General features: G+C 42.6%; 55 protein-coding genes and 2 pseudogenes. 28 read left to right on the top strand and 29 right to left on the bottom strand.

Features of this window, described 5'->3' with window-relative positions; translation table 11 throughout:
- The first annotated feature begins 282 nt into the window (after positions 1 to 282).
- From R3289_RS19855 to R3289_RS19820, 8 genes are all read left to right on the top strand, one after another.
- The gene (locus R3289_RS19855; RefSeq protein WP_318927643.1) at positions 283 to 696 is read left to right on the top strand and encodes a hypothetical protein; all 414 of its coding nucleotides are present in this window, start codon (positions 283 to 285) and stop codon (positions 694 to 696) included.
- 1,124 nt (positions 697 to 1,820) lie between these two features.
- Complete coding sequence (locus R3289_RS19850) at positions 1,821 to 2,135, top strand: hypothetical protein (protein WP_318927642.1); 315 nt, start codon at positions 1,821 to 1,823, stop codon at positions 2,133 to 2,135.
- Positions 2,136 to 2,271: 136 nt separating this feature from the next.
- Complete coding sequence (locus R3289_RS19845; RefSeq protein WP_318927641.1) at positions 2,272 to 2,616, top strand: hypothetical protein; 345 nt, start codon at positions 2,272 to 2,274, stop codon at positions 2,614 to 2,616.
- Between the two features lie 115 nt (positions 2,617 to 2,731).
- Positions 2,732 to 3,046: a hypothetical protein gene (locus tag R3289_RS19840; RefSeq protein ID WP_318927640.1), complete on the top strand. Its 315-nt coding sequence runs from the start codon at positions 2,732 to 2,734 to the stop codon at positions 3,044 to 3,046.
- A 386-nt stretch (positions 3,047 to 3,432) separates the two neighbouring features.
- Positions 3,433 to 3,777, top strand: coding sequence for a hypothetical protein (locus R3289_RS19835; RefSeq protein WP_318927639.1), 345 nt, complete (start codon positions 3,433 to 3,435; stop codon positions 3,775 to 3,777).
- A 545-nt stretch (positions 3,778 to 4,322) separates the two neighbouring features.
- Positions 4,323 to 4,796, top strand: coding sequence for a hypothetical protein (locus tag R3289_RS19830; protein WP_318927638.1), 474 nt, complete (start codon positions 4,323 to 4,325; stop codon positions 4,794 to 4,796).
- Between the two features lie 69 nt (positions 4,797 to 4,865).
- Entirely contained in the window at positions 4,866 to 6,176 is a 1,311-nt protein-coding gene (locus R3289_RS19825; protein WP_318927637.1) for a hypothetical protein, read from the top strand.
- Positions 6,177 to 6,479: 303 nt separating this feature from the next.
- The gene (locus R3289_RS19820) at positions 6,480 to 6,836 is read left to right on the top strand and encodes a hypothetical protein (RefSeq protein ID WP_318927636.1); all 357 of its coding nucleotides are present in this window, start codon (positions 6,480 to 6,482) and stop codon (positions 6,834 to 6,836) included.
- Between the two features lie 319 nt (positions 6,837 to 7,155).
- Here the strand turns inward: R3289_RS19820 and R3289_RS19815 are convergent, their stop codons facing one another.
- The 4 genes from R3289_RS19815 to R3289_RS20570 form a co-directional block, all read right to left on the bottom strand.
- Positions 7,156 to 7,548, bottom strand: coding sequence for a hypothetical protein (locus tag R3289_RS19815; RefSeq protein ID WP_318927635.1), 393 nt, complete (start codon positions 7,546 to 7,548; stop codon positions 7,156 to 7,158).
- Entirely contained in the window at positions 7,545 to 8,159 is a 615-nt protein-coding gene (locus R3289_RS19810) for a DNA N-6-adenine-methyltransferase (RefSeq protein ID WP_318927634.1), read from the bottom strand. The genes R3289_RS19815 and R3289_RS19810 overlap by 4 nt, the downstream gene beginning before the upstream one ends.
- Positions 8,160 to 8,201: 42 nt before the next feature.
- On the bottom strand, positions 8,202 to 8,921 hold the full coding sequence (locus tag R3289_RS19805; RefSeq protein ID WP_318927633.1) for an ATP-binding protein: 720 nt from the start codon (positions 8,919 to 8,921) through the stop codon (positions 8,202 to 8,204).
- A gap of 220 nt (positions 8,922 to 9,141) precedes the next feature.
- Positions 9,142 to 9,582 (bottom strand): helix-turn-helix domain-containing protein, encoded by a 441-nt coding sequence (locus R3289_RS20570; RefSeq protein ID WP_413466728.1) that lies wholly within the window; start codon positions 9,580 to 9,582, stop codon positions 9,142 to 9,144.
- Between the two features lie 3 nt (positions 9,583 to 9,585).
- Here R3289_RS20570 and R3289_RS19800 point away from each other — a divergent pair, with 3 nt between their 5' ends.
- The 4 genes from R3289_RS19800 (at position 9,586) to R3289_RS19785 (ending at position 11,463) form a co-directional block, all read left to right on the top strand.
- A complete protein-coding gene (locus R3289_RS19800) occupies positions 9,586 to 9,930 on the top strand; it encodes a hypothetical protein (RefSeq protein WP_318927632.1) in 345 nt (114 codons plus the stop codon).
- Between the two features lie 12 nt (positions 9,931 to 9,942).
- Positions 9,943 to 10,227: a hypothetical protein gene (locus R3289_RS19795; protein WP_318927631.1), complete on the top strand. Its 285-nt coding sequence runs from the start codon at positions 9,943 to 9,945 to the stop codon at positions 10,225 to 10,227.
- 159 nt (positions 10,228 to 10,386) lie between these two features.
- Entirely contained in the window at positions 10,387 to 10,803 is a 417-nt protein-coding gene (locus R3289_RS19790; RefSeq protein ID WP_318927630.1) for a hypothetical protein, read from the top strand.
- Positions 10,804 to 11,178: 375 nt separating this feature from the next.
- The gene (locus tag R3289_RS19785; RefSeq protein ID WP_318927629.1) at positions 11,179 to 11,463 is read left to right on the top strand and encodes a hypothetical protein; all 285 of its coding nucleotides are present in this window, start codon (positions 11,179 to 11,181) and stop codon (positions 11,461 to 11,463) included.
- Positions 11,464 to 12,034: 571 nt separating this feature from the next.
- On the opposite strand, the gene R3289_RS19780 is transcribed toward R3289_RS19785, so the two are convergent.
- From R3289_RS19780 to R3289_RS19760, 5 genes are all read right to left on the bottom strand, one after another.
- Positions 12,035 to 12,625, bottom strand: a complete 591-nt coding sequence (locus R3289_RS19780; protein ID WP_318927628.1) for a hypothetical protein — start codon at positions 12,623 to 12,625, stop codon at positions 12,035 to 12,037.
- 140 nt (positions 12,626 to 12,765) lie between these two features.
- On the bottom strand, positions 12,766 to 13,278 hold the full coding sequence (locus R3289_RS19775) for a methylated-DNA--[protein]-cysteine S-methyltransferase (RefSeq protein WP_318927627.1): 513 nt from the start codon (positions 13,276 to 13,278) through the stop codon (positions 12,766 to 12,768).
- Between the two features lie 127 nt (positions 13,279 to 13,405).
- Positions 13,406 to 13,780 carry a VOC family protein gene (locus tag R3289_RS19770; protein ID WP_318927626.1) on the bottom strand — a complete coding sequence of 125 codons (375 nt, stop codon included), beginning with the start codon at positions 13,778 to 13,780 and terminating at the stop codon, positions 13,406 to 13,408.
- A gap of 141 nt (positions 13,781 to 13,921) precedes the next feature.
- On the bottom strand, positions 13,922 to 14,557 hold the full coding sequence (locus R3289_RS19765) for a LysE family translocator (RefSeq protein WP_318927625.1): 636 nt from the start codon (positions 14,555 to 14,557) through the stop codon (positions 13,922 to 13,924).
- A 170-nt stretch (positions 14,558 to 14,727) separates the two neighbouring features.
- On the bottom strand, positions 14,728 to 15,105 hold the full coding sequence (locus tag R3289_RS19760; protein WP_318927624.1) for a cupin domain-containing protein: 378 nt from the start codon (positions 15,103 to 15,105) through the stop codon (positions 14,728 to 14,730).
- 304 nt (positions 15,106 to 15,409) lie between these two features.
- On the opposite strand from R3289_RS19760, the gene R3289_RS19755 reads away from it, so the two are divergent.
- A complete protein-coding gene (locus R3289_RS19755; protein WP_318927623.1) occupies positions 15,410 to 15,565 on the top strand; it encodes a CCGSCS motif protein in 156 nt (51 codons plus the stop codon).
- A 176-nt stretch (positions 15,566 to 15,741) separates the two neighbouring features.
- Here the strand turns inward: R3289_RS19755 and R3289_RS19750 are convergent, their stop codons facing one another.
- The 3 genes from R3289_RS19750 to R3289_RS19740 all read right to left on the bottom strand — a co-directional run bounded on the left by R3289_RS19750 (position 15,742) and on the right by R3289_RS19740 (position 17,385).
- Positions 15,742 to 16,158, bottom strand: coding sequence for a nuclear transport factor 2 family protein (locus R3289_RS19750; protein ID WP_318927622.1), 417 nt, complete (start codon positions 16,156 to 16,158; stop codon positions 15,742 to 15,744).
- Between the two features lie 105 nt (positions 16,159 to 16,263).
- Positions 16,264 to 16,737, bottom strand: coding sequence for an ASCH domain-containing protein (locus tag R3289_RS19745; protein WP_318927621.1), 474 nt, complete (start codon positions 16,735 to 16,737; stop codon positions 16,264 to 16,266).
- A gap of 204 nt (positions 16,738 to 16,941) precedes the next feature.
- Positions 16,942 to 17,385, bottom strand: coding sequence for a tyrosine-type recombinase/integrase (locus R3289_RS19740; RefSeq protein ID WP_318927620.1), 444 nt, complete (start codon positions 17,383 to 17,385; stop codon positions 16,942 to 16,944).
- Positions 17,386 to 17,514: 129 nt separating this feature from the next.
- Here R3289_RS19740 and sbcB point away from each other — a divergent pair, with 129 nt between their 5' ends.
- The 6 genes from sbcB to R3289_RS19710 all read left to right on the top strand — a co-directional run bounded on the left by sbcB (position 17,515) and on the right by R3289_RS19710 (position 23,303).
- Entirely contained in the window at positions 17,515 to 18,942 is a 1,428-nt protein-coding gene (gene sbcB / locus R3289_RS19735; protein ID WP_318927619.1) for an exodeoxyribonuclease I, read from the top strand.
- A gap of 370 nt (positions 18,943 to 19,312) precedes the next feature.
- The gene (locus tag R3289_RS19730; RefSeq protein WP_318927618.1) at positions 19,313 to 19,837 is read left to right on the top strand and encodes a hypothetical protein; all 525 of its coding nucleotides are present in this window, start codon (positions 19,313 to 19,315) and stop codon (positions 19,835 to 19,837) included.
- 222 nt (positions 19,838 to 20,059) lie between these two features.
- Positions 20,060 to 20,437, top strand: a complete 378-nt coding sequence (locus R3289_RS19725) for a CidA/LrgA family protein (RefSeq protein WP_318927617.1) — start codon at positions 20,060 to 20,062, stop codon at positions 20,435 to 20,437.
- Positions 20,434 to 21,117 carry a CidB/LrgB family autolysis modulator gene (locus R3289_RS19720; protein ID WP_318927616.1) on the top strand — a complete coding sequence of 228 codons (684 nt, stop codon included), beginning with the start codon at positions 20,434 to 20,436 and terminating at the stop codon, positions 21,115 to 21,117. The genes R3289_RS19725 and R3289_RS19720 overlap by 4 nt, the downstream gene beginning before the upstream one ends.
- A gap of 245 nt (positions 21,118 to 21,362) precedes the next feature.
- Positions 21,363 to 22,250, top strand: coding sequence for a cytidine deaminase (gene cdd / locus R3289_RS19715; protein ID WP_318927615.1), 888 nt, complete (start codon positions 21,363 to 21,365; stop codon positions 22,248 to 22,250).
- A gap of 171 nt (positions 22,251 to 22,421) precedes the next feature.
- Positions 22,422 to 23,303, top strand: coding sequence for a DMT family transporter (locus R3289_RS19710; protein WP_318927614.1), 882 nt, complete (start codon positions 22,422 to 22,424; stop codon positions 23,301 to 23,303).
- Positions 23,304 to 23,426: 123 nt separating this feature from the next.
- Here R3289_RS19710 and R3289_RS19705 read toward each other — a convergent pair whose 3' ends face one another.
- Positions 23,427 to 23,831: a hypothetical protein gene (locus tag R3289_RS19705; RefSeq protein ID WP_318927613.1), complete on the bottom strand. Its 405-nt coding sequence runs from the start codon at positions 23,829 to 23,831 to the stop codon at positions 23,427 to 23,429.
- A 286-nt stretch (positions 23,832 to 24,117) separates the two neighbouring features.
- Here R3289_RS19705 and purT point away from each other — a divergent pair, with 286 nt between their 5' ends.
- Complete coding sequence (gene purT / locus R3289_RS19700) at positions 24,118 to 25,293, top strand: formate-dependent phosphoribosylglycinamide formyltransferase (protein WP_318927612.1); 1,176 nt, start codon at positions 24,118 to 24,120, stop codon at positions 25,291 to 25,293.
- 90 nt (positions 25,294 to 25,383) lie between these two features.
- Here the strand turns inward: purT and R3289_RS19695 are convergent, their stop codons facing one another.
- Positions 25,384 to 25,512 carry a hypothetical protein gene (locus tag R3289_RS19695; RefSeq protein WP_318927611.1) on the bottom strand — a complete coding sequence of 43 codons (129 nt, stop codon included), beginning with the start codon at positions 25,510 to 25,512 and terminating at the stop codon, positions 25,384 to 25,386.
- A 147-nt stretch (positions 25,513 to 25,659) separates the two neighbouring features.
- Here R3289_RS19695 and R3289_RS19690 point away from each other — a divergent pair, with 147 nt between their 5' ends.
- A complete protein-coding gene (locus R3289_RS19690; protein WP_318927610.1) occupies positions 25,660 to 27,126 on the top strand; it encodes a chitinase in 1,467 nt (488 codons plus the stop codon).
- A 73-nt stretch (positions 27,127 to 27,199) separates the two neighbouring features.
- Here R3289_RS19690 and R3289_RS19685 read toward each other — a convergent pair whose 3' ends face one another.
- Together R3289_RS19685 and R3289_RS19680 are read right to left on the bottom strand one after the other, a co-directional pair.
- Complete coding sequence (locus tag R3289_RS19685; protein WP_318927609.1) at positions 27,200 to 27,838, bottom strand: thiopurine S-methyltransferase; 639 nt, start codon at positions 27,836 to 27,838, stop codon at positions 27,200 to 27,202.
- Between the two features lie 312 nt (positions 27,839 to 28,150).
- Positions 28,151 to 28,444, bottom strand: a complete 294-nt coding sequence (locus R3289_RS19680) for a hypothetical protein (protein ID WP_318927608.1) — start codon at positions 28,442 to 28,444, stop codon at positions 28,151 to 28,153.
- A 239-nt stretch (positions 28,445 to 28,683) separates the two neighbouring features.
- On the opposite strand from R3289_RS19680, the gene R3289_RS19675 reads away from it, so the two are divergent.
- On the top strand, positions 28,684 to 29,091 hold the full coding sequence (locus R3289_RS19675; RefSeq protein WP_318927607.1) for a nitrous oxide-stimulated promoter family protein: 408 nt from the start codon (positions 28,684 to 28,686) through the stop codon (positions 29,089 to 29,091).
- Here R3289_RS19675 and R3289_RS19670 read toward each other — a convergent pair.
- Complete coding sequence (locus R3289_RS19670) at positions 29,088 to 29,456, bottom strand: spore gernimation protein (RefSeq protein WP_318927606.1); 369 nt, start codon at positions 29,454 to 29,456, stop codon at positions 29,088 to 29,090. The two genes, R3289_RS19675 and R3289_RS19670, sit on opposite strands and share 4 nt — an antisense overlap.
- Positions 29,457 to 29,800: 344 nt before the next feature.
- On the opposite strand from R3289_RS19670, the gene R3289_RS19665 reads away from it, so the two are divergent.
- Positions 29,801 to 30,058 (top strand): hypothetical protein, encoded by a 258-nt coding sequence (locus R3289_RS19665; protein WP_318927605.1) that lies wholly within the window; start codon positions 29,801 to 29,803, stop codon positions 30,056 to 30,058.
- A 94-nt stretch (positions 30,059 to 30,152) separates the two neighbouring features.
- Here the strand turns inward: R3289_RS19665 and R3289_RS19660 are convergent, their stop codons facing one another.
- The 4 genes from R3289_RS19660 to R3289_RS19645 form a co-directional block, all read right to left on the bottom strand.
- On the bottom strand, positions 30,153 to 31,964 hold the full coding sequence (locus R3289_RS19660; RefSeq protein WP_318927604.1) for an ABC transporter transmembrane domain-containing protein: 1,812 nt from the start codon (positions 31,962 to 31,964) through the stop codon (positions 30,153 to 30,155).
- A gap of 213 nt (positions 31,965 to 32,177) precedes the next feature.
- The gene (locus R3289_RS19655) at positions 32,178 to 32,633 is read right to left on the bottom strand and encodes a ferritin-like domain-containing protein (RefSeq protein WP_318927603.1); all 456 of its coding nucleotides are present in this window, start codon (positions 32,631 to 32,633) and stop codon (positions 32,178 to 32,180) included.
- A 536-nt stretch (positions 32,634 to 33,169) separates the two neighbouring features.
- On the bottom strand, positions 33,170 to 33,382 hold the full coding sequence (locus tag R3289_RS19650) for a cold-shock protein (RefSeq protein WP_318927602.1): 213 nt from the start codon (positions 33,380 to 33,382) through the stop codon (positions 33,170 to 33,172).
- A 270-nt stretch (positions 33,383 to 33,652) separates the two neighbouring features.
- Positions 33,653 to 34,576: a histone deacetylase family protein gene (locus tag R3289_RS19645; protein WP_318927601.1), complete on the bottom strand. Its 924-nt coding sequence runs from the start codon at positions 34,574 to 34,576 to the stop codon at positions 33,653 to 33,655.
- A 168-nt stretch (positions 34,577 to 34,744) separates the two neighbouring features.
- On the opposite strand from R3289_RS19645, the gene R3289_RS19640 reads away from it, so the two are divergent.
- Positions 34,745 to 35,086 (top strand): histidine triad nucleotide-binding protein, encoded by a 342-nt coding sequence (locus R3289_RS19640; RefSeq protein WP_413466727.1) that lies wholly within the window; start codon positions 34,745 to 34,747, stop codon positions 35,084 to 35,086.
- 376 nt (positions 35,087 to 35,462) lie between these two features.
- On the opposite strand, the pseudogene R3289_RS19635 reads toward R3289_RS19640, so the two are convergent.
- Together R3289_RS19635 and R3289_RS19630 are read right to left on the bottom strand one after the other, a co-directional pair.
- Positions 35,463 to 36,482: pseudogene (locus tag R3289_RS19635) on the bottom strand (sodium:solute symporter family protein); the annotation flags it as partial.
- Positions 36,483 to 36,503: 21 nt separating this feature from the next.
- Positions 36,504 to 36,719: a hypothetical protein gene (locus R3289_RS19630; protein ID WP_318927600.1), complete on the bottom strand. Its 216-nt coding sequence runs from the start codon at positions 36,717 to 36,719 to the stop codon at positions 36,504 to 36,506.
- A 455-nt stretch (positions 36,720 to 37,174) separates the two neighbouring features.
- Between R3289_RS19630 and R3289_RS19625 the strand changes: the two genes are divergently transcribed.
- Complete coding sequence (locus tag R3289_RS19625; protein ID WP_318927599.1) at positions 37,175 to 37,546, top strand: diacylglycerol kinase; 372 nt, start codon at positions 37,175 to 37,177, stop codon at positions 37,544 to 37,546.
- Positions 37,547 to 37,576: 30 nt separating this feature from the next.
- Positions 37,577 to 38,014: pseudogene (locus R3289_RS19620) on the top strand (LTA synthase family protein); the annotation flags it as partial.
- A 163-nt stretch (positions 38,015 to 38,177) separates the two neighbouring features.
- Here the strand turns inward: R3289_RS19620 and R3289_RS19615 are convergent.
- The 4 genes from R3289_RS19615 to R3289_RS19600 form a co-directional block, all read right to left on the bottom strand.
- Positions 38,178 to 38,474 (bottom strand): DUF503 domain-containing protein, encoded by a 297-nt coding sequence (locus tag R3289_RS19615; protein ID WP_318927598.1) that lies wholly within the window; start codon positions 38,472 to 38,474, stop codon positions 38,178 to 38,180.
- Positions 38,475 to 38,730: 256 nt separating this feature from the next.
- Positions 38,731 to 39,306 carry an elongation factor P-like protein YeiP gene (gene yeiP / locus R3289_RS19610; RefSeq protein WP_318927597.1) on the bottom strand — a complete coding sequence of 192 codons (576 nt, stop codon included), beginning with the start codon at positions 39,304 to 39,306 and terminating at the stop codon, positions 38,731 to 38,733.
- 431 nt (positions 39,307 to 39,737) lie between these two features.
- Positions 39,738 to 40,088, bottom strand: a complete 351-nt coding sequence (locus tag R3289_RS19605; protein WP_318927596.1) for a carboxymuconolactone decarboxylase family protein — start codon at positions 40,086 to 40,088, stop codon at positions 39,738 to 39,740.
- 168 nt (positions 40,089 to 40,256) lie between these two features.
- A complete protein-coding gene (locus R3289_RS19600) occupies positions 40,257 to 40,472 on the bottom strand; it encodes a dodecin (RefSeq protein ID WP_318927595.1) in 216 nt (71 codons plus the stop codon).
- A 583-nt stretch (positions 40,473 to 41,055) separates the two neighbouring features.
- On the opposite strand from R3289_RS19600, the gene R3289_RS19595 reads away from it, so the two are divergent.
- The gene (locus R3289_RS19595) at positions 41,056 to 41,235 is read left to right on the top strand and encodes a hypothetical protein (protein WP_318927594.1); all 180 of its coding nucleotides are present in this window, start codon (positions 41,056 to 41,058) and stop codon (positions 41,233 to 41,235) included.
- Between the two features lie 234 nt (positions 41,236 to 41,469).
- Positions 41,470 to 42,267, top strand: a complete 798-nt coding sequence (locus R3289_RS19590; RefSeq protein WP_318927593.1) for a ParA family protein — start codon at positions 41,470 to 41,472, stop codon at positions 42,265 to 42,267.
- 745 nt (positions 42,268 to 43,012) lie between these two features.
- On the opposite strand, the gene R3289_RS19585 is transcribed toward R3289_RS19590, so the two are convergent.
- Both R3289_RS19585 and R3289_RS19580 read right to left on the bottom strand, forming a co-directional pair.
- Entirely contained in the window at positions 43,013 to 43,393 is a 381-nt protein-coding gene (locus R3289_RS19585) for a carboxymuconolactone decarboxylase family protein (protein WP_318927592.1), read from the bottom strand.
- A 58-nt stretch (positions 43,394 to 43,451) separates the two neighbouring features.
- A complete protein-coding gene (locus R3289_RS19580) occupies positions 43,452 to 43,793 on the bottom strand; it encodes a MerR family transcriptional regulator (protein ID WP_318927644.1) in 342 nt (113 codons plus the stop codon).
- Positions 43,794 to 43,922: the final 129 nt, after the last annotated feature.

Raw genomic sequence — 43,922 nt, 5'->3', positions numbered from 1 at the left:
GGGCATGGAGATCTATACCGCAGTAATAAGGGTGGCTCTTCGTATAAAATTGCATATGAGTCTTCTCCGTATTTTTGGTTTAGTCGCCTTCCAGCATACTCCTATGGGGCATGTTGTCGGAGAAGGCTCAATAAGTATCAATGCCATCAAGGTGATGCCTTAACTCGGCATTTTTGGTTTGGAGTTCGGTGTGCTTTGCTGGTTCGGTGGGGCACACCTTATGGCGAGCGTTAAGCATTCTAAAATTTCAGGAAAAGTTAATAGTTATATGGAGATAAGTATATGAGAATGGAAACTTGGTTAACTGTATTGGCATCATTAATAATATTTTTTGCAATGTTTTGTCCGTTTGCAACTATACCGATAGGTGGAGATGTAGCTGGCTGGGATAGATTTGGTTCCGTATCATGGTTTCCAATAGCTCTTTCCATTGTAGCTATAGTCTGTTCTCATTTATATAGAATCACTCTGCAAAGGTTCTGTGGGGTAGTCGTCACTGTTTTAGCAGTATGGCAAGCTATTGCTGTGCATAACGGTATTGCAGACGCTAAGTTGAAACTATCTAATCAATTATCTGACAACCCTTTTGGCTCAATTGCTGAGCTTGCAGTATTTGGTGCAGGTGTAAGCTGGGGTGCTGCGTTATTGATAATTGGTGGTCTCGGTCTAATCGCGACAACTTTTATTGATCTCTGACTGAAAATGCTTAACAAACAATCAAGGTGATGCATTACACTCGGCGGTTTTGGTATGAAGTTCAGTGTGCTTGGTGGGTTCATCGTGGCACACCTTATTGTAGGCGTTATGTTTAGCCAACATGTTGGTGAGATTACCGAGTAGTCGGTGTTCGCAAACAAAATTTAATTAAACTTGCTGTGTATTTGGAGATTCAATGTATAAGTTTGCAGTTGTTCTAAGTTTGTTTCTGATGAGTTTTCATGCCTCTTCGGCGATAGTCGTGACCAAAGCTTCCAAAATATCGAGTATCAACTCTTACTCGTCATTCCCAAATGGGGATACACTAATCCAGGTTGATTCGCCACACGCAGAGTGCCCTGGAGGGCTGTGGTTAAAGATTGACGATATTGGTTTTAGTAAAAATATGAGTATTGTTTTATCAGCGTTTCATTCGCAAAGTAATATTATATTTTATGCAGATACTACAAGAGTGTGGGGACATTCTCCAGCTGCATATTGCTATGCCACGCAAATTAAGCTTGTACGTTAGCCTATCTTAGAATTATTAGTTCGTAACATAACAATGCCAATCACCCGACTCCGCAAACGTCGCGCGATTTTTGCAAAGGGCCGCAAAAACTCGCTCCCCATTTGCTCGCGGGTGTTGGCGGCGTTACATGCTTGTTTTTAAAGGTTTTTATCCCATTGGGCTTTTGTGGTTCCTGCCGTGGGGGCAATGCAGAAAGAATCGTTCATCGAAAGTGCGGTTAATGTTCCTCATGCCCAATGTTCTTTGGTCAAAAAGGCATTATCTTTCCAAATTCATGAGGCCGCACTATTGAATTCAGTGTTGGTGCGTTATCATTTCAGTGATTACTAAGTCACTGATTTCATAATGCCAATTCAGTTATGTGGTTGGCGGTAGCGTGTCGTTTGGATTACATCAAGCTCCGCAATTGTTGTTGGTTTTCCTGCTGTCTCGGTGGGGCGGCCAAGCCGCTTTGAGTCCAGAGTCAGCATGTACAAGGCAATCAAGGTGATGCGTTACACTCGGCATTTTTGATCTGGAGTTCCGTGCGCTTTGTTGGTTCAACGTGGCACACCTTATTGCGGCGTTATATTTTTAGATAGAGGAAAGATTAATGATTAAAAAGGCATTGGTAGTTTCGATGTTGTTATTCTCAGGTGGTGCATTTGCAGTCAATTGTGGAGGCATCCCCCAAATCGTAAAGATGGGAGATTATGGGAAACAGGAAGCCTATGTAATCGTCAGAATAGGAGACCTGGATTATCGGGTAGGGGTTCCTAGTGATGATGCAACTAAGGCCAGGCTATCACTTTTACAAACAGCTCTAGTCGCAGAGAAAACAGCAACACTGAGGTTCTATGGTGAGACAACCTGTACTGCTGCCTCTGGAAACAGAACAATTCCAAACGCAGTTTATTTGAGCCGGTAAATATAACAAAACAATCAAGGTGATGCATTACACTCGGCAGTTTTGATTTGAAGTTCGGTGTGCTTTGTTGGTTCAACGTGGCACACCTTATTGTAGGCGTTATGTTTTACTTACTATTTTTATAAAGGTTTATAAAATGAAAAAAATACTTACCATCATCTTAACATGTGTATTATCTACGACTGCAATGGCTTGGGATTCAGAGGGAGGAAACTTTAAAGTTTCAAAACTAAGATTTGGTTCGGGAGTTGTTCATGTCGCTCTAAATCCCGCTCCAAGTGGCTGCGGTGGAGGCGATCATTACAGAATGCACTTTAGTGTTAAGAATGTAGATCCTGTAGCCTACAAAGATATGGTTTCTGCTTTATTATCTGCGCATGCAACAGGTCAAACTTTTAGTACTATATGGTATTCAGGGAAAGGACTTTGTAGCAATAACCATGTTTTGACGTTAGATATGTTCGAGTATGCAACTAAATAAACATAACAAGTTGCTTAAACGGGAAAATAACAGTTGGCCATCGCTTCGCGATTATAATCAACTATTATTCCTGCTTGGAAAGACGTTATTTTTAATTAATTATAGGATGTTACTAATGAAAAATTTCACATTACTGGCTGTTGCACTAATGTCGTATAGTGTTTCTGCTGCACCAAATTATCAGAGCGGAAGCATTGAAAATTTAACAGCAGTGGAGTCTGGTGTAATGATCATGATGGACAAGGGGCTTCCAGATAATTGTGAAGGCTCGCCGTATGGCTGGATGTTAATTAAGCAGGAACACACTGCAATTACCTCTGTTGTATTGGCAGCTTGGGCATCAGGAAAAAAATCTGGAACTGTTTATACATCGGGAAGAGAAAGCGGTAACGGTTTTTGTTTAGTTAACCAGTTTGACCCCGCAAATTAAACATACAAAGCAATCAAGGTGATGCATTATACTCGGCGGTTTTGGTAAGGAGTTCAGTATGCTTGGCTGGTTTCAGTGGGGCACACCTTATTGCAGGCGCTGGAGAATCCCCACAAAATTATGAGTAATTTCTTGTGATTAGGCTAACCATATCTATTGGTTTTTCTGCCCCATGCTTCTGATTGTTCGAAGGTTAGTGTTTCAATTGAGTATCACGCACCTAGCTTTTAATCATCTGTGTTTGTGGTGAATCCGCAAGATTTTGAGGCAAGTTTTTGTCTATTCATTGAACTGTAAGGGAAGTTTGTGGGGATTCCCTAGTTGCAGGCGTTAGCTACCATTACTTGTGCAGAATATGTTGCGCTCAAATTTTTAAAAGGAAATATATGATGAAAAAATTATTGCTACTATCAACTTTGTTTTTTTCTTCACAGGGAAGTGCTCAAACGTGGGTTGAGGTTAATGATGCAAGTAAATTGTTATGGCAAATGAGTGCAAATGGTACTGTCTATTTCAGGAACCTAAATGAATTCGATCCAGCCCAAGGTGCTTGTTGTTACGCTTATAACCTTGATACAACAACTCCAGGTGGCAAGTCAATATGGAGTATGATCTTAACTAAGATAGCTTCAAAGAAAAGGATTACTTTAGGGTTTCCTAGCGTGGCTTCAAATAATAACCCGCAAACTTTAAATTACATTGGTCGACATTCACATGCTTCAAATGAATAACTTCAGTAGCTAACAAGTTATTTAAGAGGCGTTATAACTAAAGAACATTGAATGAAGAAGTTGTTAATAGGTGTTTTTGCATTTTTACTGCATCAGTAAACGTAACTGGAACGTACATAGTTAAGGATACCACTATCACTGTAGTAGCAAATACAAATAGAGGCAAGACATATAATATAATTTTTGGGTCTACTGTCGCAGGAGCAAGACCAAATATCGCTCAGTTTTCAATCGAAGGAGGATTAACGAAAATTGGTAACTCGACACGTTATATGCAGGAATTGATAAAGAAGACACTCACCTTATCAGTCTTCTATTAATGGCTGTGGCACAAGATCGAAAGCTTAAAGTCTTTTTAAACTCAAACGAAGCATATTACAGATCCAGGTGTAAAGTATCTTTTCTTGAGTTTGAGTAAATATTATAACTCTGAAATGTTTGATTTATTTATTGCGCAATAGTTCAAAGAATGACAAGTCAAACACTCTTAAAATCATATGACTTATTAATTGAATCCAGCAATACACACACAACCGGAAATAACAATGGAATTAATATATACCTCACCAAACAATGCATCCAACATTTACATAACATTCCCTATCACTTTTATTTTGTCCTTATGGATTGTTTTTAAATTGAGAAATATGGAAGTGAAAGCGAAGTTAGCAGGTGGTCTCTTCATTTTGATGATGATGGGCTCCCAACTGGATGCAAAATATAAGATTGATAGCATACAAAAAGCAATAAAATCTGGATGTTCAATTACAAATTGCGAAATAGTCACTGGTGAAGTTATTAAATATAGGAGCTATAAAGACAGCTCTAAAAAAGGTTATCAAGAAAATGAGTTTTTCATAAATGGTTATAAGTTTTCTTTTGATGAGAAAGGGGAAACATTCGCGTACGGCGTTATTGCTGAAAATGGAGGGGTATTAACCCCTAACTCAGGAAAGTATAAGATTTATTTATATAATGAGAAAATAATAAAGCTATGGAGGCTAAATGAGCAGATGTAAACATTACATCCTTAACCTAATTACATCTAAAGAACACATCTTGAATCGCGTATTATCGGTGTTGGATCTATGAAATATATTTTAATTCTATTAGTGCTACTAAGTTCTAACTTACATGCTTTTACTATCGATGCAAACGAAGATGATTGGAATGATAGTAACTCATTAAATATCAAAGCAGAGAATAATGAATTCAATTACAGAATCGCTAATGATAGCAACAATATTTACATACTAATAAAGAAGATAACTTCAAATTTTATCCCAATTTATAACAATGGCATCACTTTTTTTATACCTACCGGAAATGATTTTTATGTTTTTATTTCATCAGAAAATGAGACCACTATCCCTACCATAGGATTAAAAAATGATACTGCACTATTAAACTTATCAACTAAACCATGGGCATATTCATACAACAGTGGGTTATATACGCAATCTGGAAATAGTGGATTTGTTGTAAAAAGTAACTCTAATTATATAGAAATAAAGTATCCCAAAAATCTTTTACAAGCCCATAATAAAAAATTTAAAATAACAATTGGTGATACCGATTTAGCATACAACCTAGAAAATAAAACAGCCCCACAACAAACTGACCGATTTTTGAGAAAATTTTTTGATTATGATTATAGTGGTGCGGTAGCACAAAGCATAGTTGATCAAAAATTATCTGGCGGGCAAGTTAAAACTTCAGGCTATGCTTCAATAACCTATAGCGAGGGGCCTTTAAGTGGAACCGTTCATGCATTTTACGACAAAAAAAATGGACTTAATCTACATGTATCTATCAATAGCTCTAAGGAATATAAGCCATCTAAGCCGAAAAAATTCCCAATTGATGTAGCTTTGGGTATAGCTATGCACTCGGGTAATCCGAATGTTTTTGAAAATCTTGGTGCAAGTGCTCAAGCTGGACATTTGGGTGTTGCATTTACAGTCAATGACAAGATGGAAATAACAACAGCAGGAAGCATAATGTATGTAACTACAGATGTCCTCCCGTCGGTTTCTGGAGCTTTCGAAAAAGCTATCTATGAAGATCTATTTGGAAAATATAACATCTGGTCAGGCTTACAATTAGCTCTTGATTCAGAATTAACAGGAATGCCTTCTAATGACTATAAAACCATTGATGGAATTGCTGTTAGTAAAAAGAACCTAGCCGACAATGGTTCTAGTTCTAGTTCTAGTTCTAGTTCTAGTAGAGATCGAGATGGCAGAAATGATAACCATTCGGCTTCACAGGATTATACTATTACTGCTACAGAGACAGATTTGAATACTGGCGAAACCAGAGAGGTGGATTTAAGTCGTGATCCTGCTGATGCTGGAACGACTGGTGACAATGACGATAATGATGGAGGATGGTGGTAAAAAATAAGCTGATAATACGGGGTTGTTACAACTAATCAGATAAGGCAAATCTACCCAACAGTGGGCTTAATGATTACTGATAGAAACCTCACCATTGAAGAGACTATTCATGAAGACAGATATCTCATGTTAAAAAAAGACGGATAACAAAACGTATTTGATGCTGACTGGGAACAGGTTGATAAATAGAAGATACAACGATAATTTTCATTCAGGACAAGATCATAAAGATCTATTACTAAACAAAAACTTAATTCGATTATTAATCGTATAATAAAATATTATTAAAAACTAAGGATTAAAATGAAAAAGATTATACCAATACTGTTGACGATAGTTTCTTTTAACGTAAGCGCTTTAAATTTGGATAACACAGATTCATATTTAGGGAAAGTTCAATCTGTAGCAGTTGGTTTTTTTGATCATGTAGGAATTTCTTTACCAAACGGGATTACATGTAATAACCAAAAGGCACTGATATTAACGAAAGACAATGCACAATTTGATAAAATATATTCTCTATTACTAGCAGCAGCATCCCAATCTGATGTACATCTATACAGAGTGGCTGCTAATAAACAAACTTATGGTCCAACCAGTTTTTGTAAAATTGGAGAAGCTGCCTATGGGCAGTTTGCTCTTTGGCCTGTCAATTCATAAAGTGTTCTAGCTGACACCCTTAACTTCACGCTGCTTGAGGTGTTATGAACAAATTCAGCTAGTGCTAAGTTATTCCTAAAAGGCGACTCCCGTCGCCTTTTCCAACCTCCCCTCACGCTACAGCCTTCTCGGCCTCTTCATACTCCGCTTTCATTCTGGCTTGTATAGCAAGCAAAGCTGCTTCTCGTTCGCCTCTTAACCATTTCAAAATGCTTTCATGGTATGGATAGAAACTCTCATAACGTTCCCGTTTGGTTGGCAGGTAATGACAGAACCGAGCGTATCGGGAGTCTTTATCCCACTTCACCCTACCCTCGTCTCAGGCCTGACATGGTCGGCTGTTTCGCTTCTTATCCTTCAGTACACCCGCGCCATTGCACTCACCGCAGATCTGTCCATTCAGCGTAAGTGCTTCATCAACCGCAGCCTTGGCAATTGCGCCTGGTACATACTCACCGTAAGAGCCACGCCAGTTATTCAACACGCGTTGCAGCTCAATCAAGGCGGCATAGTTCAAATCGTATCGAGCTGTCTTGTCATTCAGTACTTCGGCAAATAGCAGGACAAAACCAACTGGTGATCGCTTCCACGTAATACCTACCGCTGCAATCTGATCTTCAACGCTTAATAACGGTTTCCCACCATGAGCAACTTGCTGTTCGTACGAACACCCCTTCGGATTGAATTTAGCTAATAGCTTTTCAATACTCATGCCGCCTCCCCCATTACCATTAACCCAGCGCCGCAGCCGCGTTTGAATGGAATTCTTTGAGTTATTTTGATTGTATGCGGTGTAAAAAGAACAAACACCGAGCCAAAATTGACACCTGTTTTCTTGGTCACGCCATCGGGTTTATAGAAGTTGTATCGGCCATCTGGCGTGTAAACCGCCGTGGCTTTGTCTTCCACCAAATCTAGCCACCAACTGGTTAGCGGTTCGTATGGCAACAGCATCATGCCCGACTTCCCTGCGCTCGTTTCGCTGTAGGCCTTGGTGATGAACTCACGCTTTAAATCGAATGGCGGATTACAGTACCAGTCATTCTCCCAGTCACATGAAAGCCCATCGAAACCAACGATCTTGTTGTTCAGGTTAAACCAGAATGTCTCATGGCCATGAAAGCCATAGCTCGATAGCCGGTTACGTGAGAACCAATCAGGTGAAACATAAAAGCGTTCACACTTGGCGGTTTCTGGCTCTGCGCATACATCTAACTGGAACGGCTTTCCATACAGACTTACGGCATCAGCAAAGCACAACCACTGCGTTCCCCAACGGTTTTTATCATCTTGGTGAGAGGTGGTTTTAACTAGAATCGCCATGTAAGCACCTCTGAATTATTCATACTCATTGCAATGTTATCCTTAGGCCGCTAACGCGTTTGAGCGGTAGCTCGGCCAGTTAAACTCAACCCAGTGCGCTTGATTTGTTTTAAGCCGGTCTATAACTCGTTCGCCGAGTTGCTTAACAAGTTCGCTGTAGTTGAGGTTGGTTAGAATTCCTGTTGGTAAGCCGTCGGCAGAGCGATTATCAACGATGGTATTAATGGTTAGCGCTTCGTTGTCGTTACCGCGCTGTACCCCGATTTCATCGAGGATCAGCAAATCGGCACTCGATAAGCGTTCAATCAGTTCTCGTTCCGAGATTGGAGAATTATCACGGTAGGTATCTCGCATGCGGATCATCAATTCATTCACCGTCACCAACACAACAGACTGCCCTTTCGCCGTGATCTCATTGGCGATGGCCGAGGCTAAGTGGTTCTTACCTGTACCGGTTGTACCCGCAAAAATGAAACTGCAAATATCGCCTTGGTTAAAACGGGTTAACCACGATTTCGCATTGGTTAGCGCATCGTTCTGTTCAGTACACGTCACACGGTAATTATCGAAGCTGCATTGCTTATGGGTTTCGCGTAACCCTGAGCGGCCTAACAAACTTTTCGCCATGTTCACGCGTCGCTCTTCTCGGTTCTTGCGGTGAAACTCCTGCACTTGGCGTTTTCCGTAAGCATCGATTTCTTCACGAGTCATCGTTTTGATATGGCTTGGCATTGCACGTTCTAAGCGATCCATCACGTTCATGATCTAAATCCTTTTGGTGCTGAGTAATCTGTCCGGAATACGAATTCACCCCGCCCTGTTGACGGCTTTCACGCTCGACAGCCCACTTGTTCGCGTTACGCATTCCATTCCGCCAAGCGGCTACCCAATCGGCATACTTGCGTTGCTTCGATAACATCGCATCACGCCATTGAGCGGTTGCGGTATTAATTTCTAAAACGAAATCTGCTTGCTGTGAATACTAATCAGCCATTTCAGGTTGAATAGAAAAGTCTTCAGTTAAATAACTTGTCACTGATTTAGCTTTTTGTTTTTTAGGCTCAGTCTTCTTGGGGACTATAGGGGTATTAATACTATATGGTGGATCTATTGATGGTTTGGGGTCAGATTTCGGCCCACCTTCTGACGTTTTTCGGCCTAGGCCGGATTTCGGCTGGGGTGAATTCTGACCTAGGTCAGGTTCTGGATTTTGAAGCTTTTCAATGCTGATCCAATACACATTTGTATCGTTAGTTAGCTCGCCTGATTCCGTTCTTTTCTTGCGTAATTCTTTCCTAATAAAGCCGTCGTTACACAAGTTCGCCAGCTGCGCTTTTAACGTACTGCGAGAGATACCGCACTTCTTCGAGATACGCTCTAAACTCGGCCAGCAGTACCCTTCGTCGTTAGAAAAATCAGCCAGGCCATGCTCGATGAAATCGAAAAATGTTGGGAAGAATCGGCCCGTGAAAATGGTGGCGAGATTGAAATCGAATGGGAAGAAAGCGATTCAGCTATCTATATGACAGCCAAACACCCTGAGTTTGATTTCGATTCGCTAAGAATTACTTTTTATAACCATGGCGAGAAAGACTGCCAGTACCACATCGGTTATATCAACGAAGGTGAAAAACGCATAAGTGGCAGCATTACTGGCGCAACCCACGCAATGGGATTAGCCGGTTACTTCTACAAGATGTATTGCCGCCAAACCAAAATCAGCGGCCTGCAAGATATCTACGGCGATAGCATTGATGTTTGTGGATATTAAGGAGTGATCAATATGAGCAGTGAACTAACAGCTTTCTTTATCACCATCATGAACGATTTGGATGATCGAGAAAGAATGTATGAGAACGGAATAAAGAGAAGACCCGAACAGGCCGACTGCTTCCAAAAAATGCTTGCTCAAACACAGAACATTAAAAGCCTGACTACCAATCGAGCTAGGCAGTTTGGACTTACCGTCGCTGACTCACCGGAAGAAATTGCACTACGAAATCAGATGGGAATTATTGTGGCTGATTATAAAAATCTTCCCCTCCTTCAGGTTGGAGATTTCCAGTGATGAAACAGAAAAACCCCGCTCAGGGACCAATCCGAACGGGGTTTAACATTGCAATGAGCTTTTATTACAAAGGCTTAGATGAGTATAGCTGACCACTATAGTTCTCACAAGCCTACAGGGTGATTGGTAACTTTCACCCTTTAGATAAAAGGAATGATCATGACAACTGATAAGCAAAAGGAAAAAAGCAGAAAACGGCAACAAGCATTCCGTAATCGCCGCAACGCACTCGGCCTAAAAAAAGTGTCATCTGTTATCAGTAACAACGAAGCCCAAAAGCTTAATGAAATTTGTGAGTTCTTCGCCCTACCCGACAAACCATTAAGTGAAAACGAAGCCATATCTTCGATGATTAACCGTTTTCACTCAATGATTCCAGCGTTACGCGTAACGGCTGGGAAATGTTCAAAGTGTAAAACCGATTTACCCAATGGTTGCGATGGCCTGTTCAAAGGTGATGGCGATTGCTGGCACACACTGAACAGAATTCAACTTCATCAGATCAGCGAACCTGGTACCACAATCAAGTTAACTGATTTTATTCGAACCATAGAGCCAAATTTACCTGACCAGTAAATTTTCGAATTAGGAAAACATTGCAATGACATTTATCGGATACGCCCTCGCCTGCCTCATTTTTTGGGTTGGATATTCAATTTATGAACAAACTGATGAAAAGGACGACAACAATGAACGCATACAATAATTATCCTGTGGCTGACATGTCATATAAGGTTAAACCTGCGTTGACGCAACACCGTCACAGACAAAATCTGAAGAAGTCATAAGCTTAGATGCTCAGTCATCACCTTTACTGATCAGTCATAAAGACGTACTGGCTATGTTTGAGATCACCAGCAAGGCCACCATCTACAAATGGCGTCAAAGTCGCGGCTTCCCCGACCCAGTAACACTCATGCCACTTCGTTGGTTACTTTCTGCTGTTGAAGAATGGAAAATGCAGATTGGTGGGTGTGGGAGGTAGGGAAAAAAGCGGTCATGGGAGTGGCCGCAATTGATAACGCTCGCTTAAGCGGTGCAGCAACGAAACCGAGTGGCTCTGCATTGCGCCGTAAAGACCAACACGGATTGGAAATAAAAATGCCACACGTTGCAAATCCATTTGAAGCACTTGTTATAAACATTTTCTGCGATGATTACCCATCCACAATTCGCAAAAAAGAATTTCTTGTTCTCTATGGAGACGGATGTACGACATATCAGTACCTGGACTAAGAGTGCTTCTTAACATGCGAATTAGATTTCCCAAACTGGATCCGTAAAATTGTGTAATTAAATCATCATATTTATTTGACCTTCATCACAAAAGTAGTAAAATTTGCTCCGTGTCTTGAAATTAAATTACATAAGGTAAAAAAAATGAATTCAGCACTCCTATCAATATTGGACACTGAAAAAACCACGGAAGTTAAAAAAGCGACGAAGCCTTCTACTCTAAGCGAAATTGCAACTCTTGCGACAATGTTCCTAGCGACTTCAGCCGTAATTTTGTTACTAACCCTAACTTGGGTATTGTAGCCAATCTTCCAAGAAGTTGGAGACAAGCGATACTATCAAAGGCAATACATAAGAGTATCGCCTAAGTCTCCCTTTCGTTCTGCGTTTAAAATACTATTTCTTAATCAACTCATATCAACTTCAACTAGCTCAAATAAAAACTAGTTTAGCTTGGTGGCCGTATTCAACCTCATGGTTATAACGCCTTAATAACTGGCGTAGAGGTTGGTATCATTTTTGCGGTTTTTTCTTTTGCAAAAAGGATGACAACCGTAATACGTCCAGTTGATTAACTTGTTAGCTCTTGGTTTAAAATGTCGCGTGATTTTTTAAGTCCATAGATTACAAAAAACAATGAAACTAACTGTTGTGCCATAAGTATTGGCTTATCTTGCAGTAGCATCAATGCTGCCATACTTAGATTCATCAGCATAAAGAAGAACCAGCCTATGGGGTTATTTTTAGCTATGGAGTAGCTACCTAACAAAAACCCGAGCATCACGCCTATCTCTAAAACTTGTGAAATAGATATTATTCCACCGTGATGGATAACACTATAAAGAAGCCCAAACGCCAGAGATGAATAAGTACACAAGGCCACAATTTTATTAAACCACTTGTTTTCTTTCTGATTGTCATGATAAGTATTGTACAGACCCAATAACATAGAGGGAATTCCTCCAGCTTCAATGGATGCTGCAATCCAATCTTGATGACTAATTAATATGGTAACCCAAGCCGGTACGCCGAGAATATAAATAATCCAGCCTTTAATCTTAAATCTTTTTTTAGCCTTCTCTGGTTTGCCTTCAGAAAGCGCAAACAATATTTTATTAGCAAGGTAAAATAATCCTCCCCAAATTTGAAATACTAAATCCATTTATGTACTCCCCCCTTAGGAGCTAACGCTTGCATAAAACGTGCTGACGATTAACTTTCCAAACCAATTACACTTCAAACCAAAAACGCCGAATCTAATAAGCATCGTGTTGATGCAATTGTTATAAATACTATTTAGACTTAAATGAAGAGATTCTGCTCTAATTCTAAAAGACGTTTTTTCAATGACAAACCGCCACCATAACCAACAAGCTCACCTTGGCTGCCAATTACCCTGTGACAAGGAATTATAATCGCCAATCCATTTGCACCATTAGCATTACCAACCGCTCTCACCGAGCTTTCATTTCCAATTGATAGCGCTAAATCTTTATACGTTACAATGTCACCGTAGTTTACTTTGCCTAGTGCATCCCAAACCAATTTTTGAAAGTCCGTACCAATCAGTAATAACGGAACATCAAAAACACTTCGCTCACCAAGAAAGTATTCTTCAAGTTGAACCTTGGTAGATTCTAAAACATCATCGTTTCTTTCTACGAACTCAGAATGAAGACCACGCTTAATACGGTCATCAACAATACTTCTCATTTTACGATATCGAAAGTCACACAGGCAAAGCTTGCCATCATATGAACCAAGTACGAATTCGGCATAAGGATGTTTAAAGTACTGGATATTAATCTGATTCATTGAATGTCCTTATTATGAATAACTTACCCGTATTTATAACGCCGCCTTAAGCGGACAAAAGTAGTTGGCTAAACTTGTTGATGCACGAAACAAAGCCAACTGTTTTTGTTCCGACTTGAAGGCCTTGTTAGGCATTTACACGCCAAGGTGGATTTTTCCTATTATCACCAGCCCAGTAAAGCTTGATTTCATTACCTGATGGGTCAGTAAGCATTGCTTCTCTCCACAAGTAATCTTTATCTGTTGGTTCTTGCACAAATTCAATTCCTTCGGATTTCAGGCTTTCAACTAAAGCATCAAGTTGTTCGTGTTCAAAATAAATAACACTATTACTTTGAGAGTCAGGATCTCCCAAATAAAGAGAAAATGTGGAATCCCCTTCGGGACATTCAAACCTAGCATAATGATCATCTGCTACGATTTGGTTAAATCCTAGAGTTTTATAGAATCTTACCGATTCTTCCATATTTTTAACAGTCAATGTAACTTGGTTAAGATTCATTTATGACTCCATTCTGAACTGATGTATCCGCGTTAAGTAGTGAGCAGCGCGACCACCTAACCTAATCCATTGTACCGTAAACACAAAACCCAACCTTGAACTGAAAATGCCAAGCGTTAGGAATCTGTCTTAAACGCTTTGTTAGGGCTTAAAACTCTCAGTAACAAACTTACTACCCATTGCCCCCATTAATACACCTGAAACTTTGTTAATGTGCGACTTAAATCGTAAGTAACTGGCTTGGGCCTTTGGACTTGATAACAGAATAGAAACTAGGAGGTACCAAGCAAAATTTAAGACAAACACACCAACAACTAGTATTGATGTTGTATGAACAGGAACTTTCACGGGTAACATGGCTGCAAATACACTGCTAAAAACAATTGCAGTCTTTGGATTACTTAACTGTGTCGCCAAACCAAGAACTATAGCTTTAAAATGGGCTGGTTTTCTAGTTAGTTCTGCGTCAGCAGAAACAACTTTGCTGTTGCTCGCGCGCCACATTTTTACACCCAGATAACATAGATATAGACCTCCAACAACTTTGAAAGCTACGTAAAATTCAGGAACAGCGTCAAAAAGTGCAATAAGCCCCTTTGAGGCAATAAATGAGAATGTACTTGCCCCCAAACCTAAACCTATAGAAATACACATCGCTTCAAATCTAGATTTTGACATAGCTGTTTGCGCCACCAAGATAAATGAAGGGCCTGGTGTCATCGCACCAAAGAGTAACAGCGTAGCGATTGGTAATATAAAAAAGTATTGCTCCAACATTTATAATCATCCTTGTACTAACTTGCGTGCTTGAGCCCTAGTCGCATTAAGGTGTGAGCAACGCGGCCACCAAACCTAAACCATAACACCGTAAACACGAAACCCAACCTTGAACTGAAGGGAATCACTCTTAAATGCCTTGTTAGCTGCGCCTTACGCCCCTTAATCATCTAGGATTCTCTGTCCCACTCAATGTTGTCCTTCGTTCGATCAAAGTGGGGCGCAAAAACCGAAAGAGCCGCGAAGCTTTGCCCTTCCTTTAAGATGGGGCCGTGGAGAGTTGCTTTGGGAATGAAAACAAGATCACCCTTGTTTACATTCTTTATTTCTTCCCCGACCTTAAAATCCACATTGCCCTCAATAATGACAAGCAACTCATCATGATTTTTCTGTATGTGGAGTGCATTACCAGTATCCCTGACGACCCCAACATTCGCTGTCAGATGCTCTCCGTCAAAAACAAAAGTTCTCTTGATAGGGTCGCATTTCGTAGATTCATCAGCCTCAAGGGATGCGACGATTTGCTCAAGATTCTGAAAGTAAGCCATGTTTAATCACCTCAATGTTAGACATAGTCTAACTATAGAAGGCATCCACTAATTGTGGATAACACAGCCAGCTAACGCCGCGTCAAGGGGTGAACAACGCCCATCACACAGCCTAAGTTATTGTTCCTCAAGCACTTAATCCAAATCAAACCCAAAATACCAAGCGTTGAGAATCCCTCTTAAACGCTTTGTTATGGCTGTGTTAGGGCATGCGAAGAAAACATGTTCCACATCAATACCTGACTGTTTCAGTATGGTATTGTGCGAATACTTAGCTTACAAACACCCAAAGCAGGAATTACAAATGGCACTTTCAATTAAAAAAATTTTCAGCAAGAAAGACAATAATCCAAAGAATGTTGAAGCAGAAAAGTCAGCTTCAAACAATAAACCTAATAACAATTCAGATAAAAGCAATAAACATAGCAGTCCAACTGGTTGTTGCGGTTCTTGCTCATAAGCTAATAGCTTCCTACTTTGCTCCTAGCACTATTGAAATTCTAGGAGCAAAAGCCATAACACCGCAATAAGGTGTGCCCCACTGAACCTGCAAAGCGCACCGAACCCCAAACCAAAACTGGCGAGTGTAACGCATCACCTTGATGGCCTTGTTATGTGTTTTTTTGTTGTTGAAATTTATGCCCATCCCAGCTGTTGAAGACTAATGGAATCGTTCCAAATCTTTGTCATATGCCGAATAAGATTGCCTTCAAACTGCATTGCGTAGACATAGTCAGCCGCGATGGTTTTTCCCGTTGGGTCAACTGGCCCGCCCGGCCCTGTATTTGTGCCATGAAACACAGCGTAAGCTGCTACACACTGACGTTCTTCATCAACAGAGAAGAACCGCAATTCGTAATGTCCATCTGGGATTGGTGTCAATAGGTTCTTCATCCATTCGGTATAACCTTGAAGAGTATCTATATCTGCGAGCGCTGCTGTCTGTGCGGAGAATGTTGCATCAGGGTGGCAGTAAGCTTTGCAAATTTCCCAACCTTTTCCGGTTTCGCATGCTTCAAAAAACAGCTTCGCTTGTTCTAGTAAGTCACTCATATGTTTGTTCCTTGTTTCATAGATAATCGAATCTATAGCTCAAGTGTGGACCATACGAGTAGATTTACCATGACTCACTTTTACACATAACGCCATAGTTGTTTGTTATATTGCTGATTGATGAACCACACGAAATCGCTCTAAAACAAGCATCATATCTTCACTTGGTTCGATATTTAGCTCTACACATTCTTGTGCAAAGAAATCCCAATGGGCGTTTCGCCACCATTCAAGTGAACGATCACCTTCACCTTCCAGATACGCAAAATCAGCTGACACATCGGAATACTTGCACTCTTCTACCGAATCAATTTCAACGATACAAGTAGGCTTACCGTCCCAGTCTGTGACGACCTGCAAGTGACCAATTGTAGGCATTGGTTCATCATCTGATTCATACCAATATTTCAGGCTGCAGGTTGCTGTCTTTTGCCCAATACGAATTAATTCAGCACATAAATTAGCATTATGCTCATCACCACAAAAGTAGTCAGAACTAAATGATTTGTACTTTTTACGCTCAGAATCACTTAGTGACTCAAGATATTGATCTAGATAAATTTTTGATTGTTCTTCCATGATTTCCACTTACTTATTTTTGCAATATAGCATTATGTTCTACGAACTAAGATCGTATGTCTTTCCATTTTAAGCAGATATACAAAGAAGATTAACGAATCGAATTCGTATATTCGCGATCAACTAACCCCTCATTTCTTACCTGCCCACCACTACAACACAGCGTTTAGTATGAAACCAGATGAAAGGTAGGAAGTATACATGTTATCTATCACTGGAGTCTAATAAGTCAGTCAACTTATCAGCATACAGCTCATACGCTTCACGCTGATCATCCAGCCAATCATGCTTGTTATACACGGCCAGTACCCCACCCAACTCGTGGCCTAGCATCTTTTCTACCACATGGGGCATTACGCCAAGCTCTGACACGCCTGTTGATAGAGAACGTCTGAAATCGTGGGTTCGCCAGCTTTCTAATGGCAGGTTGTCGCGTATGCGCCGGATGTAGCGATTAGCCCCTGAAATAGTAATAGGGCTATTTAACTCATGACCAGGAAACAATACATCGTCACTGCTTTCCATATGGTTTTCCATCACTCTTTCTAAAATAGCTCTTGCTTTGGTGGGAATTGGTCGTCGAATCGGCTTACGGTTAACAAGTGCAAGGTGACAGTCTATGGCATAAGCACCAACATGCCTTTTCACGACTCACACCACACGTTCTTCATAATCATTGGTTTATGATCACCTCCATCTAATCTAATTCCGCAGCCGTCATAATTCTCTGTTATTATTACCAAAGACAACAGATCATTAACTGTGCAGAAGATTATAATGAGCAACAATGAAAACCAGCCAACACTGTTTTGGCTGGACTACGAAACCTTTGGTGCAAGACCAGCCACCGATCGCCCTTGCCAGTTTGCTGGTATTCGAACCGATATGGATCTCAACATCCTCGGTGAGCCTCTGGTTATTTACTGCCAGCCTCCCAGTGATTACCTGCCGTCGCCGGAAGCCTGCTTGATCACCGGCATTACACCGCAGGAAGCGCTGCAAAAAGGGCTTTCTGAGCCCGAATTCATCGCCATAATTCATGAAGAATTATCGAAACCCAATACCTGTATAATAGGTTATAACAATGTTCGCTTTGATGATGAAGTAACACGGTATACGCTTTATCGAAATTTCTTTGACCCATACGCATGGTGCTGGCAGAACGGTAACTCACGTTGGGACTTGCTCGACATTATGCGTACCTGTTACGCCTTAAGGCCTGAAGGCATTAACTGGCCTAATAACGAAGACGGTCTGCCGAGTTTTAAACTTGAGGATCTTTCGGTGGCCAATGGTATTGAACATGCCAATGCCCACGATGCAATGAGTGATGTGTATGCGACGATTGAACTGGCTAAAATTTTAAAAACCAAGCAGCCGAAGTTATTTGACTACCTGTTCAGTTTGCGCCACAAACGTCAGCTGCAAGAGTTAATCGACATTGTTAACCTCACACCGCTGGTACATGTTTCTGGCATGTTTGGGGTTGGCTGTGGCAATACCAGCTGGATTGTGCCGATGGCATGGCACCCTGACAATAAAAATGCCGTGATCACCGTTAACCTTGCGCTGGATCCGGCACCATTAATTGACCTGGATGCAGATACGTTAAGAGAGCGGCTGTATACCAAGCGCAGTGAGTTGGGTCCGGATGAACAGCCTGTTCCGGTCAAGCTGGTGCATCTCAATAAATGCCCGGTTCTGGCTCCGGCTAAAACACTAAAAGCAGACGATGCCGAACGCCTTGGTATTGATCGCGAGCAATGCCTGAAAAATTTACAGCGGCTTAAAGATCACCCTGAAGTTCGGGAAAAACTCTTGGCCATATTCAGTGTCGATCGTCAGTTTGCTGCCAATGATAATGTGGATGCCATGTTATACGACGGTTTCTTCTCTCATGCAGATCGTTCAGCGATGGAGATTATTCGTGAGACTGCGCCAGAGTCATTGGGCAGTCTGGATTTGAAGGTTGATGATAAGCGCATCAAGCCTTTGCTATTTCGTTATCGTGCACGTAATTACCCAATGACGCTCGATTATGCTGAACAACAAAAATGGAAACACCACTGTCAGGATTTCTTTGAAGACAACCTGCCTGCCTATATGGAAAACTTTGAATCGCTCGCACTTATACATCAATCGAATGAAAAGAAGATGCAAATCCTTAAAGATTTGTATGATTATGTTAACAGTACTGTATCTTAGTCTGGATACCGGCCAAGTAATTGCCCGCCAATCATATCTCAACTATCCCTATGATAAATAACAGATAATCAGTCATAACGTGTGAAGCCCGTTAGCCCATATCGCTAACAGGCTTTTTTTTAAGGCAATATCCCATAAACGAAATTTGAACTTCCTCACAATGCCATCAACACTTATATCAGTCGTAATAAAAGATACAGATTACGTTGATCTGTTTTGATCACCGATGAACTTCACGCCTCGACGCTAATTGAGGCCTATTGCAACACATTTTTATTGATGGGCATGCATCGCTTTGTGTCTGGTTATGGATGAGTTATAGCTGGTTACTGACGCGATTCACCATCAAATATCATGAAGTGATTTTGCCATGACGACAAAAACAATGACCCGCTGTTACCGATTCCAACATGTCGATTTTGAGCCGGATTTATGCTTACTGGTCTGGCCGGATCAAACTGAGACACAGTTGACGGTTCATGAGACCCAGTTACTGGAGGTATTGTGCTACTTCGCTGGCGAAGTGATCAACCTGCAAGCGCTCTATGACAAAGCGTTCCTTCAGACAGGTTCTAATAGTGATTTAAACCAACCCCCGTTTGATTTGAACACCATTCTGGTTTCGCTTAGTCGAAAACTAGAACGTAATAATTCGATGGCAATTCCGATTCAGGTGATCCCGAATTACGGCTTTCGTGTTCCGTTACCCGATAAAACGTGTCGTTTGGTACATACCGTTAAGGAAAGCACCCAATCTGAGTCTAATGCCCCTTCGGCGGAACCTGAACTCTCAGCGACTGAAGATATTGTAAAGAACAGCCTTTTTCACAAAATCTCCGTATTATTGCTAGCGCTGACGGGTGTGGCACTGTTTCTGCTCTCTGAATATTTTTAATCACCACACTTCGTCATTCCGTATATACAGAATTTAAGGAGCACGTGGCGAGATCTGGATTTCGGATATTTCGTTGCTCAACTCCGGGATGACATGTTTCGGTACTTTGACTATTCATCATTTATTTGAAAGAGTACCTATCTATTCTCGCTGAACTCCGCACCTAGAACGGCCTGGTTATATCAAGCGCATTAAGTGTGGCTTAGATCACAATTATTTTGTATGATAAATACGCTATTAACCGTATTTGAAGGGCTTATGGGGTATCTGCGTTCTTTTATTATCATCTTTCTTTGCCTGATCCTGGGCAAAGGCATTCAAGCATTCACCCACGTTGCCATTCCTGGCAGCATCATTGGGATGCTGATTCTTTTTGTCGTGCTATCTATGGGACTTATCCCTTCACATTGGGCAAAAGACGGCTGCCACCTTCTTATTCGCCATATGGCTTTATTATTTGTGCCTGTTGGCGTTGGGCTAATGAATTATTTAGATCTTCTTACGGCAAATACCTGGCCGATCCTTTTCAGTACCATCGGAAGCAGCCTGATCGTTTTCCTTGTCATTGGTATTGCGACACATCATAAGGAAAAACAATGATCTGGCTTGTTACTACATTGGCTGTTTTTTATCTGGCTCGGCTAGTTTCTAAACATTTGCAGCACCCTATTATTAATCCGCTACTTATCAGCCTTGTCATCATCATTCCATTGCTGATATGGCTGAATGTTCCTTATGAGCGTTACTTCGAGCAAAATAAGTGGCTGAATTATTTATTAGAGCCTGCGGTTGTTGCTCTGGCCTTTCCCCTCTATGAGCAACTCTCGCAAATTCGCCAGAAATGGAAAGTGATCTTCACCGTCTGTTTAACCGGCAGCCTGCTATCAATGATCACCGGGGCCGGTATTGCTTTGTACATGGGAGCAGATCCCCAACTGGCCGCCAGTATTTTACCTAAATCCGTAACAACTCCTATTGCAATGGCTGTCGCAGAGCAAGTGGGAGGTGTTCCTGCTATAGCGGCGGTTATGGTCATTATCGCAGGATTGTTGGGTGCGGTATTAGGTTATCCGCTATTCCGGTTATTTGGCATTAAAGCCTCCATTGCAAGAGGGTTAACCATGGGTACGGTATCGCATGCGTTGGGTACGGCAAAAGCGGCCGAAGAAAACTATCAGGAAGGGGCTTTTAGTTCGTTAGCCTTGGTGATCTGTGGCATTTTCACCTCGATACTGGCGCCGGTTGTGTACCCGGTGATCCTGGCATTATTTGGCTACTAGGCCCGTATATCTTTCAACCATGCTGCCTTTGTCAATCATAAAACGACACCGCTTAATAATGTCTGCAATCGCATACATTACTAAGTTATTGATAAATAAGCAGGCTGATTTGAAAAGTTTGTGTGACACCACTCTCAGAAATGTATGGAGTGAAACAAACATTGCGCTTGTGTGATGTTGGTCACATATGATTTTGAAATGCTCGCCTACAATGTTTCTCCATCAACGATACGGAGTAACAACACATGCATGCTAAAGTAATGGAGGCTTTAGGCTCTTTGCCCACTGATCTTGCTTCAGCGGTAAAACCTATTTTTGAAGATGCTGACTTTGACGCGACCCTGAGTCCGGAACAATTCGAAGAATTGCTCCAGAAAACACAAATGACAGACAGTGAATTACGTGTTGCACTTCTTCCTGTTGCTGCTGCTTATTCCGTTGCCCCTATTTCTAAGTTCTATGTTGGTGCCATCGTTCGAGGCAATTCCGGCCGCCTGTATTTTGGTGCCAATATGGAATTTGTCGGTGCATCTCTTTCCCAAACCATTCATGCTGAACAATCTGCAATCAGCCATGCTTGGGTGAAAGGTGAAACGGGCATCTCTGATATTACGATTAACTACAGCCCATGCGGCCACTGCCGTCAGTTCATGAACGAGCTTACAACAGCTAAAGATTTAGTTGTTCAGCTGCCTGAACGTGATGCAATGAGCCTTCAGCAATACCTGCCAGAGTCTTTTGGCCCGGCCGATCTCAATATTACTGATGCTCTGCTTGCAAAGGTTGATCACGGGTTAACCACTCAGGAAAGCGATGAACTTGCTGTCACTGCCTGCCGAGCTGCGAACCTTGCTCATGCGCCTTATACCCACAACTACAGTGGTGTTGCGCTGAAGGCAAAAGACGGTAAAACCTTTACGGGCATGTACGCTGAAAATGCAGCATTCAACCCTAGCCTGCCGCCATTGCAAGTTGCGCTGGTGAACATGAACATGGCTGGTTATCCGCTATCTGAAATTGCTGAAGCGGCATTGGTTGAAAAAGCTGACAGTACCATCAGCCATCTTGCCGATACCCAAGCTACGCTTGAAGCACTGAACCCTGATATCCCGCTGATCTACGTTGCGGCATAATTGTTCAATATGGCATTTTGTTTAAAACAGTGCCCATAACGAATGAGATAATTCCCTTAAAGAAAAACCGTCTTCTGACTGTTTTTCTTTAAGTATCAACGCTAACCCTCATACCAATTCTAATCCGTTCAGCGTATTATCTGTCAATATTATTATTATCAGTCTATTTTCATGTCTCACACCCACAACCCAGTACAAGGTGCAAGCTGGATGCTCACCGCAGGGCTTGCTTTTGCCCTCGTAAATAGCTTGGCGCAGTATTTGAGCATAAAACTGCAATTACCTTCGACAACAATCGCCTTCATCCAATACTTTATTGCATTAATTGCCATGCTTCCCTGGCTGAGATCTTTGGGGCTGCGTCAGGCGCTACGTACCAATCATTTAGGACAACATTGTTTTCGTGTATTCCTCTCTGTTATTGGTATTCAGCTTTGGATATGGGCACTCGCCTATCCTGTACCTATCTGGCAAGGTATCGCTTTGTTGATGACTTCACCATTGTTTGCCACAATCGGATCGGGTTTATTCCTGAAAGAGAAAGTGGGCACAGCGCGGTGGGTGGCAACATTAGCCGGTTTTACCGGTGCAATGGTTATCTTAGAACCTTGGGCTGATACATTTAACTGGGCATCCCTGTTACCGGTCGGGGCTGCTTTTTTCTGGGCCTGCTATTCGCTGATGGTAAAGAAACTCTCTGTCTACGATCCGCCGACGACGATGGTGGTTTATCTGCTGTTACTGATCACTCCCTTTAATTTGTTTCTGGCCGCTCCTGAGTTTTCATTCCCAGATCAAAGCCTGACATGGGGATTACTGGTTGCTGCCGGTCTATTAACGGCTCTGGCGCAGTGGGCCATCGCCAAAGCGTATGCGGCCGCTGATGCTTCATTCGTCCAGCCTTTTGACCATGCAAAATTACCCCTGAATGTGTTAGCTGGCTGGATGGTGTTCGGTTGGGCTCCCCCAGGGCGGCTATGGCTGGGAGCGGCAATTATTATCGCTTCGGTGGCTTTTATCACCCAGTGGGAAAGCCGTAAAAGAAAACCGTAATAATAAGCAAGATAGAAACAACAAGGGTTAGCACATGGCTAACCCTTGTTTTTAGGAGACCCCGACCATTTTTCAGTAAATCTAATCAATAATGAAAAGATCGGCATTAAGCCGTTTTATAAATCAGAACCGCACTCGGAAGCCCAGCGCTGCTTCTAAATCCATATCAACGTCTTCAACCACATACAATGTTGGTCCAACTTCGCCATAGAACTCAAAACTATTTACCGGAAGCTGAAAACCGACGCCAGAGCGGATACCCACTTTGTCGTTCTTGTTATCGACAAACTGGCCGCCCACATAAGTGTAAAAACTGTTTAAATCCGGATTGTTAACCAATGTTCCCAGATTGAAATTTTTATCAACTGCGACCCCAAAGTCATCAATACCTAATGAGAATCGTAGATCGTTCTGTTTATATTGGATCCCTGACATAGGGCTGCCGAAGAAAATACCGAGGCTTTGAGTAGCATGTGCTGAAAATGGAACAACTAGAAATAACCCCAGTCCGATTAATAACTTTTTCATCTTAATTCTGCCTTTTGTATAGTTAAGAGGTAATTTAACAATAAAGTTCACTTAACTCGACACCCTCAAAGCATGTCTGACACGACTTTAACAATGAGAGTCACATATCAGTACGTTAGCAGCCTTTGGTCAGTATCACCACCTGTTCTCCAAAATAGCTACTCACCGGCAGAGAAATAACCAACCGATGAATATTTCAGCGAAAACCACAAAGGCAAACGTTTGCGTGAATGGTGGAATCGGGTATGATCTGCCCCAGTATAAAAACATACCGTGAGGAAATTCGATGTTAGGTTCAGCAACTCGTTCTGATGCAACCCGGGTACTGTTACTCGGTTCTGGAGAGCTCGGTAAAGAAGTGGCCATTGAGTGCCAGCGCTTAGGTATTGAGGTGATTGCGGTTGATCGTTATGACAACGCGCCTGCGATGCAGGTTGCCCATCACAGTCACGTCATTGATATGCTTGATGGCGAAGCCTTGAGAAAAGTGATTGAACTAGAGCAGCCGCATTATGTTGTTCCCGAAATTGAAGCCATTGCGACCGACACCCTGGTAGCGCTGGAGGCTGACGGCGTAAATGTTGTTCCGACGGCCAATGCCACTCAGCTGACCATGAACCGAGAAGGCATTCGCCGCCTGGCCGCTGAAGAGCTAGGTATTACGACATCGCCTTACGAATTTTCCGGACAATATACTGATTTCGTCGCTGCTGTTGAACGCATCGGTACTCCCTGTGTAGTTAAGCCGATTATGAGTTCTTCCGGTAAAGGTCAGAGCGTGATCAAAACGTCGGCTGATATCGAATCTGCCTGGCAGTATGCTCAGGAAGGCGGCCGAGCCGGTGCCGGTCGCGTCATTGTTGAAGGTTTTGTCGAGTTTGATTATGAGATCACCCTGCTAACCGTGCGGGCTGTTGACGGTATTCACTTCTGCGCCCCAATCGGTCACCGTCAGGAAGATGGGGACTATCGTGAATCGTGGCAACCGCAGCAGATGTCTGAGGCTGCCATGAAAGCCGCACAGGACGTTGCAGGAAAAGTCGTTGACGCGCTGGGTGGTTATGGCCTGTTTGGTGTTGAACTGTTCATTAAGGGTGACGACGTCTTATTCAGCGAAGTATCACCTCGTCCGCATGATACCGGTATGGTAACGCTTATTTCACAAGAACTTTCCGAGTTCGCCCTGCACGTGCGCGCATTCTTAGGGCTGCCCATTCACAGCATTACCCAATACGGCCCGTCAGCATCTGCCGTTATTCTTGCTGAAGGCGTTTCGGAAAATATCCGATTTGATAATCTGGCTGCCGCTCTGGACCGTCCGCAAACTCAGGTCCGCTTATTTGCTAAGCCAGAGATTAATGGCCGTCGTCGCCTTGGTGTGGCTCTGACACGCCGTAACAGCACTGAACAGGCTGTCTCTGATGCGATCGCCGCTGCTGCTGACGTTAAGGTCGTTTTATAACACTTTAAATAATACAAACCGGTATCATTCATTTATCAAAGTAAAATACCAGAAGGAGCCAATCGGCTCCTTCTTGCATTTAATTCATAATCACTTCTCGATTAGCCAGATCTCTTCCGCGAAACGGGTTAAGCCGCGCTGGCGGCGTGGATGCGATTCATCTGTACCATTATCGGCAGATAGCAAAACAGCACATGTCTGTTTTTTGCTTATACTCACGCCGGCCGCCTGAATTTCGCATGCTGTATTGCAAATAACGTGATAAGCCCCGAGCGGTATAAAATATACCTTGGAATAATTCGCCTTACTCCTTGTTCGTACGAATAATAATCGACAAACACCCTAAGGAAAAAGGAGTTTTATCCAATGACGAACAAGACAATAATTAATAAAAAGATGCTTCTCGCCAGCTTTGTGCTTGGTGTGTGTGCAACGGGACATGCTTTTTCGGCGCAAGATCCTGTTGTCTGGGAGCGTGGAGTTACCCAAGTCACAAATGGCGACATCGTGATTCATAGCGGTTCTTGCTATGTAGCAAAGAATAACCCGGGGGCCTGGGAATCACCATCAGCAATCAGCTGGTTCTGGGATGCGGTAGACTGCCCGACAGCGCCGACACCAGGTCCCGGCCCCACACCAGATCCAGGCCCTATCCCGGGGATGATGACCGTTCTCCCTGATGGCAAAGGTGGTTACCTGATGCCACGCAGCGAGTTGGAGGCCATTGAAACCAATCTCACCAATACACCACTGTTTAAGTTAGTACGATCAGATATTGAAACACGGGACAATACCATTGTCGAAGCGGTACAACCGCTTAATATTGCTAATCCTGACAACGTCCGGCGGGCCGAATCTATTGTCGACGGAGCTATGTGGAATTACCTGTTCCCACTGCGCAACGAGAAATACACCTATACTCGCTTCTTACAGGCTATCGCCAAGTTCCCGGCATTCTGCCGCACCTACACTGATGGCCGAGATTCCGACGACATCTGTAAGCGATCCATCACTACCATGTTTGCTCACTTTGTACAGGAAACGGGTGCCCATGCTCCTAACTGGGAAACAACCAAAGGGGTGCCGGAATGGCGTCAAGGCTTGTATTTCCTGCGTGAAATGTACAAATCAGAAGATAAACCAGACGGTACCTATAACATGTGCACAGGCTGGCAAGGTGAAAAATGGCCGTGTGCACCAGGTAAGAGTTACTTCGGGCGAGGTGCTAAGCAGCTAAGCTGGAACTACAACTATGGACCGTTCTCTGAAGCCATGTTCGGCGATCAGAGTATCCTTCTCGAAAACCCCGCTCAGGTGGCCGATACGTGGCTAAACCTTGCTTCCGCCGTGTTCTTCTATGTCTATCCTCAACCACCTAAACCTAGCATGCTGCACGTTATCGACGGTACATGGCAACCCAATGCGGCCGATAAGGCCGCCGGGATCGAGAAAGGATTCGGTTCAACAATTCAAATCATCAATGGCGCATACGAATGCAACAAAGGGTCTGAAACAGCACTTGCGCAGAACCGTATTGATTATTACAAATTGTTTGCCAAAGAGCTTACCTTAGATATCAACGGTGAAAAACTCGGTTGCGCCAATATGAAACCGTTTAACACAGATGGTGCCGGTGCGTTGATGATCACATGGGATAAAGACTGGAGCTGGAACCCGGATACGCCTGGAAATCAGAGCTTTGCCTGCAAACTGGTACCTTACCAATATGCTTACAGCGCTTTATTCAAAGGTGACTATGAGAAATGTGTTGAGCACCACTTTAATGTTCAGGCCTATGATGAAAATGGAAATGTGATCCCTGACGGTCAGTAGGTTTAACGGCTAAAAAATAATCCCTAATCACTATGTGGTTAGGGATTCTTTTATCTGGCCGTTGAACTTATTATCACTTCTCGATCAACCAAATCTCTTCCGCGAAACGGGTTAAGCCGCGCTGGCGGCGTGGATGCGATTCATCGGCATCATTCCGCGCTATCTGAGTCACTCGACAATCTTTGAACAAGTTCTCGACTTCTTCTTTAGAAACACTGAATGGAGGCCCGTCAAGCTGCACCTGCAGATAATCCAGCGTCACTAACAGGATACGCCCGCTTTCTTTCAACAACGCCAGCAGACGCTCTGCGTACATCTGACGCATATTTTGTGGCATCGCAATTAATGCCGCACGATCATAGACCACATCAACGGGTTCAACCCGTGCCGAGAAAAAGTCACCGCAATGAATGGTGATTTCATCAAACTCATAAACCGTTTCAGCACCAACTCCACTTACCATTGGCGTGTAGAGCTGTTCAGCAAAGAACGCTTTCACGGCGATGTCACTCAGTTCGATACCAATGACGTTATTGTGCCGTTGAGCTAACCAGATAAGATCAACTGATTTACCGCACATCGGCACAAGAACACGGTCATCACGCGTTGGTTTTACTGCATGCCAATGTTCTGTTAGCGCCGGGTTGGTATCATTGAGGTGAAAACCAATACGATTTTCAGCCCAGCGGCTATGCCAAAATTCTGCGTTCATGTTTGTTCCTGTTTCTTATTAGACTGACGTGTATAACGGAATAGGCACCATTCTCTAGACAATCGACGAGAATAGTTCCGATTGGCATTTAGTTGACCACACTTTGTTTGCTGAATCTACCGCGACTAAGATAATGGTATAAGCAAAATCACCAGGTTAATCGCTGGCTTTTTTCAGTCGTTAAATGCAAAAAAGGATGCCTCGGCATCCTTTTTTGTCAATCATGCTTAACAATTGCGAAGCTGGATTGAGAATCTGTTCTTCAATTTTTCTTTATGAGAGTCATTCAACAAACGATAGAAACAAAACAGATCATGACACTCTGAAAAGTTTAATCGAATCTCGGCGAACCGTTACACCACGGAAAGTGACAGGCTCAAGCAAGGTCATTAACTGCTTAGACACAAAAAACTTGCCGCCATAGCTGCGGTCGCCACCACGATTTACCCAATCAGCAAATTCATCTGCCAGGTTGAACATAGAGTTACCAACAAGCAGTACAAGTACTTTTGCTACTTCACTGTCATTCTGTCGATTAAACTCAGAATCACGAACTTTCTTGCGATATTCGTCAACGATTCTTTCAAGGCACTCAAATCTGCTCATATACACCACCATAAAAAAGAGGAGCGGATACTACTGCTCAACACCAATGAAATCAACCCATGAAAGTCGGATTATTGCGACAAAATGGGTTATTTTTTCATGTTGATAACATGTACCCTAAATTATGTCATATAAATCACGGTTTAAGATCAACTTTTGAGTCATTAGCCCTATAATTGCATTTTAAATACAGGTTATATAATTTAGGATAATGCCAGTTTCACTCGCCAGGCAACAGTATGAAATCGACAACGACAAACATCTTAATCGGTACACTCAACACTGAGTTTAAAACTATTCGTGCGATGGTGAATATCTATTGTCACGACCATCATCAGGCGTCTGAGCTTTGTCAGCAATGCCAAGATTTTCTTGATTACGCCCTGGTACGTTTAGACCGTTGTCCTTACGGTGAACAAAAGCCCACTTGCCGCCGTTGCCCCATTCACTGCTATAAAGCTGACTATAAAGCCATGTCACAAACAATCATGCGCTATGCCGGCCCTAAGATGATAATGAAACATCCTATTTTGGCTATTCGCCATCTTGTCGCAGAGAGACGTCCTGTTCCTGAAAAGCCAGACCCCGGCGCATCTAACCGACACAAACGTAAACAACGTGCAAACCATAAACAAGAACTCGGCTAGCGGTAATAATCCACGACCTGAATTTTTGCTGACTCGTTGTCACCAGAAAGACCCATACTAAAGCTGTTCGCACTCAATACTTTAGCGGTTGGCCCGGCTTTGCCCGTGACACTCACACCCTCAATTTTGCGAAACATTTTAGCATTATCGTAATGCATGGTCACGGTGACTGTTATCGCCTCATTAGAGGATATATCAAACTGACAGATCCCTGTCGGGCAATAAACATCAATTTGTGTCTGGTCAGAAATATTCATTTTTTCGACATTGTTAACGGGTGAAACCGTTACCTGAACGTCTTCACTGCATCCCCCCAGAGCCAACATAGCACCAAATGCAGTGCATCCGATTAATCTCTTGTTCACCATATTTCTCCCGTTCGAGTACTCGTTCACTGTAAAAGCCAACAGCGCTAATTCACATGAATTTTGTTCATTCTATGACAAAAATATGAGCAACAAGTATCATTATCAACGGTTAATTTTTGATAGAGATATCAATAAAGCCAAAAGCTAATCGTTTGCGTAATCGCTAACGCTCCCTTTGTGAAATTTTACCTGTTCAAGATCACATTCAGTGCTGTTATAGTTTTACCATAATTCATATACAAGACCATTCGGGGCAAGGAATCTCCCCCTTTATATCAATCGCAGAATTGATAACAGACTCATGATGAGGTGATTGGTATAAATAAATAGAGGGTAACATTATGGAATTCAACACAGTTGAAATATTGGGCTATGCATCGTCACTGATGGTGGCAATCTCACTTATGATGAAAGACATCGTATGGCTTCGTGTTCTGAACTTCGTTGGCTGTGTACTTTTCACGACTTACGGCTTTATGATCGATGCAATGCCAGTAGTTGCAACGAATGGTTTTATTGCTTGCGTCAATATTTACTTCCTGGCAAAAATGCTGAAAGAAAAAAATAAACAAACAAATCTTGCATGTGATGCCGCGTAGTAAGTAAGCCATCGTGCACTGCGATAAAGAGCCAACAGCAAGTCTGTTGGCTTTTTTGTGCCTTATCCCCCACTAATCTCAAGATACTGGTCAATTATTTAACGTCACTGACCCGTTGGATTCTTCCGGCCTCATAGGGTTCAAATTGCAACTCACACAGCCTTTGATACAGTTTGGATTTTTTCATCAACTGAGCATGTGTACCACAGGTCAATATTTTACCTTTGTCTAATAGCACTATCGTGTCGGCATGCATCACCGTTGAAAGCCGGTGCGCAATAATCAACGTGGTCCGATTTTTCATTAGCTCATTTAACGCCGCCTGAACATGATATTCACTTTCGGCATCTAAGGCACTGGTGGCCTCGTCCAGCAACAGCACATCCGGATCTTTGAGAATCGCCCTGGCAAGGGCAATACGTTGTTTTTGCCCACCGGATAAACGGACGCCCTGCTCACCCAGATAGCTCTTATACCCATCAGGTAACTCCAGAATAAACTCATGAGCGTGAGCCCTTTTCGCCGCCCAAATAACCTCTTCATCCGATGCCTCGGGGCGGCCATAACGGATGTTATGGCAAACGTCGGAGCTAAACATGATCGGCTGCTGTGGTACCATCCCCATTTGCTGACGAAGGAAGCTGGGATCGAGCTGCTGAATGGGGGTATTTTTAAATCGCACTTCACCTTTAAAGGGATCATAAAAGCGCTGCAACAGCTCAAAAATTGTTGTTTTCCCGGCCCCTGATGGCCCCACCAAAGCAACAACCTGCCCTTTTTTTATTTCCAGATTGATGCCTTTAAGCGCTGGGCTACCGGGGCGCGACGGATAACTGAAATCAACCTTATCAAAAGCAATAACGGTTTCGGCTAAATCGTCTAATTGCGCCAGTTGTTGAGGGGCCTGAATCGCACTTTCCACCGCCAGCAACTCAAACAGCCGCTCGGCAGAGCCCGATGCACGCTGTAACTCACCGTAAACTTCAGAAATCGTCGCCAGAGACATGGCAACCATAATGGCGTAAAAGACAAAAGCCGCCAATTCTCCTTCGCTGATTTTACCCGATAAAACATCCATGCCGCCAATCCAAAGCATGATGCTAATAGCGCCAAATACCAAAAATATGACTGTTGCGATAAGAATGGAACGCTGCTTTATTCTTTGCCTGGCCACTGCAAAAGCGGCTTCGACTTCGGCACCAAAAGCGGCCCTTTCTTGTTTCTCACGGGTATAGCTTTGAACCACCTTGATATTTTGAATGATTTCACCGGCATATGTTCCTACATCAGCGATACTGGCCTGACTTTTTCGCGCCAGGTGCCGAACTTTTCGTCCATAAAAAATCATCGGCATTAACACCACAGGTACACACCCCATCACTAACAGGGTCAGCTTCGGATTCGTAATCACCAGCATCAGTAATCCACCGGCAAACATAAGCACACTGCGCAGGGCCATTGAAAATGAAGAACCAATGATAGATTGCAACAAGGTGGTATCTGTCGTCAGCCGCGACATGATTTCACCGCTGCGGTTTTCTTCAAAATAGCTCGGATGAAGACCGAGTAACCGGTCAAAAACGGCCTTACGAATATCAGCGCTGACTCTCTCTCCAAGCCATGACATCAGATAAAAGCGGCTAAAAGTGCCCACTGCCAGAACCATGATCATAATGACCATCATCCCAATCGCGTGGCCTAACTGCTCTTTTGAGCCCGCAATAAAACCATCGTCGATAATCATCCTTACACCCTGCCCAATCGACAGACTCACCACCGCAGTCACCACTAAGGCCAGCATTGCTGCTGCAACCCTCTTTTTATAAGGTCGCACAAAGCCAAGTAGTGGCCACAACGTGTCTAGTGCCCGTTTATCTTGAATTTTGCCAATATTATCGAGAGTCATAACCTACGGTGTTATTCCTTATTCAATGGATAAATAATACTAATCAGGTTAATTACATTGTTACAGATGAAATAAAAATGAGACTACGTAGTCAATACATTAGCAGATAAGATAGCGACGGAGTGAGTTGTGAATAAGAATTGGCAATCCCGGTAAAAGATTGATTCATCTGACAGGGGTTTAAGCGCAGCATCCATGCTGCGGAGATTCAGCTTAGCCATGAAACGGCTCTACATCACCGGGCTTTCTCAGCATTTTATCGACATCATCAAGATGAAGCTCTTCGAGAGCGATCATTTCCCTGGCATACTCTTCAAGCAACACCGAATGACCTGCTGCCAGATGAAGCAGCTTATAATACAAGGCCAGAGCCGATTGCTCATGCTCTAAACTTTCTCTTAGTATATCGCCAATATCATGTTTTTGGGTCTCCAGCAAAGGGCCCACCTTGAGTGACGGATGCCCGCCCAGCAAAGTTACAAGCTCGCCCGCTTTATGAGCATGAGCAAGACCCTCATCGGCATTTCCCTTCAGCCAGGAAACTATCGGTATGCGGTTAAAGCCAAATACCATTAAGGAATAGTGGGTATAGCGAACAACACCGGCTAGCTCCACCTCCATGATATTATTCAATAAATCAATTACTTGTTTTTTTTCACTGTCATTCATCATGATTCCTTACTTGTTTGCAACTCAGCATCAGCAGGCGGTCGAAACCACTACCTGAAAGGAAAGTAATGTTTACTTATACAGAGTCTTATTTTAGTAGAGATCAAGAATCATGGTGTGGCTGGCTGATCGGTATAACGCAAAAAGGCCGCCCATTGGGCGACCTCTTGTGTAATATTTTGATTCAGTCTTACGCTTTTTTAGCAGTTAACTGATCAATATCACGTGTTTGCTGAAACCAAAAACGCTTTCTGCCTGTAGATTTAGACATAGATTTACCTTTAATAATAATTTGCATCAATATGCGTATAGCCTGAAAAGAATTACTTATCTGATGTAATTATACGAAAGGAAAACTTCATGACATGAACTGATAAGGCAGATGTTGGAAAGGTTTCTATTGCACACGGTTGTATTACATATAAATAGGTCTATCGTTAGGCCTGTTTTTTACTATTTATCAGTGTAGCCCAATGATAAATAGTCGATAAATGCTGGCTAAAGGCCAGCATTTACTTGAAGAATAAATCTTCGAATTATAGCGCTACAACATTTGCAGCTTGAAGACCTTTCTGGCCCTGCTCAACTTCAAAAGAAACCTTTTGACCTTCAGCTAGCGTTTTAAAGCCTTCAGATGCGATAGAACGGAAATGAACGAATACGTCAGCGCCGCCGTTATCTTGAGTAATAAAGCCAAAACCTTTCTCTTCGTTAAACCATTTTACTAGACCAGTATTTGAATTAGACATGTATTGTCCCTTATAAATTCATTAATAAATTATTCGCAAAATTACGATATGCTGAGAAGTTGAATTATTAAATGTACGATGAAGCTAAGGGAAACACTGAGGACAAAAACTTTAACGAAGATGTATCTGAGAGTTTAACTTGTACTTATGCTGCATTAATAACCCTGAACAACAGAGCCCATGTAAATTAACACGTTATAAACTTATGTAAAGGAATAATTTGATTTATTTTTTCCGTCAATGATAAAACTGGTTAGCCCGCGGATCAGGTTACCCGCCAACCAAACCTTCAAGGTGGGTATGAACACTGTGAGCCAGAGCCTCCAAATTATAGCCACCTTCCAGTACCGAGACAATCCTGCCGCGGGCGAAGCAAGCTGCGGCCTCAACGATAAGATTGGTTACCCAGCGATAATCACTTTCATCGAGCAGAAGTTGCCCCAGCGGATCAGCCTTGTGGGCATCGAAACCGGCAGAGACAAATATCATATGCGGCTGATGATAGTGCAAGGCTGGCAGCCAGTCCCGTTCGACTGTGCGGCGAAACTCGCTGCCTGTGGTACCGGCAGGTAACGGGGAATTAATAATGTTGGGTCGTTGAATATCATAGTAGCGATGGGGAAAAAAGGGATGTTGAAAAGTCGAGCACACTAACACCTCGGAGCGATTTTGAAATATATCGACCGTGCCGTTACAGTGGTGTACATCAAAATCAAGTATGGCAACCCGTTCAATATCGCTATGGTTCAGTGCCTGCTCTACTCCCAGAGCAATATTGTTAAAAAAACAAAACCCCATGGCAATGCTTCTTTCAGCATGGTGCCCCGGCGGCCGTACTGCACAAAATGCATTGTTTATCTCACCGCCGAGTACCATCTCTGTTGCCATGGCCACAGCACCAGCAGCCAAGCGGGCGGCATGCATGGTATGGGAATTAAGTGCCGTATCGGGATCGGCATAGGCCAGCCCTTTCTCCGATTGCAGGTTCTCGAGCCAGCGTATGTATTCAATAGGATGCACTTTTTCCAGCAACTTCTCGTCCACCGGTTGCGCAGCCAACCACTTTAACCGGTTGCCGAGTTCAGAAGATGCCAGGTATTGCGTAATGGCTCCCAGCCGTTCGGGACACTCCGGATGATCCGCTCCCATTTCATGCAGCAGGTAATCCCCGTGGGTAATAAAGGCTGTGGTCATTGCTGGTCACTCCCTCAAGTTAAAGGTCATTGGTTCGTCCCTGTATCAACAATACTTTATATTTCAGAACTTCGTGAAAAAGGGATTAAGCGGTTATGCTTAGTATTCAGGGTAATTGATATTATTAATAACTATAGTTTAATGATTCAAGACAGAGCGAGGATCCCAATGGACTGTATTTTCTGCAAAATCGCTAACAAAGAAATCCCGGCGGAACTGGTTTATGAAGACGGTCAGATCGTCGCCTTCCCCGATAATGATCCCCAGGCTCCGACACACATACTGATCATTCCACGCCAACACATTGACACGATTAACCAGCTGGACAGTGATAAGAGTGCGCTTATCAGCCATATGGTGCTGACCGCGACACAACTGGCAAAAGATCTGGCGCTCGCCGACAACGGCTACCGACTGGTATGGAACTGCAACCGTCAGGGTGGTCAGGCTGTGTTTCATATCCACCTTCACCTATTGGGTGGCCGCACTATGCATTGGCCTCCGGGCTAAGCTTGAGATTAAACCTGTTGGTGCTTTACGAGATACAGGGAAGATCGGGGTTTATTGCACAAGGGATTGATGAATTTTGATGGGGGGGAATTACGGCTCACCTCAAATGAGCCGTAATTATTTTCCACTAGTCCTTGGTTGCTATAGCCACACCCTCTTGCGTTGCTTGTTCAAGATTGGTGTCACCTTCTGCAACATCTTCGTCCTCTAGTACTACTGACATATTCTTATTAGGGAAAAGATGACTGGCAACCAGATAACCCGTCAGACTTAAAAGTAATCCAAGGAATATTCCATCTAAGCCGAAAAAGTCTATCCATTCATATTTGACGGCTAAAATACCAAAAGTACCTAAGAATAGAGATACCCAGGTTCCCTACTTGCTTCCTTTAGGATAGAAATGCCCCATCAAATACGGAACTAATGTTCCACCCGCTCGAAGACTGAATGAGAACATCAGTAGCGTAATTATCGCGCTGGTATTCAATACTGCGATACCAATTGAAAAAATACCTATAACGAACATGGTCAGTCTTGCGACTTTTAATAACGAATTCTGATCAGCATTTTTATTGATATATACTTTGTAAATATCATTCGCAAAGATCGAACCCGCCCCCAGCAGATCAGATGACGCCGATGACATCGTTGCTGATGCAACCCCTGCGAAAAGAAAACCAACCAGAACAGGTGGCATGACCTGAACGGCTAATGTTGGTAACGCATACCTTGCACCATTTTCAACAATGGCGCTACCATCTATTATTCCCATATCAACCATACTATGAGCGATAATACCAAGCAGTGCCGGGATCATGGCAAAAGCGAAAAAGACAACGGCAGCTAACAGGCTTCCCATTAATGCTGTTTTTCCATTTTTTGCCGCATATAGCCGCTGAGTGACTTCTTGACCACAAATAAAGGAAGCCGCATAGATTAGAATTAAACTAATTATGGTCGGCCAACCAATTCCTTCTGTCATCGACATTTTTTCAACCGGCGTATTAGCAACAACCACATCCCATCCGCCGACCATGTCTAACGAATATGGAAGCACCGCAACCATACCGCACACAATCATCAGCATCTGAGCAAAGTCAGTGAGAGATACAGACCATAACCCGCCCATCATGGAGTAAGCGATAACAACCAGCGAGATAACAATGACCGATGTCGTGTAATCCCACCCCATAATCACCGATAAGATCACACCAGATGCAATAAACTGAACAGCAGTAAGGCCAATCAATGGCAATATCATAATAATGGCAGTAAATAACGCCGAAGGCTTATCATACCGACGTCGAAAGAACTCAGGGATCGTTTTGACCATTGCCTTTCTTAGCATCGGTGCAACCATGGCAATAATAGTAAAGGTGACTCCCATCGTAGCGACATACCATAGTGCAGATAATCCCTACTCTCCGTATGCCTTTTCAACCACTCCTAAAGAGGAACCACCTCCGATTTCAGTTGCAGCAAGCGTTCCTGCAATAAGAAATGGACCAAGTCGACGGCCAGCAACCAAGAAATCTTCAGAGTTGTTTATTTTTTTTGATGAATATATACCGATGCAAACCAGTAATACCAGATAACCTAGAACAATGCTTAATACAATTGAGTTATCAGCCATTTTACACTCCTTTATAAAGTAATTGGCTCAAAAATATGTATTGCTCTGCCTTAACCCGATATTAATGATTGATATATAAATAAAAGTGACTCAATCCAACACGCATATTAATAGGCGGTATGCAAATTTATTTTTTTGACTTATCCTGTTTTTTTTACATGTCATGATCGCAATACAATAATAAGGTGAGTTAATTAAAAATAGCCTGCGGCCAAAGACTGATAATTTTTATAAATTATCTCCTGCTTACTATTTATCTATCCTGCCTCGATAAAATAGCCAATATCGGTGTACGAGATACTCGATTGTGGATGAGATCTGTGCTGAACACTTACCGCACTCATTCAACGACGTAAATGCTGACGGGTGCAATTATATTCAAGATGATTTGACTTTTTTTTCACGCAAAAGATGCTATTTAAGACTCCTGTTATTTCTTACATATGAGTGATGGTGTGAAACCCAATCAAAAAGGATTCGTTCGGCTTATCTACGCCACTAAATATTCATGGTTAGGTTTGCGTGCAGCCTGGCGTTGCGAGGCGGCATTCAGGCAAGAGTTGGTGTCTTTCTGTGTGCTGACTCCTCTCGCTCTCGCTTTACCTGTCGGCGGATTAGAGAAGTTACTACTGATCGGTGCAATCATCGCGGTTATTGTCGTCGAATTACTTAATTCCGCCATAGAAGCTGTTGTCGATCGGATCGGGACAGAAAAGCATGAATTGTCAGGGCAAGCAAAAGATATGGGATCAGCCGCGGTGCTGCTGACTCTCTTAATGGCGATATCCACGTGGGTGTATGTCTTGTTTTCTAACTTTGCACTGTGAAAACATAGTTAATTAATCAGGAAGTTACAAATGACAGATGTTGTAAAAAGGCGTTTGGGTATTCTCTACCCTCTCTGCATGACGTTTTTAGTCTGCCTTTTCATTCTGATGCTCTCTCGCGTAGGGTTGAGTGTGTGGCATGGCGAGCGTGTCAGCGAAGCAGATGGCTGGTTAACCATCCTCTTTTCTGGCTTACGAATTGATATTTCATCGGTAAGCTATCTGCTTGTGCTCCCTGCCCTGCTGACTTGTCTGCTTGCAGGTAACGGTTTTATCGGCAGAAGCTGGTTATTGATTTTACGAGTCTGGATTGTTATCGGTTTATGGCTTGTGGTCTACATGGAACTCGCGACGCCTTCTTTCATTATGGAATATGATGTCCGCCCCAATCGGCTATTTCTTGAATACCTGATCTACCCGAAAGAAGTCTTCGGGATGTTATGGAGTGGATATAAACCAGAGTTGTTTAGCGCTATGGGGCAGCCTGGCTTATGAAAATAACTTCTATAAATCATCCGGGAATAAGTAATTATCAATAGGAAAGGCCGGAAGCTACCTTTCGGCTTTTATGTTCATTAACGGCAAAATCAGCACTGATGATCGGCTATCTACGGTTGCAATGCATATAGAGTTACAGCCATTCCTGAACAATTGCCGCTATCTCGATATCGGCGGCTTCTTCACAAAGGGTACGGATCCGGGCTGTATTTGACTCCAGCTGCCGTTTGTCGCTGCCCACAAGACAAACCGCCAGAACGGCACGTTGCCATTTGTCTTTGAATCCCACCTCGGCCACAGAGGCGTTGAATTTATTGCTGATGCGATCTTTTAGCCCGCGTACCTCGCTGCGCTTCTCCTTAAGCGATTGTGCATGGGGGATCACCAATTCAATGGTCAGAAGAGTGATGAATATAGATTGATCGCTCATGGGGTATCACCATTATTAAAGACGTTGATATCTTTGGGAGTGAGCGTAACGTATTTTTGCTTGTACAATTGGCTTCGATAACGAGAAAGTACAAATAATTAGTTTCTTACCTCCATTACACGCATCGAATCGAATACGGTCAAAACATCTCATTCTTTTTGATGCTTACCGGTTGCCATAAGGTTCCCCAAGCCAATACATAACCTGATTTGAGGTACCTTAATCACAAAACCTAATTCAAATGAATCGACTTCAATTATTTTGAATCAGCACGGCTCATGAATTTATGTTCCGCGGTGTTGATCTTAATCTTTTCACCGTTTGCAATATATTCAGGAACTTGAACTGTCAATCCTGTAGAAAGGATCGCGGGCTTAGTACGGGCGCTTGCTGATGCACCTTTAATTGAAGGATCGGTTTCAACAATCACCAGATCAACAGTAGCAGGCAATTCGATAGCTACCGGAGAGCCGTCAACGGTCAGTACTTGCAGGCCTTTTGTCTCTTCGGTGATGAAAAGCAGCTCTTCTGAAATCGACTCTTTACTGAAAGTATAAGGCGTGTAATCTTCGTTATCCATGAAGACATACTCATTGCCATCAATGTATGAAAAAGTCACTTGGTGACGTCTAAAGTCAGCAAGGTTAATCATCTCATCGGCCTTGAAGCTCTGATCAACTTTTGCCCCCGTTGCAACATCATAAAGACGCATTCTGTATAGACTGGCTCCTGCACGGCCACTTGGGGTTAGTTTGCTGATTTCCTTAACAAGCAGCACCTTTCCGTTATGTTCGATGGCTGCAAATTTTTTTATTTCACTTGCCTTTGGCATGATAATGAATCCAAAAAATAAATTGTGAAGTGAAAATATCATGAACTGGATTTTTGGCAAGTGTTGGGCATAATAAGCGCTGATTTCTTCGCCGCTTAATACTCAACAATTCCATATTGCACTTAGAGGTTTTCCTTGAGAAGGCAAAATACTTGGTTCTGATCGCTGGACGATTGATGAAGCTGATCTATAATTATTAGTGAAAAGTGTATCTTTCTTCCTATAGGTCTTGTGAGACGAGGGGAATAGAGTAGCAACCACGCAAGTTTCTGGGCTTGCAGCGTGGTCAACGAGAGAGAAGCAGAACCCTGTAAGAGCTAACTCTCGACGCGCTTTTCATACTCCTAACTATTTGCTGAATAATAAAGAAACCCGCCTGTAACGCGGGTTTTTTCATGCTATCCCGTTTTATTTTGCTTTGTGCAGTTTATTCATACTTCCCAATCTGAGCCGACTTCGGTTGGCTGACTGGCTTCTAACGTCTCATCAGCCCAGCTCAGTGCCGCCATTACGCAAGGAAAGCCCAAGGTGCTGGTCAGCAGAATAAGGACATGGCGAATTTCATCAATACTGGCTCCGGCCTCTAGTGCTCTTCTGGTATGACTGTGTACAGCGCCTTCCGAACGGATTGCCGCAGCCGCAGCCAACTGAATAAGCTGCGCCGTTTTCTCTTCTAACGGCCCTTCCTGTTTAACAGCCTTGCCAAGCGATTCAACCGCATCTAAAAGTCCTGGATGCCTTTGTTTGATTTTAAGGTACTGATTGGACGGCTTACCAGTCATAAGCTTCTCCTAACAAATTGAATTTACTCCCCCCTTCAGTATAGCTATCTCTAACCAAGAGGCATTTTCATTTTCGTCTTAGGTACTCTCAAAGTGATGTTAGCCGTTATGAACAAAGTTAACCCGTCATAATTGCACCATGGCGCGGGTTTTCTCTGGTAAATACGATTAACTGTTCTCTATTTTAAAACCTATTTTAATAACCACCTGAAAGTGACCGACCTTGCCATCAACAATATGGCCTCGAGTTTCAACAACTTCAAACCACTCCATGTTTTTAATGGTTTTATGGCACTCGTCAATGGCGTTACTGATGGCATCTTCGATACTGCATTTAGATGTGCCAACCACTTCTAGTTTTTTATAAGTGTGGTGTTCAGACATATCAACCCCCTGTATTAAAAAGAAAATTCATACCAAGAACTATAGTTGAATAATAATGACTTTGCCAAAATGCTCGTTTGCACAAGGTTCATAGGTGGACCCCTCACCAACCATCCGTAATTCTAGCCTCCAGCGTTGGATAAACAGTATCAATGAATAATATCGGTTCAGCCTCCTTACAACTCGTTTTAAGGAGGTCATAAACCTCAATGGACACCAAAATGTTCCATTACGCTGATGACGACTTATTTTATTTTTTGGGACCAATATCACAGCATGAGCACGCTGATTACTCATACTATTGATGCAGTCGGTTTCATATCCTATATGGTATATAGTGATCTTTTGTTATTCGCGAGAAGGCTTAGTTATATGCAGATCTATGAAAAGTGCCCTTCCTGTAAAGATAATACTGTGTTTAATCAAATACACAGGACGTTTTTAGAAAAAATTCTGAAAAATAACTACCTTAAATTTAAGTGTGTAGATTGTTCAGCTGAAATTTTTTATCACCGTGCTCATCGAGACATAAGACTCCATCGAGATGGTGTCTTATGCCTCGATAAATAACGGATGTACAAAAATGGACCAAGCTGATGGTTTACGCTTTCTAATGAACAGGAAAGACCGTGTAGATAATGTAAAGGCTGTTCAAGCTGAATTACAAAAGGCCATTATTGCGGGTAAATATGATAATGTGGGCACATTAATGGCGCTACTAGAGCAAGCTCAAATAGAGTTGGAAGCAATATATTTACCTTAACTCGTAAAGTGCTTCACTGAAGTTTGAGTAAGGGGGCTTCTGCGATCCGGTACAAACGCCTTCGCTTACATTTGAACTGCTTCGCAACATATCATTGATCATCTTATTATAAAATTAACGGTCAAGATCGCGTGTTGCGTTACCACCACCGCAAAAGAACCAAACAAACATTGCCACTCCATTTGTGCTGGTGTAACGTATTGTAAATAATAGGATATATTAAAGGAATGAATAATGCGTCGAGTGGTTTTCAATCAAAAAGGTGGAGTCGGTAAATCCAGTATTACAACGAACCTTGCCGCTCTAAGTGCTTCACAGGGGTATAAGACATTACTTATTGACTTAGATGTGCAAGGAAACAGTAGCCACTACCTTGGCTGTGATACCAATGCTGATAATAAACGAACCGTTGCTGATTTATTAAACCAAACCGTTGGCTGGTTCACCGTCTCAACTCCGATCATAAACTTCCCCCAACCGACAGCATTTACCAATCTCGATATTATTCCTTCCAGCCCAAAACTTGAAAAGATTGAAGCAGAACTTGAGCGTCGTTATAAAATTTATAAATTACGTGACGCGCTTGATGAGCTGGATAAAAAGTATGATCGCATTTACCTTGATACACCACCTAATCTTAACTTTTATAGCAAAACTGCATTAATTGCAGCACAGCGGCTACTTGTTCCTTTCGACTGCGATAGCTTTTCACAGCAAGCACTCATTACTTTGCTGAATAATTTAGCGGAACTAAAAGAAGATCATAATCCAACACTGGAAGTGGAAGGTGTGATCGTCAACATGTTCAACGCACAGGCGAAATTCCCTGCGACAATCATTGCCGATCTTAAAGATTTAGGGCTCCCCGTACTTGAACCTTATTTACCTCAATCAATCAAAATGAAAGAATCACACTACCAGCAGCAACCACTTATTTATTCAGCACCCCGCCACAAGCTGACAAACCATTTCAGGGCTTTATTTACCACCCTAGAGCAAACCAAGTCAGAGGTTCCTGAGAGTACATCATAACCTGAGATAACCTGCAGCATTCGTTATCAGCTAACCCGATTTTATTCTAATTCGCCGGTTAGCTAACCGTCATATAAATGAAAGCCCCAGCCTTAAGTCAGGCTCCTATAACTACCTCCCTTCCTGCGCACAAAAAGACAAAAAAGCGGTATACCCAAGTTACCTCAGCGAGCGTGAAGCAGCTCAAGTTTTTTGATCAAAGTCCAACATCTATACGGTCCTTATACAGGAACCACTGAATCCACAACAACATAAAAATAAAGATTTTAAAAAATAAAATAAGAACGAAAACCAGCCTTACCCAACCAAATAAGCTCATATTAGACAAGTACTGACAGCTGTCATGCCCAATATACAATGAGATTGGTGATCCATACAAATCAATGGGTTATAGCGTTTTTTTCAATTTGAAATTGCTCAAAATTCAACATATAGTGGCACACTAAGTTTGTCCCACGCTAAACATATAAGATAATTGTATGGAGAGTAGGCAGAAAGGCTGCCACCATAAGAAATGTCTATGGAAAGCCAGTTGACATGACCTGCCACTGAGTAAATACGTTAACACTATGGGGCATTTTTGAGCCAGAGGTGTTCGGCAGGCTCAATGTGGGACAAAAATAGCGTTAGAGCTTAACACCGAAAATTTCTCTTCGGATAACCTCTGGTAAAGCAAATCACCAGAGGTAGCTACTAGACGTGAGGGCTTTGAAACTCACTCTTGTTGCAAGTGAAAAAGCGGCAGCTAACCGTTTTGACGTTCTTCCAAGACATCTTTGACAGCATACATACCATTCAATGCAGCTGGAAATCCTGCATATACTGACATTTGCAATACCACTTCTTTGATCTCCACTTCAGTACAGCCAACGTTCAATGCCGCGTGTAAATGAACCTTTAATTGTGGCTGACAGTTTCCCAAAGCGGTTAACGCTGCCACGGTAGCAATTTCACGAGACTTTAAATCAAGTCCGCTACGACTATAGATATCACCAAATGGATATTCTATTGTGAACTTGGCTAAATCAGGACAGACTTCCTTAAGGCTTTCGATAACCTTATGCCCAGCCTCACCATCAATTCGTGACAATTGCTCAAACCCAATTTTATATCTTGTGTTACCCATGTAATAACCTCCTGTATCAATCCGTTACAGAAGACTACTAGTTAGAGTTAACTCTAAGTCAAGAAGATATTTTTCCTTTGTAGTAGGTGATTTTTTGATCCAAAGCTTTGAGGTGGTTTAACTGAGATTCAATCACAGAATTTAGTCTAATACGGTGTTCTTCGAGAAGCTTCTGACGTTGCTGTAAAGTGATATCTCCCATCTCTCGTAAATCTGCATATCCTGTAATTTTTTCAAGTGGCATCCCTGTATCTTTCAGCCTAACTATAAACTTTACCCACTCCAAATCCTTGGATGTATAAAACCGATGTCCACTGGAATTGCGACAAACCTCTTTAAGTAATCCGATTTTTTCATAATATCGAAGTGTATGAGCGGACACACCAACGGCTCTGTTCAGTACTCAAGTTGATAAACTATATTATAGATAGATATGCTAACTCCTTGAGGCTACCAGCATGGAAGACTTCAATTTTACGCAACTATTAGAGTCTATCCAACGACTTACACCTGAGCAAAAACAGTGCAT

It is taken from the genome of Photobacterium sp., assembly GCF_033720175.1.
Taxonomy (GTDB): Bacteria; Pseudomonadota; Gammaproteobacteria; order Enterobacterales; family Vibrionaceae; genus Photobacterium.
This window is presented reverse-complemented; position numbering and strand designations above follow the sequence as displayed.

Coding starts and splice junctions, on each gene's coding strand:
- R3289_RS19855 (WP_318927643.1), top strand. CDS start 283: ATGAGAATGGAAACTTGGTTAACTGTATTGGCATCATTAATAATATTT.
- R3289_RS19850 (WP_318927642.1), top strand. CDS start 1,821: ATGATTAAAAAGGCATTGGTAGTTTCGATGTTGTTATTCTCAGGTGGT.
- R3289_RS19845 (WP_318927641.1), top strand. CDS start 2,272: ATGAAAAAAATACTTACCATCATCTTAACATGTGTATTATCTACGACT.
- R3289_RS19840 (WP_318927640.1), top strand. CDS start 2,732: ATGAAAAATTTCACATTACTGGCTGTTGCACTAATGTCGTATAGTGTT.
- R3289_RS19835 (WP_318927639.1), top strand. CDS start 3,433: ATGATGAAAAAATTATTGCTACTATCAACTTTGTTTTTTTCTTCACAG.
- R3289_RS19830 (WP_318927638.1), top strand. CDS start 4,323: ATGGAATTAATATATACCTCACCAAACAATGCATCCAACATTTACATA.
- R3289_RS19825 (WP_318927637.1), top strand. CDS start 4,866: ATGAAATATATTTTAATTCTATTAGTGCTACTAAGTTCTAACTTACAT.
- R3289_RS19820 (WP_318927636.1), top strand. CDS start 6,480: ATGAAAAAGATTATACCAATACTGTTGACGATAGTTTCTTTTAACGTA.
- R3289_RS19815 (WP_318927635.1), bottom strand. CDS start 7,548: ATGAGTATTGAAAAGCTATTAGCTAAATTCAATCCGAAGGGGTGTTCG.
- R3289_RS19810 (WP_318927634.1), bottom strand. CDS start 8,159: ATGGCGATTCTAGTTAAAACCACCTCTCACCAAGATGATAAAAACCGT.
- R3289_RS19805 (WP_318927633.1), bottom strand. CDS start 8,921: ATGAACGTGATGGATCGCTTAGAACGTGCAATGCCAAGCCATATCAAA.
- R3289_RS19800 (WP_318927632.1), top strand. CDS start 9,586: ATGCTCGATGAAATCGAAAAATGTTGGGAAGAATCGGCCCGTGAAAAT.
- R3289_RS19795 (WP_318927631.1), top strand. CDS start 9,943: ATGAGCAGTGAACTAACAGCTTTCTTTATCACCATCATGAACGATTTG.
- R3289_RS19790 (WP_318927630.1), top strand. CDS start 10,387: ATGACAACTGATAAGCAAAAGGAAAAAAGCAGAAAACGGCAACAAGCA.
- R3289_RS19785 (WP_318927629.1), top strand. CDS start 11,179: ATGGAAAATGCAGATTGGTGGGTGTGGGAGGTAGGGAAAAAAGCGGTC.
- R3289_RS19780 (WP_318927628.1), bottom strand. CDS start 12,625: ATGGATTTAGTATTTCAAATTTGGGGAGGATTATTTTACCTTGCTAAT.
- R3289_RS19775 (WP_318927627.1), bottom strand. CDS start 13,278: ATGAATCAGATTAATATCCAGTACTTTAAACATCCTTATGCCGAATTC.
- R3289_RS19770 (WP_318927626.1), bottom strand. CDS start 13,780: ATGAATCTTAACCAAGTTACATTGACTGTTAAAAATATGGAAGAATCG.
- R3289_RS19765 (WP_318927625.1), bottom strand. CDS start 14,557: ATGTTGGAGCAATACTTTTTTATATTACCAATCGCTACGCTGTTACTC.
- R3289_RS19760 (WP_318927624.1), bottom strand. CDS start 15,105: ATGGCTTACTTTCAGAATCTTGAGCAAATCGTCGCATCCCTTGAGGCT.
- R3289_RS19755 (WP_318927623.1), top strand. CDS start 15,410: ATGGCACTTTCAATTAAAAAAATTTTCAGCAAGAAAGACAATAATCCA.
- R3289_RS19750 (WP_318927622.1), bottom strand. CDS start 16,158: ATGAGTGACTTACTAGAACAAGCGAAGCTGTTTTTTGAAGCATGCGAA.
- R3289_RS19745 (WP_318927621.1), bottom strand. CDS start 16,737: ATGGAAGAACAATCAAAAATTTATCTAGATCAATATCTTGAGTCACTA.
- sbcB (WP_318927619.1), top strand. CDS start 17,515: ATGAGCAACAATGAAAACCAGCCAACACTGTTTTGGCTGGACTACGAA.
- R3289_RS19730 (WP_318927618.1), top strand. CDS start 19,313: ATGACGACAAAAACAATGACCCGCTGTTACCGATTCCAACATGTCGAT.
- R3289_RS19725 (WP_318927617.1), top strand. CDS start 20,060: ATGATAAATACGCTATTAACCGTATTTGAAGGGCTTATGGGGTATCTG.
- R3289_RS19720 (WP_318927616.1), top strand. CDS start 20,434: ATGATCTGGCTTGTTACTACATTGGCTGTTTTTTATCTGGCTCGGCTA.
- cdd (WP_318927615.1), top strand. CDS start 21,363: ATGCATGCTAAAGTAATGGAGGCTTTAGGCTCTTTGCCCACTGATCTT.
- R3289_RS19710 (WP_318927614.1), top strand. CDS start 22,422: ATGTCTCACACCCACAACCCAGTACAAGGTGCAAGCTGGATGCTCACC.
- R3289_RS19705 (WP_318927613.1), bottom strand. CDS start 23,831: ATGAAAAAGTTATTAATCGGACTGGGGTTATTTCTAGTTGTTCCATTT.
- purT (WP_318927612.1), top strand. CDS start 24,118: ATGTTAGGTTCAGCAACTCGTTCTGATGCAACCCGGGTACTGTTACTC.
- R3289_RS19690 (WP_318927610.1), top strand. CDS start 25,660: ATGACGAACAAGACAATAATTAATAAAAAGATGCTTCTCGCCAGCTTT.
- R3289_RS19685 (WP_318927609.1), bottom strand. CDS start 27,838: ATGAACGCAGAATTTTGGCATAGCCGCTGGGCTGAAAATCGTATTGGT.
- R3289_RS19680 (WP_318927608.1), bottom strand. CDS start 28,444: ATGAGCAGATTTGAGTGCCTTGAAAGAATCGTTGACGAATATCGCAAG.
- R3289_RS19675 (WP_318927607.1), top strand. CDS start 28,684: ATGAAATCGACAACGACAAACATCTTAATCGGTACACTCAACACTGAG.
- R3289_RS19665 (WP_318927605.1), top strand. CDS start 29,801: ATGGAATTCAACACAGTTGAAATATTGGGCTATGCATCGTCACTGATG.
- R3289_RS19660 (WP_318927604.1), bottom strand. CDS start 31,964: ATGACTCTCGATAATATTGGCAAAATTCAAGATAAACGGGCACTAGAC.
- R3289_RS19655 (WP_318927603.1), bottom strand. CDS start 32,633: ATGAATGACAGTGAAAAAAAACAAGTAATTGATTTATTGAATAATATC.
- R3289_RS19650 (WP_318927602.1), bottom strand. CDS start 33,382: ATGTCTAATTCAAATACTGGTCTAGTAAAATGGTTTAACGAAGAGAAA.
- R3289_RS19645 (WP_318927601.1), bottom strand. CDS start 34,576: ATGACCACAGCCTTTATTACCCACGGGGATTACCTGCTGCATGAAATG.
- R3289_RS19640 (WP_413466727.1), top strand. CDS start 34,745: ATGGACTGTATTTTCTGCAAAATCGCTAACAAAGAAATCCCGGCGGAA.
- R3289_RS19630 (WP_318927600.1), bottom strand. CDS start 36,719: ATGGCTGATAACTCAATTGTATTAAGCATTGTTCTAGGTTATCTGGTA.
- R3289_RS19615 (WP_318927598.1), bottom strand. CDS start 38,474: ATGAGCGATCAATCTATATTCATCACTCTTCTGACCATTGAATTGGTG.
- yeiP (WP_318927597.1), bottom strand. CDS start 39,306: ATGCCAAAGGCAAGTGAAATAAAAAAATTTGCAGCCATCGAACATAAC.
- R3289_RS19605 (WP_318927596.1), bottom strand. CDS start 40,088: ATGACTGGTAAGCCGTCCAATCAGTACCTTAAAATCAAACAAAGGCAT.
- R3289_RS19600 (WP_318927595.1), bottom strand. CDS start 40,472: ATGTCTGAACACCACACTTATAAAAAACTAGAAGTGGTTGGCACATCT.
- R3289_RS19595 (WP_318927594.1), top strand. CDS start 41,056: ATGGACCAAGCTGATGGTTTACGCTTTCTAATGAACAGGAAAGACCGT.
- R3289_RS19590 (WP_318927593.1), top strand. CDS start 41,470: ATGCGTCGAGTGGTTTTCAATCAAAAAGGTGGAGTCGGTAAATCCAGT.
- R3289_RS19585 (WP_318927592.1), bottom strand. CDS start 43,393: ATGGGTAACACAAGATATAAAATTGGGTTTGAGCAATTGTCACGAATT.